Consider the following 56646-nt stretch of genomic DNA (forward strand, 5'->3'; position numbering starts at 1 on the left):
TCTGCCTTCCAGCAGGCCCTCCGGGCGCTTCGTTCTTTCGTGTTTCCAGCTTATCAGATGTTTTCCGCTCCGTTTTCCGGGGCTTCGTCATCCAACTCGCCGGTGTCTTCCGGGGTTTGACGCCCCGTCCGACGTTTCAAACTCTAGCCGATCCCCGCTCCGAAAAGCGAATCCGACCGCAATCCAATAAAACGAGCACGCCGAATACGCACCGAGCCGCGACAAAGCGCGACCCAGCCCGAGCCGGGAAGTGGTGTTTCGAAGGATTGGCTGCCCCGGGACCGTCCGCGCCGATGCGTGTCCGGTGCTCCCTGCCAGGCAGCTCGAAGAACACTAGACCTCGGGTGGGGCCGAGTCAAGCCCCGGTTCCGTGCCGGTGCCGGCCTGCTCGGCGGGCAGGTGGAAGGCCAGCACGGCGACGTCGTCGTCGTGCTCGGAGGTCACGCCCATGGCCCGCAGCAGCCGGGCGCAGATCACGTCGGGTGCGCCGACCGCGCCGGTCAGGGTGCGGGCGAGGAGGTCGAGGCCCTGGTCGATGTCCTCGTCGCGGCGTTCGACCAGACCGTCGGTGTAGAGGACGCCGGTGGTCCCGGGCAGCAGGCGCAGGGTGTGGGAGACGTGGAGGCCGTCGCCGGTGCCGAGCGGGGGGCCGTTCTGCTCCTCGCTGCGCAGGACGGTGCCGTCGGGGCAGCGCAGCAGCATGGGGAGGTGGCCGGCGGAGGCGTAGGAGAGGGTGCGGCGGTGCGGGTCCCAGACGGCGTAGGTGCAGGTGGCGATCTGGTTGGCGTCGATCTCCATGGCGAGGCCGTCGAGCAGGCGCATCACCTCGTGCGGCGGCAGGTCGAGGCGGGCGTAGGCGCGGACGGCGGTGCGCAGCTGGCCCATGACGGCCGCGGCGCGCAGTCCGCGGCCCATGACGTCGCCGATCACGAGGGCCGTCCGGCCGCCGTCGATGGCGATGACGTCGTACCAGTCGCCGCCGACCGCGGCCTCGGCGCCGCCGGGCTGGTAGGTGGCGGCGACCCGGAGGTCGGCCGGCTGGTCGAGCTTCTGCGGGAGCAGGCTGCGCTGGAGGGTGACGGCGGCCTCGCGCTGGCGGCGTTCGGCCTCGCGGAGCCGGGCGGCGGCGAGGACCTGGTCGGTGACCTCGGCGGCGAAGATCAGCACGCCGGCGGGCGGTCCGTCGCCGGGGGTGTCCGCGGGGCCCGCGGGGTGCCCGTCGTCGCCGGTGTCGCCGGGGCCGAGCGGGACGCAGGAGACGTTGTAGTAGCGGTTGCCGGTGAGGCCGAGGATGCAGCGGGCCTTGACGCTGCGGGGCCGCCCGCTGCGGATGACCTGGTCCATCAGGGGCAGGACGCCCATGGTGCCGAGTTCGGGGAGGGCCTCGCCGGCGGGGAGGCCGGTGGTGCGGTCGCCGAAGAGTTCGCGGTAGGCGCGGTTGGCGTAGCCGAGCTGGTGGTGCGGGCCGTAGGTGACGGCCACGGGGGCGGGGATGCGGTTGAGGACCTCGCGCAGGTTCTGGGGTTTGTGCGGGTCGAGGAGTTCGGCCGGACCGGGGAGGTGGGTGGGGTCGCGGGGGCTGGGGACGACGACCCCGTCGGTGGCGGGCGCGCCGTCGTCGGTGCCGGTCCCGGTGGGCGGGGCGGCACGCCGGGGGACTCCGGTGAGCCGGGCGCTCCAGCGCATGAGGTTCAAACGACGGCCGCTTCCTCGATTTCCAGGCATATCATCACTTTTTGTGTGCATGGCAACACACGGGGTAATGACTAGGTTGGGCTGATCCTGTCAGGCGAGGGCCCGATTCCGGAAGTCGCCCGCCCGGCGTGGTCCTCCGATCCGCGCCCCGGCCCGGGCGCCGGGGCGTTCACCGGGGGCCTTCCGGGCCGCCGTCGGGCCGCCGGCCGAACCCCGCCTCGAACTCCGAACGCGGGTGCTCCACGGCGCCCAGCGAGACCACCTCGCGGGAGAACAGCCCGCCCAGCACCCAGTCCATCAGCACCCGCACCCGGCGGTCCGCGCTCGGCAGCCGCCGCAGGTGCCGGGTCCGGTGCAGCCACCAGGCCCGCCGACCGGTCAGCCGGCCGCCGCCCCGGGTGTGGGCGACGGCACGGTGACGGCCCAGGGAGGTGGAACAGGCGGCGCGACCGGGCCGGTACTCGGCGAGCTGCGGCGCGTGCGGGCCGGCGTCCAGCGCGATCGCGATGTTCCGCGCGAGCAGTTCGGCCTGGGCGAAGGCGTGCTGGGCGTTGGGGGCGCAGGGCGCTCCGTCCGCGGCCGGGTCCGGTACGGCGGCGCAGTCGCCGGCCGCCCAGACACCGGGCAGCGCCCGCCCGTCCGGGCCGACGGCCTGCAGGGTGGCGAGGCAGCGGACCCGGCCGAGGGTGTCCAGCGGCAGGTCCGTGTCGCGCAGCAGCGGGGAGGGCCGCACCCCGGCCGTCCAGACCAGCGTGCGGGCGGCGAAGCGGCTGCCGTCGGAGAGCGCGACGACCCGGCCGACGGCGGACTCCAGCGTGGTGCGCAGCCGGACGTCGACGCCGCGCTCGCGGAGCTGGCCGAGGGTGTGCTCGGCCAGCTCCGGCGACTCCTCGGCCAGGATCCGGTCGGTGGCCTCGACCAGCACCCAGCGCAGGTCCTCGACGGCGACGTTGTGGTAGTCCCGGACCGCGTGCCGGGCCATGTCCTCCAGCTCGGCGAGCGCGCCCACGCCCGCGTAGCCGCCGCCGACGAAGACGAAGGTGAGCGCGGACTGGCGCAGCGCGGGGTCGCGGGTGGCGGAGGCGAGGTCGAGCTGGTCCAGCACGTGGTTGCGCAGGCTCACCGCCTCGCCGACGGTGGAGAAGCCCCGGCCGTGCTCCGCGAGGCCCGGCACGGGCGCGGTGCGGGAGACCGAGCCGGGCGCCACCACCAGGAGGTCGTAGGGGAGCTCGACCGGGGCCGGGGGGTCGCCCGGGTTCGCGGCGTCGGCGAACGCGCGCCGGGCGGCGTGCTCGATCCGGGTGATCCGGGCGGTCAGTACCCGGCAGTGCGGCAGGGCCCGGCGCAGCGGGACGACCACGTGCCGGGGGTCGATCGAGCCGGCCGCGACCTCGGCCAGCAGTGGGTGGTAGGTGAAGTACGCCTGCGGTTCGACGACGGTGATCTCCACCTCGCCCTTCCGCAGCCGTTCCCGCAGGCCGCGCTGCAGGTGCAGCGCGGTGGCCATCCCGGCGCAGCCGCCGCCGGCGATCAGGATCCTGATGGTGCGCCTCCTGCCGATGTGACGATTCGTCCCGGCCTCGCGGTCGGGGGTGTCCCCCGGCACGCCCCCCCTATGAAGGACCGGCGGGGGCGGTCTTGTCCACAGTCCGTACCGGGCCGGATGGGGCGGGAGTGCCGGGTGTGGCCACTTGTGCTGCCCGGGCGACTTTCTGACGCACTTTCGGCCGCGAACGGCCGTGAACTATGGTCGGATTGTGTGCTGGAGCGGCTACCGCCATGACAATCGGCGGCGACGCACCGTGGAGCGGCCACTACGGCCAGTTCCAGCGTTGGCACGAGAACCCGACTGCGGGACAGTCATCCGGGGAAGGGTAGTTCCCGGACGAGGCCCCGGACGGTGCCGACGCGCCGGGCCGGACGCGAACCGGACCGGCGGCACGAACCGTGGTCACCAGGGACGGGACGGGCGGCACGAGCGATGGGTCATCGGGTCATCAATGACGGGCTGAGCTGCACCGGGGGGTGCAGGGGCGGGCGACGACAGGGTCCGGGTTCGGGCGCCTGCGGGGGAGAGTTGGGATGATGGAACAGGAGCAGGTGTTGGGACGGGCGGGTGCACCGCACACCGGTCAGGGCATGGTGCCGGAGCAACGCGGCCCAGTGGACCTGACGCCGCACACCGGGACGGCCTACGCGGCCGTCCCCTACCGGTCGGAGCTGCCGCAGGCCGTCGCGCCCGTACCCGGGGCCAGGCTGCGGGTGGACGCCCGGCGGAACCTGGAGAGCGTGCTGCGGGCCGCCCGCGAGGTGTTCGGCGAGTTCGGCTACGGCGCGCCCATGGAGGAGGTCGCGCGGCGGGCCGGGGTGGGCGTCGGGACGGTCTACCGGCGCTTCCCGAGCAAGGAGGTGCTGGTCCAGCGGATCGCCGCCGAGGAGGTGGCCTGGCTGACGGCCCAGGCGCGGGAGTCGCTCTACGGCGGCGACGGCGCGTGGGAGTCACTCGCCGGCTACCTGGCCCGCGCGGTGCACACCGGTGCCGGGCGGCTGTTGCCGCCGGAGGCGTTCCGGTACGCGGAGGAGCTGGGCCGGGTGCCCGGGCAGCGGGTCACCGAACCCGCCGCCGTCCGGTTCGACCTGCGCGGCGATGACGCCCAGGGCGGTGCGGCCGCCGAGCCGTCGGCGGCGGACGCCGATCCGCGGCTGCTGCTCCAGCTGCTGGCGGCGCTGGTCGCCCGGGCCGGCGCGGCGGGCGAACTGCGGCCCGGCGTCACGGTGTCGGACGTGGTGCTGGTGCTCACCGCCTCGGTCCCGGTGCACGCGGCCCGCACGGTGCCGGCGCACGCGGCCGGTTTCTCGGCCGGTGCTCCGCAGACGGAGGGTCAACCGCCGTCCGGGCCTTCGGACCGTCTGCTGGAGATCCTGCTGGACGGCCTGCGGGCGCGCTGACGCGGCACCGCCGGGTCGGCCCACGGGCCCGGCGGGCAAGGGAGTTGGACGATTGACCGGCGCGCGCTCCGGCGAGGCGCGCCGGATGACCGCGACGCGCACCCCGCGGCCGCGCGCCGGGCGAACACATCCGCGACCACCCCTCGGAAGAGTGGGTCCGGCTACCGCCCCCCTCTGCGCTATGCCATCCTTTGCCCGTGGTTGGAGCCAATGTCCCGATGCGCGCCCTTCGCGCGCCGTCGGCGCCGTACAGCGGGGAACAGCGCGCCCACGCGCTCCCGCACGCTCTGCCACGCTTCGGGGGCTGTCGTGGAGTCTGGGGTCCGTTGTGAGCGCCGAGGAACAGAACGAGTACGGGTACGGCCTCGACTTCGGTCCGTCCGGAGGACTCCCCGGAGGACGGCCGGGCCGCCCGGCCGACGGGCCCGCCGCGGCCTCCGGCGGCCCCGCCCACGGGCCGGGCCACGCCCAGGCGCCCGGCGCCCCCGGCCCGACCACCGGACAGGTCCCCGACCAGGCCGGCATGCCCAGCCGTGAGTCCCTCTCCGCCTCCGCCGCCGCGCTGCCCACCGGCCGGGTACCCGGCCAGGCCCCGGCCGGCCGGGGCGGTGTGGCCCCGGAGGCCTTCGTCGGCGGCGGCCGCCCGGCCCGCCCCACCGTGCCCGCCCCCGCCGACCCGGTCGACGGCGAGCGGCCGCCCTCCGACGCCGAGTTGACCGCCCTGGTCCGGGCCGGCGACGACACCGCGTACGAGGAGATCTACCGGCGGCACGCCGAGTCCGTCCGCCGCTACGCCCGCACCTGCTGCCGGGACAGCTTCACCGCCGAGGACCTCGCGGGCGAGGTGTTCGCCCGCACCCTGCAGGCCCTCAGGGCCGGCAAGGGCCCGGAGTTCGCCGTCCGCGCCTACCTGCTGACGGCCGTGCGCAACGTCGCCGCGGCCTGGACCCGCAGCGAGCGGCGCGAGCAACTCGTCGACGACTTCGGGGTGTTCGCCCAGACCTCGGCCGCCGTCGTCGACCTCGACCTCGCCGACCCGGGCGCCGACGCCTGGGCGATGGCGATGGCCGACCAGCGCATGGTCATGCAGGCGTACGCCGCACTCCCCGAGGACGACCGGGTGGTGCTCTGGCACACCGAGGTCGAGCGGGAGTCGCCGAAGACCGTCGCGGTGATGCTCGGCAAGACCGCCAACGCCACCGCCGTCCAGGCCCACCGGGCCCGCGACCGGCTCGCCGCCGGCTTCCTGCAGGCCCACGTCTCCGGCAGCCAGGACGGCTCCTGCGCGGCGTACGCCAACCGGCTCGGCGCGTACGCCCGCGGCTCGCTGCGCAAGCGGGCCTCGGCGGAGGTCGGGCGGCACCTCCAGGAGTGCGACCGCTGCACGGCCGCCTGCCTGGAACTGACCGAGATCAACACCGGCCTGCGCGCGCTGCTGCCCGGCGGCGTGCTCGTCTGGGTCGGGGCCGGCGGGCTCGGCGCCGCGGCGGCCGCCGTCGGCGGGGCCGCCGCGGTCGGCGGGGCGGTGGCCGGCGGGGCTGCGGCGACCTCCGGTTCGGCCGGCGCCGGCGCCGCTGCGGCCGGCGCGGGCGCCGCCGCGGGCTCCGGCGGTGGTGGTGGCTCGGCCGCCGTGGCCGCCGAGGGCCTGGGCGCCGCCGCCAAGGCCGGGATCGCCGCCGCCGTCGCGGTGGCCGCGGCCGCCGTCGCCGCGTACGCGCTCACCGGATCCTCCGAACCCCTGCCCCCGGCGGCGGCTCCCGCCGTCACCAGCGCCCCGGCCGCCCCGAGTCCGGTGGCGCCCGCCCCCGCGCCGCCCGTCCCCGGGCCGGCCCCGAGCAGTGCCGAACCGGAGCCGGAGCCGCCCGCGCCGAGCCCGGTCGCCGAGCCGGTCACCCAGCCGACGCGCGCCCCCGCTCCCACCCCGACCGCGGCGCCGACGAGGCCGAAGGCCGCACCGCTCACCCCGCGGGCCACGCCGACCCCGGAGCCGACCCGCACCCCGGAGCCGACCCCGGTCGCTTCCCCCGTGCCGACGCCGACCGTGCCGGCCGTCCCCACCCCCGAGCCGCCGGACGTCCCCGTGCCGACCGTGCCGCCGGTGCCCACCCCGACGGTCGTCCCGCCCTCGCCGCCGGCTCCCACCGACTTCTGGGCCGACTCGCTGCCCGTGGTCAAGCCCGGCCGGAACCGGGTTCCGCCGGAGGGGCCCAGCATCCGGCAGAACGGCAGCGACTGGTTCTGGCAGCGCGCCGGGGCCTGGATCGCCGGTGACCGCCACCCGCACGCCGTGACCGTGCGCGCCCCGGCGACCACCGTGATCGACCTCAACCGCGGCTGCACGTCCTTCGACGCCGTCGCCGGGGTCGACGACGCCACCCTGTCGCCCGGCGGCGTGGTCTTCACCGTCCAGGGCGGCGACGGCGACGTCCTGTGGCGCTCCCGCCCGTTGGCCGCCGGGGACGACGCCGTCCCGGTGCACGTACCGCTGGCCGGGCAGCGGTCGATCCGGCTGGTGGTCACACCGGTGCACGGGGTCTGGTCGGCGCTGAACGTGGCGGACTGGGCCGAGGCCCGCTTCAGGTGTTCCTGAGGCGGGCCCCGGCGGGGTGCGTCAGCGGCCCCGGGTCGGACCGGGGCGGGCGGGACGGGTCGGGTCAGATCGCGCAGGCGCCGTCCGCGCAGGCCTCCCCGGCCGGGGCGACCTGCACCGGGGCCGGCCGGCGCTCGCCGATCTCGGCGGCGACCTGCTCCAGCACCTTGCGGAAGGTGTCGGCCTCCTGACCGCCCTGCACCGCCCACTTGCCCTCGAACACGAAGGTCGGCACGGCGGTGATGCCCAGCTCCCGGGCCTCGGCCAGCTGGGCCCGGACCTCGTCGGCGCCCTCCTCGCCGGCCAGGTAGGCCGTCACGCGGTCCCGGTCGAGTCCGGCGGACACCGCGACGTCCGCCAGCGCGGCGCGGTCGCCGACGTCGACGCCGTCGGTGAAGTGCGCCTTCAGCAGGGCCTCCTTCAGCCGCCCCTGGGCGGCCGGGCCGTACTCGGTCTCGGCGAGGTGCAGCAGACGGTGGCCCAGGAAGGTGTTGGCGTGCAGCGCGGCGTCGAAGTCGTACGTGATGCCCTCCGCCAGCCCCAGCTCGGCCACCCGGGCGTCCATCGCCACGGACTGCGGGCCGTAGCGCTCGGCCAGCCAGGCGCGGTGCGGGCTCGCCGTCGCGGGCGCGTCCGGGACGAGCTGGTACGGCCGGTAGACCACCTCGACGCCCTCCCGGCCCGGGAAGCCCTCCAGCGCCTCCTCGAAACGGCGCTTACCGATGTAGCACCAGGGGCAGGCGATGTCGGACCAGATCTCGACCTTCATGAAGGGGGCTCCAGGGGTGGGGGCGGGGACGCTTGTCGGGATAGGTGAACGATGAACCATCTCGGTACATTCCCGACACCGCCGGCCGGCCGTCCCTCCGCCCGGCCGCCCGGTGGTCCGTCCGCCCGCCCGTCCGCGGTCAGGCCTCGACGGGCGCCGGGACCACCAGCACCGGGCAAGCCGCGTGGTGCACGGCCGCCGCGCTCACCGAACCCAGCAACAGCCGGGCGAAGCCACCGTTCCCCCGCGTACCCAGCACCATGGTGTGCTGCCGGGTCGACGCCTCCAGCAGCACCTCGATCACGTTCCCCAGCACCACGTGCAGCGACATCTCCCCGGCGAACGGCTCGGCGCGCTGCCGCTGAACCGCCGCCACCGCACGGCGCAGCCCGTCCGCCATGCTCTCGACCAGCGTCTCCACGCTCTCCTGCACCAGCTCCGCCATCCCGGGCGGATAGCCGGCCGGCGCCGGGTTGACCACGGCGAGCACGTACAGCGGCAGACCGAAGAGCTCCGCCTCGGTCATCGCCCGGTCCAGGGCCCACAACGACCCGTCCGAGCCGTCGCACGCGGCCAGCACCCCCGGCGGCCGGCCCGTCGGCGGCCGACCCAGCACCGACAGCACCACGGGTACGGACTCCTCCGCGCTCACGCTGGCCACCACGACCTCCTCACCCGCGGACCGGCTCCGCCCCGCCATCATCGCCCGGCGCCGGCCCCGAGCCCCGCCGTCCCGGACCGGGCGCGCCGCGGCGGGCCGGCCGCGCACCGGACCGCCGGACCCGCGCCCACCCGGCTGATCCGCGCCGCCCGCCGGCGGTCAGCCGAACCGGACCGGGGCCAGCGCCGGCGGGCGGGCCACCGGCAGGCCCGTCCAGCAGGCGCCGTGGCGGCGGGCCCGCACCCGGCGGAGCCAGAGCTCGGTCGAGACCAGCTCCGCGAGGCCGGCGAGGGCCGCCGGGGAGAGCGGGGTCGCGGGGTCGGTGAGGCCGGCCCGGACGGCGGAGAGGTCGATCAGGCCCGCCTCGGCGAGCAGCGGGGCGTCGAAGAGCTCGGCGATGCCGTCCGCGGCGAGGCGCAGGCCGGCCCGGGCGGGGGCGGTGCGGTCGGGGCGCGGTCCGCGGCCCCAGTCGGGGGGCAGGTCGGTGCGTCCGGCGCCGGTGAGCACGGCGTGCAGCAGGGCGTGCCGGGCGCCGGGCTGGAGCCGGACGTCGTCGGGGAGCAGCCGGGCGGCGCGGACCACCTGGTTGTCGAGGAACGGCGCGTGCAGCCGCTGGCCGGGCTGCTCGGCGGCGTGGACGAGCGTGCGGTAGGAGCGCGCGTGCCGGTGGAGGGCGTGCCGGGCGCGGTGCGCGCCTGGATGTTCCTCGGGCGCCGGTCGGCGCGCGGCCAGTCGGAGCCGCAGGGCGACCGAGGAGAGCGCCTCGTCGGAGAGCCAGCGGGCGGCCGGGCCGGGGACGCACCAGGCGAGGTCACCGGCCGAGCGGTCCCCCGCCGTGCCGGCCCCGCCCGGGACGCGCCGGGCCGTCAGCTTGGCCGCCGCGTCGTCCAGCGCCTCGGCGTACCGGACCCGGGAGAGCCGGTGGGCGGCCCGGACCACGGTGAGCGGGGTGCGCAGCGCCCCGGTCAGCACCCCCGCGACGGCGCGGTCCGCCCCGGCCAGTGCGGCGACCGGGGGCAGCAGCTCGCGCGGGCGCCCGGCCCGGATCAGGTCGGCGAGCCGGGCGGGGTGCCCGTCCAGGACCTGCCGGGCGCCGTAGCCGGTGAGGTGGTCGGTGCCGCCGACGTCGAAGCGGGCCTCGGCGCGGGAGGCCGCGACGAGCTCGGGGCCCGGCTCGTCGGTCAGCCGGCCGGCCGGGGCGTCGGCCCGCAGCCCGGCGTACGGGAGGGTCCCGGGGCCGGGGTCGAGCACGGTGTGCCGCAGCCGGGGGGTGTCGGGGGCGAGCGCCAGGGTGGTCGGCGGCTCGGTCTCGCCGAGCGTGACGGCGGCCAGCTGTTCCGGCGGGGCGGGCTCCCGGGCCGCGGCGCGGGCCCAGGAGCCCTTGACCGCGCCGTTCCTGGCGACGCCGGCGCCGCCCGCGCCGGGCCCGGGCGCGGCGCTCGCGGGTGCGGGCGGCAGCGGGACGGCCGCGGCCAGCAGGGCGACGGTGGCGGAGGCGGTCCCGTAGGAGAGGTCGACGCCGAGCCGGGCGCGGGCGGCGGCGCCGGAGGGCGGCGCGGGCGCGGTGGTGCGGACCCGGGAGCGGACGGACTCCAGCAGCGCGCGGGTGAGTTCGCGGACCGCGGGCGCCTCGTCGCGCGGCTGCTCGCGGACGGCGGGATCGTCGTACGCGGACACGTAGGGACGGCCGCCGCGGACGGCGAGCACGTGGCCGGGCGGCACCTGCTGGACGCCCAGGTACGGAGTGCCGCTGCCGAGCGCCTCGGGCGATTCGGGGCAGGCGAGCCGGGCGGCCAGGTGGCCGGTGTCCAGCGGGGCGCCGACCAGGTCGGCGAGCGGGAGGGCGGCGGTGGCGTAGGCGGTGCCGCCGGCCCAGGGGGTGTGGAAGACGGGCTGGGCGCCGGCCAGGTCGGTGAGCAGCAGGGTGGAGCGGGTGCCGGTGCGCAGCACGACGGTGTAGCTGCCGGGCCAGGCGGTGAGGTGGCGGACGGCTCCGCCGCGGGCGGCGGCGAGGCCGGCGGCGAGTTCTGCGTCGGTGGCCCCGCAGTGGCCGAGGACGGCGAGGCGGGTGGTGGCGGGGGTGTCCTCGACGGGGTCGGGCGCGGTGGGGCCCGTGGTGACGGTGGCGGGCGCGCCGGGGCGGAGCGTGGCGAGGCGGATCTCCTCGGGGCGCCAGTCGCCGACGGCCCAGAGCGGGTCGGGGCCGGTCCACAGGGGGCGCGCGGCGATCGGCGCGACCGTTCCGGGCGTCTCGTGCGCGGGCGTGCCCGCCCGGAGCGTGCCCGTGCTCCAGCCCGTCAGCCACCGCATCGCGCCTCCACCCGACGAGGACCTCCACCCGAGCGGCGCGTCCACCGCCGGGCGGCTCCTCGCCGGTCCGCGGCGTGCCGTGGCGGCCGCCCCGTTTCCGGCGCGCCGTCAGGAGACATCGTGCCACCGGTCGGCGCATCCGCGGCAGGTGTCGGGGGTTCCGGTTCCGTGGCCGATCCCCTTGCCACCGAAGGGTGTTGACGTGCTCACGCACGTGACGGGGCGGGCCGGGCCTCCCCCTCCCCGGCCCGGACCGCCCCCCGCACCGCCTTGGCATGGGCATCGCGAGATGGCCGAAAGGCGTCGCCCGGTCCGGGAGGGCGTCCGCACGCCCTCCCGGACCCAGCCACCGCCCGCGGGGATGGAGGCGGCGGTGTCCCCCGGCCCGCCGGGTCCTCGACGGCGGGCCGACCCACGGGCACCAGCGAATCGCCGACCAGCCGGTCGGGCCAGGGGGCACGGCCGGGCGCACGTGAACACGGGACCGGAGCACGACGCTCCGGCGCGCGGTAATACCCACCCGCGCCGAGTGGTCCGGACCAACCCCGGCGCCCGGCCCGCGCGACACCGCCGGGTGCGCGATCCCGCCATCCGGAATGCGGCCTCTTAACCGTCGGAACGCGTCCGACTACTCTAGGTACAGCAGCTACGGCCCGGTGCCGCCCGGGCCCCGCGCACAAGGCCGCAGGAGGTGCCGCCGCCACCATGACCGTCAGCCCACGAGGACCGAACGAACGGCTCGGCACGCTCCTGACCCTCGCCCAGATCAGCAACGCCGGACTGGCCCGCCGGGTCAACGACCTCGGCGCCCAGCGCGGTCTGACGCTGCGGTACGACAAGACCTCGGTGGCCCGCTGGGTCAGCAAGGGGATGGTCCCGCAGGGGCCCGTCCCGCACCTGATCGCCACCGCCATCGGCGGCAAACTCGGCCGCCCGGTACCGCTGGAGGAGATCGGGCTCGGCGACACCGACCCCGCCCCCGAACTCGGCCTGGCCTTCCCGCGCGACGTCGCCGAGGCCGTCCGCTCCGCCACCGACCTGTGGCGGGTCGACCTCGACCTGCGCCGCGGCCCCGGCGGCGGACGCTGGAGCGACAGCCTGGCCGGCACCTTCTCGGTGGCCGCCTACGCGACGCCCGTCTCGCGCTGGCTGATCACCCCCGCGGACGGCTCGGTGGCCCGCGAGGTGCCGCGCTCCCCCAGCGACGCCTCCTCCTACCGGGTCGGCCACTCGGACGCCGCCAAGCTCCGCGAGGCCGCCCAGGAGGCCCGCCGCTGGGACTCCAAGTACGGTGGCGGGGACTGGCGTTCGTCCATGGTGCCGGAGTGCCTGCGGGTCGAGGCGGCCCCGCTTCTGCTCGCCTCGTACAGCGACACCGTGGGCCGGGCGCTGTTCGGCGCGACCGCCGAACTGACCAGGCTGGCCGGGTGGATGGCCTTCGACACCGGGCAGCACGAGGCGGCCCAGCGCTACTACATCCAGGCCCTGCGGCTCGCCCGGGCCGCCGCCGACGTGCCGCTCGGCGGCTACGTGCTCGCCTCGATGAGCCTGCAGGCCGGGTACCGGGGCTTCGCCGAGGAGGCGGTGGACCTCGCCCAGGCCGCCCTGGAGCGCAACCGGGGCCTGGCGACCGCCCGGACGATGAGCTTCTTCCACCTGGTGGAGGCGCGGGCCCAGGCCAAGGCCCGCAACGCGGCGGCGTGCGCGACGGCGCTCGGTGCCGCGGAGAGCGCGCTCGAGCGGGCGCGCGCCGGGGATCCCGATCCGGCGTGGATCGACTTCTACGCCTACGACCGCCTCGCCGCCGACGCCGCCGAGTGCTTCCGCGACCTCGGAGTGCCCGCCAAGGTCCGCCAGTTCACCCGGGAGGCGCTGGCCAAGCCCACCGAGGGCTACGTCCGCTCGCACGGACTGCGGCTGGTGGTCTCGGCGATGGCCGAGGCCGAGGCCGGCAACCTGGACGCCGCCGTCGCCGCCGGCGAACGCGCCATCGAGGTGGCCGGCCGGATCTCCTCCCAGCGCAGCCGGGAGTACGTGGTGGAGATGCTGCGCCGCCTGGAGCCCTTCCACGGCGAGCGCCGGGTGCGCGAACTCGCGGAACGCGCCCGCGCGGTGACGGTCGCCCCGGCCTGACGGGGAGGCTCCCGGCGGTAAATCGGATGCACCGGCGGGAGGGGCCTGACTATGGTCTCTCTCGTCCAGGTGCGCAGGCCGGGGTTACTTCCACTCCTCATGGGCAGGTCGCGGGTTCGAATCCCGTCACCGGCTCCGGGCCGGTGTAGCTCAGTGGCCAGAGCAGCTACGTCACCTCAGCCGCCTTCGATCTCTGGACACCCACACGTGAATACGTTTTCCGCACCTCCCGGTGCGCCGGCAGCGGTTACTTCGGTCGAGTGCCCCCCGTGGGGCGCGTTGAAGCTGGATCTCCATCGACCGCGGCCGACTCCGATCTCGGGGGGGCTGAGCGCCGGGGCGCCCGGTGCGCAGGCGGGGGTTACTTCGGATCTTGCGGTTCCGGGTTCGAGTCCCGGGCGTGCCGTGCGCGAGCGCGGCCGCTAGCTCAATCCGGGTAGAGCACAAGGCATACACCTCCGCCGACGTCGGCCTCCGGGCCGGCACGATCTCGGGCACCCCTTCCTCCGCCACGCCTCCCTCCCGCTCCGAACCAGCAGGCCAGGGGGGCTTCGCCATGTCCCGATTCAACGTCCGCAAGGCCAAGGCCGCACCGGCCTCGCCGGTCTCCACCACCGGCCGGCGCGCCCGCAACCACAACGGCGGCACCGGCCACGTCCGGGACCGCAGGTCCGAGCTCTTCCTGCTCGCCGTCGCCAACACCGTCGGCCAGGACACCTTCCACGAGCGCGCCGACGACCGCGACGACCGGTACGCCGCGCTGGTGCGCGAACTCGCCGTCGCCGATCCCGAGTGGACCCTCGGGCTGCTGCGCTGGCTGCGCCACGGCGCCCAGCTCCGGACCGCCGCACTGGTCGGCGCCGCCGAGTTCACCCGGGCCCGGCTGGACGCCGGTGCCCACGGCCACTCCCGGCAGGCCGTCGACGCGGTGCTGCGGCGCCCCGACGAGCCCGGCGAGCTGCTCGCGTACTGGACCTCGCGCTACGGCCGGGCGCTGCCCAAGCCGCTCAAGCGCGGCGTCGCGGACGCAGTCCGCCGCCTCTACGACGCCCGCGCGCTGCTGAAGTACGACACCCCGGGCAAGGGCTACCGCTTCGGTGACGTCCTGGAGCTGACGCACCCGGCCCCGGACCCGGCGAAGCCCTGGCAGGGGGCCCTGTTCGCGCACGCGCTGGACCGCCGACACCGGCCGGAGGAGGCCGTCCCGCCCGCGTCCGACCCGCTGCTGACCGCCAACCGCGAACTGCTCGCGCTGCCGGTCGGCGAGCGGCGGGACGCCGTGACGGGGCCCGGCGGCGCCGAGCGGGTGGCCGCCGGCGGGCTGACCTGGGAGGCGCTGGCCGGCTGGCTGCAGGGCCCGCTGGACGCGGCCGTCTGGGAGGCCGTCATCCCGTCGATGGGGTCGATGGCGCTGGTGCGCAACCTGCGCAACTTCGACCGGGCCGGGGTGTCGGACGCGGTCGCGGCCGAGGTCGCCCGGCGGATCGCCGACCCGGGGGAGGTCCGGCGCTCGCGCCAGTTCCCGTTCCGGTACCTGGCCGCTCACCGGCAGGCCCCGTCGCTGCGCTGGGGGCACGCGCTGGAGACCGCGCTCTCCCACTCGCTCGCCAACGTACCCGCGCTGCCCGGCCGGACGCTGATCCTGGTGGACCGTTCCGGCTCGATGTTCGACCGGCCCGACGGCCCGACCCAGCTCAACCGGGCCGACTCGGCGGCGATCTTCGGCACCGCGCTGAAGGTGCGCGCCGCCGACGCCGACCTGGTCGAGTTCGGCAGCACCAGCCGGGTGGTGCCGGTCGCCCGGGGCGAGGCCGTGCTGCGGGTGCTGGAGCGCTTCTCCAGCCTCGGCGGCACCGACACCGCCGACGCCGTCCGCGCGCACTACCGCGGCCACGACCGGGTGGTGATCGTCACCGACGAGCAGACCGGCCCCGGCCGCTGGGGCCGCGACCCGCTCGCCGCGGTGCCGGCCGCGGTGCCCGTCTACACCTGGAACCTGGCCGGCTACGCCCTCGGCCACGGCCCCAGCGGCGGCGCGAACCGGCACACCTTCGGCGGCCTCGGCGACGCCGCGTTCCGGCTCATCCCGCTGCTGGAGGCCGGGCGGGACGCCCGCTGGCCCTGGGAGGCCTGAACCGCCGGAGCGCCGGGCCCGGGACGGGCGGTCGGGGGGCCGCCCGCCCCGGGCCCGGCGCGCCCTCGACCCGGCCCGCCCCGCGTGGCAGCATCGGCGGCGGGGGCGGACGGACGGCGAGGAGCTGGCGGTGGCGCACGACGTCGACGTGCTGGTGGTGGGCGGCGGGATCGTCGGCCTGGCCACGGCGTACGCGCTGACCCGGGCCCGACCGGGCCTGCGACTGGCGGTGCTGGAGAAGGAGCCCGGCTTCGCCGCGCACCAGACCGGCCGCAACAGCGGGGTGATCCACAGCGGCGTCTACTACCGCCCCGGCTCGTACAAGGCCCGCTACGCGGTGACGGGCGCCGCCGAACTGGTGGCGTTCTGCCGGGAGCAGGGCGTCCGGCACGAGGTCACCGGCAAGCTGATCGTGGCCACCGACGAACGGGAGCTGCCCCGGCTGGCCGCGCTGGCCGGACGCGGTCGGGCGAACGGCATCCCGGTCACCGAGCTGGACCGGGCCGGGATCACCCGGTACGAACCGGAGGTCACCGGACTGGCCGGGCTACACGTCGGCACCACCGGCATCTGCGACTTCCCCGCCGTCGCGATCGCCTACGCCCGGCTCGCCCGGGAGGCCGGCGCCCGGCTGCTCCCCGGCTGCGAGCTCCGCGCCGTGCACCGCCGGGCGGACGGCGTGACGGTGCGGACCTCCGACGGTGAGCTGCGCTGCCGGGTGCTGGTGAACTGCGCCGGGCTGCACAGCGACCGGATCGCCCGGCTGGCCGGCGACGACCCCGGTGTGCGGATCGTGCCGTTCCGCGGCGAGTACCACGAACTGGCCGAGGGCCGACGGGGCCTGGTGCGCGGCCTGGTCTACCCGGTGCCCGACCCGGCCTTCCCGTTCCTGGGCGTGCACCTCACCCGGGGCGTCGACGGCGGCGTGCACGTCGGCCCGAACGCGGTGCCCGCCCTCGCCCGCGAGGGGTACGACTGGCGCACCGTCCGGCCGCGCGACCTGGCCGGCACGCTGGCCTTCCCCGGTGCCTGGCGGATCGCCCGGCGGCACTGGCGGTACGAGCTGGGCGAGTTGCACCGCTCGCTGTCCAAGCGGGCGTTCACCGAAGCCGTCCGGCGGCTGCTGCCCGCCGTCACCGCCGAGGACCTGGTGCCGGCCGGCGCCGGCGTGCGGGCCCAGGCCGTCGCCCGGGACGGCTCGCTGCTGGACGACTTCGCCTTCGCCGGCTTCGACCCGGCCGACCCGCGCTCCCCGCGCCGGACGGTGCACGTGCTGAACGCGCCCTCCCCCGCCGCGACGGCCTCGCTGCCGATCGGCCGCGAGGTGGCCCGCCGCGCGCTGGCCGCGCTGGAGGCCGGCGGATGAGCCGCGTCACAGGCCCCGCCGGGCGCCGCCGGCGGCCCCGTAGACTCGGGTGATTGTGACTGCCACCGCCCCGATCCCCCAGCCCTCGCCGTCCGCCCGGCTGTCCGCCGCGCCGGCCGGCTACCCCGCGCCGATGTACCCGCACAAGGCCACCGAGGCCCAGCACCGCGAGCGGCGCATCCGCAGCTTCCAGCCGCGCCGGGGCCGGATGACCAACGCCCAGGCGGGCGCCCTGGACCGGGGCTGGGAGACGTACGGCATACCGATCGACGGCAGCCCGCTCGACCTGCGGCAGCTGTTCGGCGGGCTGCCGGTCACCCTGGAGATCGGCTTCGGCATGGGCGAGACCACCGCCGCCATGGCCGCCGCCGACCCGTCGGCGGGCATCCTCGCCGCCGACGTCCACACCCCCGGCCACGGCAACCTGCTGGGCATGCTGGAGCGCGACGGGTCGCAGAACGTCCGGCTGGCCGCCGGTGACGCCGTGATCCTGCTGCGCGACATGCTGCCGGACGCCTCGCTGGCCGGCCTGCGGGTCTACTTCGCCGACCCGTGGCCCAAGCCCAAGCACCACAAGCGGCGGCTGGTCCAGCCGTCCTTCCTGGACCTCGTGCTGCCCCGGCTCGCACCCGGCGCCCTGGTGCACTGCGCGACGGACTGGGAGCCGTACGCGGAGCAGATGCTCGCCGTGCTGTCCGACTCCCCGGAGCTGGAGAACCTGCACCCCGAGGGCGACGGCACCGGCTGGCTGGAGCCCGCGGACCACCCGGACGGCAGCGTCCCGGGCTACGCGCCGCGACCGGACTGGCGCCCGGTCACCAAGTTCGAGCGGGCCGGACTGGCCAAGGGCCACGTCGTCCACGACCTGCTGTTCCGCCGCCGCTGAACCCCCGCCAGGCATTCGAACAGGCCACCGCACGCTGACCGTTCGGGCGCGCCCCGGACGGACGACTCGTCCCGAGTCCTCCCGACCCGGGGGTGCGGTGGCCTACCCTGTGCCGCATGGGCAGTCCGTCCGGCGGCGGGTCCCGGGCCACCGTCCAGGCCGCCGCCGACGCACCGGAGACCGGCCCGCGCACCGGAGACACCCGGACCATCCCGGGGCCCCGGAAGCGTAGGGCCCGGCGTCCGCTGTCCCGGCCGAACGCCCCGTTCCCCACGACCCCGGCCCCGCCGCCCCGGCGCGGGCGGTCGGTGGCGCTCTCCTCGGTCACCGCGACCGCCGTGCTCACCCTGGTCGGCTGCGGGGTGCTGATCCTGCACCTCGTCCAGCGGCAGACCGGCACCGTCGGGCTGCTGGTCGGGATCGGCCTCGCGATGGTGCCGCTGCCGTTCGTGCTCGGCGCCCTGGCCTGGCTCAACCTGACCGCCCGGGTGCCGCTGCGGCACACCGTGTTCTGCCTCGGCTGGGGCGCCTGCGCGGCCACCACCGTCGCCATCCTCGCCAACAACTGGACCGCCAGCTACCTCACCGCCCACCAGGGCGCGCTCGGCGAGCTGCTCGGCGCCGGCATCGCCACCCCGGTGATCGAGGAGACCGCCAAGGCCACCGCCCTGCTGGTGCTGCTGCTGCCGCTCGGCCAGCGGCTGCGCTGCCACGGCCGGCGCACCGGGCGGCCCTGCGACCCGCTGCTGCGCCGCCTGCCGGCGGCCCGGGTCCCCCGGCCCCACCCGCACCACCCGGCCGCCCCCGGCCGGCTCCGGCTGCGCCCGTACCTGCGCCCGCTGCCGTACCTGTGCCCGGCCCCGGCCTCCGGCACCGGCCCGCACCGCCGCTCACGGCCGCGCACCCTGGCCGCCGGGGTGGTGCTCGGCGGGATGACCGCCTGCGGCTTCGCCTTCACCGAGAACGCCCTCTACCTGGGCCGGGCCTTCACCAGCGACCAGCGGCAGCGGCTGGACAGCATCGGCCTCGGCGACCCGCCCAGCCTGCGCGACTTCGACAGCACCGTGCAGACCTTCGTGCTGCGGGCGCTGCTCTCCCCCTTCGCGCACCCGCTGTTCACCGCGCTCACCGGGATCGGCCTGGCCGTCGCCCTCACCAGCGGCCGGCGGTGGCTCTCCCGGCTGGCCGCGCCGCTCGGGCTGCTCTCCGCGATGGCCCTGCACGGCACCTGGAACGCCGCCGCCGACCTCGGGACGGACGGCTTCCTGGTGGTCTACGGCGTGCTGATGGTGCCGTGCTTCGCCGCGCTGGTCTGCTTCGCCGCCTGGGCCCGGGCCCGGACCACCCGGCACGCGTCGCGCCGGGGACCGGAGCCCGGCGGGGGGCGTGCCGGCCGGGCCGCCCGGACCGTCTGAGGGGGGTTCCCCTCCGGGCCGCCCGCGAGGGGCCGCCGGAGAAGCGATTTCCCATCGCGGCGACTTCCCCGTATTGTTGGGTTCACCGACGCGGGGTGGAGCAGCTCGGTAGCTCGCTGGGCTCATAACCCAGAGGTCGCAGGTTCAAATCCTGTCCCCGCTACTCAGTAGCACGAAAGGCCCGGAGGATCCGTCCTCCGGGCCTTTCGCGTTCCCCGGGCAAAGCGAGGCCACGGTCCTGCCACGAAGCTGTAACGGGGGCCCGTTCCAAGATCTGCTGTCCGTGGCCTCGACCATACTGAGGAAAAATTCATCCAGTTGGGGGCGGCCGGGCCGCGCCCGGATTAGGAAGCACCTCATGCTGTCGAAGCGCCTGGCCAGCACCGCCGCGATCTGCCTGCTCCTGGCGGCGGGCACCGCCGCATGCGGCGACAACAAGGGCGACAACAAGGGCGACGCCAAGACCGGCGCGGGCGCCGCGGCGGCCCCGCAGAAGCTCGACACCGACAAGCTGAGCGCGCAGGACATCGAGAAGCAGGCCAAGGACGCCCTCGCCGGCGCCACCTCCCTCAAGATCGCCGGCTCGATCGTCGACGAGGACGGCAAGACCGAGTTCAACCTGGCCGTGGACACCAAGGGCCAGTGCAACGGCACCATGTCCGCCGGGGACAAGGGCCAGTTCGAGATCATCAGCGACGGCAAGACCACCTACGTCAAGCCCGACAAGGCGTTCTGGACCAACCTCGGCGGCCCGAACGGCGCCCAGGCCGCGGAGCTGTTCAAGGGCCGCTACCTGACCGGTCCGGCCACCGACCCGAAGATGCAGTCGCTCGCCTCCGTCTGCAACCTCGCCGAGTTCAGCAAGAAGATCGTCGAGGACGACGGCTCGGACGGCAAGGCCGAGAAGGGCTCCGCCGGCACCGTCAACGGCGTGAAGACCTTCAGCCTCAAGGTCACCGACACCAAGGGCGAGGTCTCCACCATCCACGTCGCCACCGAGGGCAAGCCGTACCCCGTCCGGATCGAGCACACCGGCGCCAAGGACGGCAACGGCAGCGTCGACTTCAGCGACTTCGACAAGCCGATCACCGTCCAGGCCCCGCCGGCCGACAACACCATCGACTTCTCCAAGTTCGAGAACCAGATCAAGTCCGCCTGACCGGGCGCGGCCACCGCCCTGCGGACGCCCGGACGGTGGCCGCGAATAATCCGTTGCCCTCCCCGCGGTGGGCTGCCTATCGTGGCGGCACACTGAAAGGAGGTGATCCTGAGTTGAGTTCCTTCAGGATGCGTGAGGTGGCTGCTCGCTAGAGCCGCCCCTGCCTGCGCAGGGAGAGGCCCGAGGCCTCCGGCAGGCGAAATCCACAGCAGTCACCCGGCCCGCGGGCTCACCGGAACATCCCCGGTGCCTCGGCGCCCGGCCAGTGCACGGGCCGGCGCGGAGGAGCAGCCCGCGGGCTGTCTGCTGTCCGGAGGCGTCCGCACCACCCCCACCCCCCGATGTCACCCCCGCGGATCCGCGCCCGCCCGCGTCGTACCCGGGCCTCCCCCGGGTCGTTCCCGGGGTGGGGCCGCGGCGCTAGAGTCGGCGCGGGGTTCCGGACCGGAGCGGCGCGGACACAGGGGGTGGGCGGCGATGACGAAGGCGCGGCAGCGGGGCGGCACGGCGGCCCTGCGGACGGCCCGGTGGGCCGCCACCGGGGTGCTGGCCGGGACGGGCCTGCTCGGACTGCTGCTGTTCTCGCTCGGGCGGGAGCACGGCTGGCAGGCCCTCGGCGGCGGCCTGGTGGTGACCGGCGCCTCCGCGGTGCTCGGCGGTGCGCTGGGCTTCCTGTTCGGGGTGCCGCGGGTGCGCGGCGGCGGCACCGGCGAGCCGCAGGGCTCGTACGCGCCGAACACCAACCTGGAGCAGGTGTCCGACTGGCTGACCAAGGTCCTGCTGGGCGTCGGGCTGACCCAGCTCGGCTCGCTCGGCGAACGGCTGCACCAGCTCGGCGCCGCGCTCTCGCCGGCGCTCGGCGGGGGCGAGGGCGCCGCCCCCTTCGCCGCGGCGCTGGTGCTGTACTTCCTGGTCTTCGGCTTCCTGGCCGGCTGGCTGGTCACCCGGCTCGCGCTGCCGCAGGTGCTGACCGACGCCGACCAGGCCCTCGACCTCTTCCTCGCCGGGCAGGACCGCGACCGCAAGGGCGACAAGGTGGGCGCCGACGACCTGCGGGTCCGCGCGATGCAGCAGCTCGGGCTGCTGGGCGGCAGCGCGGAACAGCCGGCCGCGCTGGCCGGACAGCTGCCGCCCGCCGCCTCCCCCTCGGCCGGGCCGGACGGCGTGGTGGCCGAGGTCCGCTCGACCGCGCGCCGCTCCGCGCTCACCTCCGACCAGGTGCGGGACCTCTACGCGGACGGGTCCGAGGGCCGGCGGATCCAGGCCCTCGCGCTGATGCAGGGCGACCCGTCGCTCGCCCACCTGCCGAGCGTGCTGGACGCGATCGAGCGCCCGCGCTCGGGCTTCGAGCAGTACCACGCGCTGCTGGCCGCCCGCGGCCTGCTCTCCCGGCTGCCCGGCCCCGAGGCGCAGCGGCTGCGGGACGCGGTGGCCGGGCAGCTGATGCTGCCGGACGGGATCCCGTACGGGTCGGACCGCAGCTGGCTGGCCGAGAAGATACTGTCCCGGCTCGGGCCGGCGGCCTTCGTCCCAGCCCAGTCGGGCGGCGCCCAGGCGGTGCCGTCCCCGGATCCGGCCGGTGTTCCCGGTCCGCTCCCGGATCCGGCCGCGGCACCCGGGCCGGTGCCGGTGCCCGGTCCGGCCGCGGCGCCGGATCCGGGCTCGACCGGCGCTCCCTAGGACCCGTCCCGGGCGGCCCGGCGGCGGTGGTCGGCGGCCCGCAGCACCAGGAGGCGGCGGGTCCGGCCGTCCTCGGCGCGGGGGAAGCGGCGGATCTCGCTGGCGATGCAGCGCTCGCCGAGCGCGCGGCGCAGCGGGTCGAGGTGGCCGCAGCGGCGGCCGTGGCCGTCGTGCAGCGGCTGGACCCGGACCTCGCCGTCCGGGGAGGTGACCCGGACGAGTTCGGCCAGTGCGGCCACCTGCCCTTCGATGCCGAACCGTTCGGGGTAGGCGAAGAGCAGGTAGGCGCTCAGGGTGAGGGCGAAGGAGCCGTCGGCGAAGGGCAGCCGGGGCAGTGCGGCGGCCACGTAGCGCTGCGGGTGCGCGGCCGCGTCGGCGGTGAAGAGCCGGCGGGCGCGGTCCCAGCTGCGCAGGTAGCGCTCGGAGCGGTAGGGGTGCGGCGCCGGGTACAGGTGGGGCCGGGCGGCCATCGCCGCGGCCATCGAGGCCCGGGCGGCCAGCGCGTGGGCGGCGACCTCGGGGGCGGGGAGCACGTAGGCCGGGTCGGCGGCGATCACCCGGCAGCCCAGTTCGCGCGCTTCGGCGGCCAGCCCGGCCGCACCGCCGGGGCAGTCAAGCAACGGGCCGGGAAGGGCGGCGAGTTGGGACCGGGTGAGGTCGAACAGAGCGCAGTACTCGTCCAGTGGCCGGGAGGTGACGAGGACGGCGGCGTCCACCGCGACCGGGGCCTCGGCGGCCGGCCGGGCGGCGGGCCCGGCCCCGGTGCCCCGGTCGGCGGAGGTGCGTACGGCGGCCACCCGGCCATCGGAACACGCGGCGGCCCCGCCCGCATCCGGGGGTCTCCGGACGGGGGCGGGGCCGGTGTCGGCATCCGGGGGTCGGCGGGCGGGGGTCGGCGGCCGGGCGGGGGTCAGCCGGCGAGCAGGCTCCGGGCGGCGGACCGGTTCACGGCGGTCAGGCCGCGGACCAGCTGCGCGGTGAGCAGGACGAGCAGCACGCCGGCCAGCGAGAAGGCGGCGATCTGCCAGGCCCCCTCGACGTAGTAGACGTGCCGGACGTGGTCGCTGTCGGAGAAGTCGAAGAGCCGGTAGCCGCGCCAGTCGGTGAAGGTCGGGAACACCCAGTGGTACGCCGGGTAAAGCGCCATCGCCCAGCCGAGCAGCAGGAACGTCGTCGTCATGGTGAAGCTGAAGACCGCCCACGGGAACATCACCACCTGGTGGAGCGCGGCCTTCCAGCCGGCCGGGTCGGCCAGCCGCGCGGTGATCGCGCCCCAGGTGCCCGGGCGGACCTGGCGCACCGGCTCCGGCTCGGGGACGTCCAGGCCCAGCATGCCGCGGGCGCGGGCCCGCTCCGTCCGGCCCAGGCCCCGGGCGGCGGTGGTCAGGCCGGCCAGCACGGGCAGGCCGAGGACGGTGACGACGGTGCCGAGCCCCAGGCAGAACAGGGTGATCACGAGGGAGAAGCCGACGACGGCCACCGGCAGGCCGGTGAGCGCGTAGCCGATCTCGCGGTAGTACTGCCCGGAGAACGGCGCCCGCCAGAAGGACGGCACCGACCCGGGCCGGCTGGAGCGGGCGGGGGTGCGGTACGGGTCGTCGCCGTAACCGCCGAGGACGTCCCAGTCGCGCTCCTGCATGCTTCGGCTGCTGCTCATGTCCCGGCCTCGGTCCCTCGTTCTCGGTTGCTGACCCGGCCAGTCTGGTCGAGCGGGCGGTGCGGAACGATCCGGGGACCCGGCGGATCGGGGGTGGGGTTAACCCCCCGGTCCGGGAGCGCGCTCAGCCGGGCGGGTCACCCGGCCGGGCCGGCCCACTCCCCGGTGGTCAGCGCGTACCGGTGCGCGCCGGACCGGACGCCGCCCCCGGGCGGGTCGTGTCGGACCGGCCCCTGCGCCCGGAACCCGAGCCGGGTGAGCACCGCGGCGGAGGCCCGGTTGTCCACGTCGACCCGGGCGGTGAGGCGGCGCAGGCCGAGGGCGCCGAAGGCCAGCCCGCAGAGCAGGCCGACGATCTCGCCCGCGTGACCGCGTCCGCGGGCCCCGCGGCCGACCGCGTAGCCGAGCTCGGCGCAGCGGCCGGTGCCCAGGGTCAGGGAGGCGTGGGCGATCGGGGTGGCGTCCGCCGGGTCCTCGGCGTCCTCGCGCCGGGTGACGGCGAGCTGGTACGTCCGCCGTTCCCGCGCGAGCGCCTCCTCCAGGTAGAGCTCGATCTGGTCGGCGCAGGTCTCGCGGTCCCAGGTGTCGAACGGGAGGTACCGGGTGACCTCCGGGTCGCCGAACAGCGCGTGCAGCGCGTCCACGTCCCCGGGGGTGTGGTGGTACTCGCGGATGGCCAGCCGGGAGCCGGTGAGTCGTACGGGGACCATGGCTGGCGACCCTACCCCCGGCCAGCGGTTACCGTTCGGGCTATGAACGACGAAGACCTGCGGCTCGCCCCGCGCACCAGGGCCGCCGACCTGCTCGCCTGGGCGGCGGCGGAGGGCCGCGCCCCGGTGGCCGAGGGGCCGCTGCGAGCCGTCCTGGCCCTGCTGGAGCTGGGCGGGGGCAGGATGCACGACGGCTGGCCCGAGCTGACCTCGAACGCGGTGGAGCACCTGCTCTACGAGCGTCTCCACCTCTACGTCCAGCCCGGGCCGGAGACGGACCCGCTGGCGTACGGCGCCGCGGTCGAGCTGCTGGTGGACCACCAGCGGGCGGCCCGGCGGCTGAACGCCAAGCGGCAGGAGCGGCTGCACGCCGAGGCCGAGTGGCAGGGCGAGGTCGCGGCCGGACTGCTGCGCCGGGCCGACCTGGTGACCTGGCCCCGGCTGTACGCGCTGCTGCTGCACGCGTACGAGGTGGACGTCGCGGACCCGGCGGCGGTGCGGGCCTGGCTGGACGGCTTCCGGGAGCTGGCGGAGGAGGAGCGGCTGGCCGCGATCGCCGCGCTGGTCCCGACCGGCTGGCTGGACGAGCTGGACGAGCAGGGCTGGGGGCCGGCCCGGGTGCTGTCAGTCGGCATGGCGACGGACGGCGCGCGCCGGCTGCTGGAGCAGGGGCTGATGCGGCGCAGCTACCGCAACCTGGCGGAGCTGACCGCCGCGGGCCGGCCGATGCCGGACGAACTGTCCGGGGAATTCGGGGAGTTCGAGGAGGCTGCGGCGCAGGCCGCGCTCGACCTGTGCGGCGCGTGGACCGTCCCGGGGCTGGCGCGGCTGCTGCTGGAGGAGTTCCCGGACCTCGCACCGGAGCCGGGGCAGGAGGAGATCGACGCCTACCTGGCGGGGCTGCCGCAGGAGTAGCCGCCCGCGGGGCGCCGTGCCGGAGCCCCGGCCGCACGCGTGCGGCCGGGGCTCCGGTCCGTTCGGGTCCGCCGCGGTCGGCGGGGGCCGGCGGGGGCCGGCGGGTGCCGGCTCAGCGGGGGCCGGCGGGAGGATCGGCTCAGGGGGTGAGGCCGCGCTGCTCCAGCCAGGTCTCCGGGTCGACCGGGGCGCCGCCGCCGGGGCGGACCTCCAGGTGCAGGTGGGGGCCGGTGACGTTGCCGGTGGCGCCGACCTTGCCGATCTGCTGGCCGGAGGTGACCTTGCCGGAGCCCTTGATGATCGAGGAGAGGTGGCAGTACCAGATCTCGGTGCCGTCGGGCAGGGTCTCGACGATCCGGTAGCCGTACGAACCGGACCAGCCGGCCGAGGTGATGGTGCCCTGGCCGACCGCGAAGACCGGGGTCCCGGTGTCGGCGGCGAAGTCCAGACCGGTGTGCAGGTGCGCCCAGTAGCGGGCGCTCTGGCCGTAGTGGGCGGAGAGGTTGTAGTCCTTCACCGGCAGGGTGAGGGCGGCGGCCTTGGCCCGCTCGGCCTCCTCGGCGGCCCGCTTGGCCTCGGCCTCCTTGGCGGCGGCCTTGGCCTCGGCCTCCTGGGCGGCCTGGACGCGGGCGCCCTCCTCGGCGGCGGTGCGCTGGCTGTCGGCCTGCTGCTGGATCCGGGCGGCGAGCGCGAGCCCGGGGTCGGCGGAGAGGGCGACCGGGGTCTCGTCGGGGGCCTCGACGGCGGGCGCGGCGGCCGGGGTGGCGGAGGCGAAGCCGGTGGCGCCCAGGGTGGCCGCGACGGCGGTGACGCCGAGCAGCGGGGAGGCTCCGCGGGTCTGACGCGGCATCCGGTGCCGGTTGGCGTCGGCTTCCGGGGCGGGGTGCTCCAGGTCGGCCATGCCGGGGTGGTCGAGGAGCCGGGTACCGGCTGCGGGGCCGGCCGGGTGTGCCGGGGTGTGCGTCGACGCCACGGAGGCGCGCTCCTTTCCTTCCTTCGCGCCTACCGGGTTAGCTGACGGGTTCGGAGCAGGAAGGTCTCCTACGGCCGGGCCTGGGCCCCGCCGATTCACCCCAAGGAACGTGGTTCCCCGGCTCCCTGGCCTGCCCGGAGGCCGGCCGGCGGGATTAGGCGACGGCGCACGGTGCCGTCTGGGTACGGCGTTGACGACCGCGCTGCGTTATCAAACGTTAATCCTAGGGCGCCCCGATTCCAAGCCGTCCGCCCGGGACGACCGGAGATGGCCGGGGCACTCTGGTAGGTGATGGTGGGTTTTGTCCCCGTTGACCGGCATTGAGCCGCTCGACGTGATCGAACGTCAGCGAACGACCCCCCATCTGAGTACGCCTACTCATGTGCGGACCGATCACCCCGCCGCATCCTGACGCCATGAACGCACCGATGCAGTCCCGCACCACGGCCGCGTACTACATCCAGGCCGTGCTCTCCTTCGCGCTGTCCGGCGGAGCCCTCGCCGTCGGGATCGCCTACCTGCCGGTCGGCGGCTGGACCCGCGCCTTCCTGGCGATCGGGCTCCTCTACACCGTCACCTCGTCCTTCACGCTCGCCAAGGTGGTCCGGGACCGGCAGGAGACCAACGAGATCGTCACCCGGGTGGACCAGGCCCGACTGGAGAAACTCCTCAGCGAGCACGACCCGTTCAAGGTCGACGGGGTCTGAGCGGGCACCGCGGGACCCCGGGGGCGGACGGCGCCGAGGGCTTGACGGCTAAGGCTATTAGCCTTAGCTTTATGGCTATCGGCAGACGTCGACAACCCGCAGCGGCGGTCCCAGGAGGCCCACCATGAACGCCACCAGCGCCACCAGCACCCAGTACCTCGACGTCCCCGGCGGGCGCATCGCCTACGACGACACCCGGCAGGGCGACGGCGCCCCCGTCGTCCTGCTCCCCGGGATGCTCGACACCCGCGCCGCCTACCGGCACCTGCACCCGCTGCTGACCGCCGCCGGCCACCGCGTCATCACCATGGACCTGCGCGGCTTCGGCGAGTCCTCGATCGTCTGGGACGACTACTCCCCCGCCGCCATCGCCACCGACGTCCTGGCCCTGCTGAACCACCTCGGCATCGAACGCGCCGTGCTCGTCGGCAACTCCTACACCGGCGCGACCGTCGTCAAGGTCGCCGGTGACGCCCCGCAGCGGGTCGCCGGGATCGCCCTGATCGACGCCTTCGTCGAGAACCCCCCGGCCAACGCCCTCATGCGCGGCGTCGTCCGCGCGATGGGCGCCCTGATCGTCCACTGGCCGGCCTTCTGGGGCTTCTACCACCGCAAGCTCGCCTTCCCCGGGGCCAGGCCCGCCGACTTCGACGCCTACGTCGACGGACTCGTCGCCGCCATGCGCACCCCGGGCCGCCGGACGGCCACCCGCGGACACGTCTCCGGCGACTCCGCGCCGATCGGCTGGACCGCCGCCGTCCGCTGCCCCGCGCTCGTCGTCATGGGCGGCAAGGACCCCGACTTCCCCGACCCGGAGGCCGTCGCCGACCGGCAGACCGCGGCGCTCGGCGCCCGGAAGGTCATGATCGAGGGATCCGGCCACTACCCGATGGCCGACGCCCCGGAGGCCACCGCCGACGCCCTGCTGCCCTTCCTCGCCGAGCTCGCCTGACGCCTGACGCCCGGCCCCGGCCGCGGGCCCGCTCGCCCGAGCCCGGTCCGCCCCGCGCCGCCCGGGCCCGCCCCGTCCGTCCGCCCCGTCCACGGAGAGACCGCACCATGCCCCGAGTAGGACTGACCCCCGACCAGGTCGTCGGCCACGCCCTCGCCCTCATCGACGAACAGGGCCCCGAAGCCCTCACCCTGGCCGCCGTCGCGGCCCGGGCCGGGGTCGCCACCCCCTCGCTCTACAAGCACGTCAGCGGCGGGCTCGCCGAGCTGCGCCGGCTGCTCGCCGTCCGGGTCACCGAGGAGCTCGCGGACCGGCTGGCCGAGGCCGCCGTCGGCCGCAGCGGGGACGACGCCGTCGCCGCCGTCCTGCGCGCCTACCACGCGTACGCCGCCGAGCACCCGCACCGCTACGCCGCGCTGCCCCAGGCCCCGCAGCCCGACGACGACCTCTCCCGCGCGGCGGCCCGGCTGGTGGGCGTGATCATCGCCGTCCTCCGGGAGTACGGCCTCGACGGCCCGGAGGTGATCCACGCGGCGCGCACCGTCCGCTCCGTCGCCCACGGCTTCGCCTCGCTCTCCATCGCCGGCGCCTTCCAGCTCGCCGAAGACCTCACCACCACCCACGACCGGCTGATCAGCACCCTCACCACCGGCCTGCGCTCCTGGCCCTCGGCCTGAGCCCGCCGCCGGGGAGCCGACCGGCCAGGGCCCGCGGCGGGGAGGGCGGGAGCACCGGTGCCGGTGGGGCTGCGGGGACGCCGTTCACCCGCTTCAGCACCCACTTGAGAAATAAGGTATTAAGAATTAAGTGCCCCTCCGGGCACCCAAAGGGCACCCAAAGGGCACCCACCACCCTCCTCGGAACGGAAAGGCCGGGTATCCGATGGACCTGACCTCGCCGTGGCTCCCCCCGTCCGAGGACGACAGCCGGACGCAGCCCAGCAGTCCGGGCGGCCGCAGCGCCATGCGCTGCGTGCGCTTACTGCTCTCCTGCACCACCGCCGCCGAGCTGCTCGGCACCGTCCTCGCCGAGGGCCCCGGCTGGATCACCGGCGAGGGTTCCGCGCTCTACCTGCTGGACCCGGCCGGAATGCTCCGGCTGACGGCCTCGCACGGCCTGCCGGACTGGGCCCACGAGCGGTACAGCACCGTCGACCCGGCCGGCGACCTCCCCGCCGCGATGGCGCTGCGGCTGCGCCGCCCCTACCTGCTCACCCCCGAGCACACCAGCGTCGACTACCCGAACCGGAACGCCGGCATGGGTACCGGGATGGTCGCCGTGATCACCCTGCCGATGATCGTCGACGAGCGGCCGGTCGGCGTGCTCGCCCTGGCGCTGGCCCACCGGGGCACCGTCCCCCGCCGCGACCTGGACGTCCTGGAGACCATCGGCGACGCCTGCGCCCACCGGCTGTCCCACCTGCTCGACCACGCGGACGCCCGGCGCCCGCAGGGCCCCGCGCCGGCCCCCGAGGACTCCGGCCGGCCCGCCGGCCTGGCCCACCCGATGCTGTCACTGGCCGTCCGGGCCGCCGGGCACGGCGCCTTCGAGCGCGACCTCGTCACCGGGGAGAGCTACTGGGACGCCGAGGCGTTCCGGATCACCGGCCAGCCGGCCGCCCCGGACGGCGCCGCCCCGGAACTGGACCGGATCGTCCACCCCGAGGACCTGCCGGACGTCCAGGCGGCGGTCGCCGAGGCACTCGCCACCGGCGGGCGGTACCGGATCGCGTACCGGGTGCTGCGCGGGGGCGGCCGGGCGGCCAGCATCGAGGAGACCGGCGAGGTGATGCTGGACGTCCACGGCCGCCCCGTCCGGATCGCCGGGCTGTTCGCCGACCGCGAGCACGGCCGCAGGCCCGGGCGGGAGCGCCCGGAGGAGCCCGCGGGTGCTCCCGCCGGCCCCGGCTCGCCCACCGCCCCCGCCGGCGCCGCGCCCGACACGGCCCGCCGCGACGCCCCGGCCACCGCCCGGACCGCCCTGCTGCTGGCACTCACCCGCGCCCTGTCCCGGGCGGTGACCGTCCGGGACGTCACCACCACCGTCACCGACGTCGCCCGACCGGCCTTCGGCGCCGCCAGCATCGTGCTGGACCTGGTGGACGAGGGCCGGCTGCTGCCCGTCTCGCACACCGTGTACGGGGGCCCGCGCCGCACCGAACTGACCCGGCTCGCGGACCTCTCCGAGGGCGTGATGCAGCACGCGCTGACCCGCTCCGCCCCGCTGTTCAGCGAACCCGGCGCGGCCCGCGGCCAGCGCGGCCCGCTGACCCCGGCCGCCTGGGCGGTGCTGCCGCTGATCGCCTCCGGGCGGCAGGTGGGCTCCTGCCTGATCACCTTCGCCACCGAGCGCGCCTTCAGCCGGGAGGACCGCACCCTGTACTCGGCCTTCGCCGGGATCCTGGCGCAGTCCCTGGAGCGGGCCCGGCTGTACGACACCCACCACCACCGGGCCACCGAGCTGCAGCGCGCGATGCTCCCGCGCACGCTGCCCCGGCTGCCCGGGATCGCCAGTGCCGCCCGCTACCTGCCGAGCACCGAGGGCATGCAGATCGGCGGCGACTGGTACGACCTGCTCCGGCTGCCGGACGGGCGGATCGGGCTGGTGATCGGCGACGTCCAGGGCCACAACGCCGAGGCGACGGCGGTGATGGGCCAGCTGCGCAGCGGTCTGCGCGCGTACGCGACGGACGGGCACGACCCGGCCGCCACACTGGCCCGGACCAGCCGGCTGCTGGCCGAGCTGGACACCGACCTGTTCGCGACCTGCCTCTACCTGACCCTGGACCCGGCCGACGGGGCGCTGACCGCCGCCCGGGCCGGGCACCCGCCGCCGGTCCGGGTCGCGGACGCCCGGGCCGTCGAGCTGGACGTGCCGGGCGGGCCGCCGCTGGGCGTGGACCCGGGGCAGCCGTACCCGCTCACGGTCGGCCGGCTGGCGGTCGGCGAGACGCTGCTGGCCTACACCGACGGACTGGTCGAGGACCGCGAGGAGGACTACGACGAGTCGGTGCAGCGGATGCTCGGCGGGCTGGAACTGTGGGCCCGCCGGACCGGCCCGGACCGGATCGGCGCGGCGCCCGCGCTCGAACGGCTGGCGGACCTGCTGACCCTGAACGTGACCGAGCGGCGGTCCCGGCCGGACGACGTGGCCCTGCTGCTCCTGCACCGGACGTCGCCCCTTCCGTAACACCGTGCACACGTTCCCCCCACATCACCGGACGCGACTCGGCCATTCGCGACCCGCTCCGGGCCCGGCCCCACGAGCACCCCAGCGGGACTGATCGCCCCCGGGCGCCCCGATCGCGTCCGAACGACGCCGGTTTGACGCCGTATTGACTGGATATTGACGAGATCCGGTCACTTGGCGAGATCCGTTCACACCTTCGTAGGATCATCACCCTAGAATTCGCCGCGTGACGATGACTCAGTGGTGCGCAACGGCAACCGGCGTGCTCGCCGTCCTCGCCCTCGTGGCCGCCGCGCGGTACCGCGCCGTGTCCGTCACCCACCGCCGCCGCGCCGACCGGCTGCGGCGCGACCTCGCCCGGCTCCGGGAGGAACTCGGCACCGAACTCTCCCGGCGCGGAGCCGACCTGGCCGCCGTCCAGCAGGAGCAGGAGCACACCGCCTCCACCCAGCGGGCCTTCCTCAGCGTGGCCCGCCGCATCCTCGTCATGGCCCACGACCAGCAGGCCCTGCTCGACGAGATGGAACGCACCCACGACGACCCGGCACTGCTGGAGGGCCTGCTCAAGGCGGACCACGCCGCGGCCCAACAGGCCAGGCTCGCCCAGACCCTGGCCGTCCTGTGCGGGGCCCGGGCCGGCCGCCACTGGCCCGAACCGGTCTCCCTGGAGGACGTCGTGCGCGGCGCCCAGTCGCGGATCCTGCCGTTCCAGCGGGTGGTCGTCCGCAGCCGTATCGAGACCGCCGTCGTCGGCGCCGCCGCCGAGGCCCTGATCCACGCCGTCGCCGAGCTGCTGGACAACGCCACCCGCTACTCCCCGCCCAGCACCCAGGTGTTCGTCACCCTGATGCCGGTGCACAACGGCGCCGTCATCGAGATCGACGACGGCGGCGTCGGCATGCCGGAGCAGGCCGTCGCCAAGGCCGCCGACGCCCTGGCCGGCGGCAGCACCCTGGAGGTCTCCCGGCTGGGCGAGGTGCCGCAGCTGGGCCTCGCCGCCGTCGGCCGCCTCGCCGAGCAGTACGGCTTCCGGGTCACCCTCAGCTCGGCGCCGTCCCCGTACGGCGGCGTCCGGGTCGTCGTACTGCTGCCGAACGCCCTGCTCACCGAACCGCTGCCGCCCACCGTCCCCGGCCTCGGACCGGACGACCGGGCGTTCACCGCCGACCCCCGCCCGGCCGGCCACCCCGCCGACCACCCCCTGGTGGAGGCGCCGCCGGCCGGCCGACCCCCCGCAGCCGCGGACACCCCGCCGCCGCTGCCCCGCCGGAGCCACCGGCGCGACCGCGCCGCCCGCCCCGCCCAGCACGCCTCTCCCCCGCCCCCGCCCGCCCCGCCGCACCGCTCGGCCCGGGACGCGCAGGCGTTCATGGCGATGTTCCAGGCCGGCACCGCCAGCGGCCGATCGGCCGCCCGCGCCCAGGCCCAGCCCGACCCTTCCCTGCCCGCCTCCCCCCGACTTCCCCAGCGCTCCGGAGAGTTCCATGACCACCACCCCTGACCTCGGCTGGCTGCTCGCCGACATCGTCAACGTCCCGCAGGTCCAGCACGCCGTCGTCGTCTCCAACGACGGCCTGGAGATCGGGCGCAGCACGAACATCGCGCGGGAGGACGCCGAACGGCTCGCCGCCGCCTGCTCCGGGCTGCAGTCGCTGGCCCGCGGCGTGGCCGTCGGGTTCGGCGGGCCGGCCAGCGCCACCCGGCAGATCATCATCGAGTACGGCGGCGGCTACCTGTTCATCGTCGCCGCCGGTGCCGGGGCGCACCTGGCCGTGGTGACCGGCGAGGCCGTGGACGCCGGCCTGGTCGCGTACCAGATGCAGGTCCTGGTCGAGCGGATCGGCAGCCACCTCACCAGCCCGCCGCGCGTCGACCACGCGGCGGGGGGGCACCGGTGAGCGGGCCGGTCCGGCCCTACGTCATCACCGGCGGCCGCAGCCGGCCCACCCGGGCCGAGCTGGCCGTCGAGAGCCTGGTCAGCGCGTTAGCCGACCCGCCGGAGCTCCCCGAGCACGCACTGCTCAACCGGGAGCACCGGCGCATCCTGGCGCTCTGCCACAGCCTGCTGTCCATCGCCGAGGTGGCGGCCCACCTGGGGCTGCCGCTCGGCGTCGTCAAGGTCCTGGTCGGCGACCTCTGGGACCTCGGCGCCGTGCAGGTGCTCCCGCCCGTCCCGCAGGCCGAACGCCTGCCCGCAACCCTCCTGGAAGAGGTGCTCGTTGGCCTCCGCCAACTCCGCTGAAGCCGGGGCCGCCCCCGGGACGACCGGGGCCCACGGCTCCACCGACGGCCGGTCCGGCGGGCCGCGGTACCTGCCGCCCTCCGTCCAGGGCGCGGTCAAGATCCTGGTCACCGGCCCGTTCGGGGTCGGCAAGACCACGCTGGTCGGGTCGCTCAGCGAGATCACCCCGCTGCGCACCGAGGAGACCATGACCGCCGCCAGCAGCGGCGTGGACGACCTCACCGGGCGCGCCGGCAAGACCACCACCACGGTCGCGCTGGACTTCGGCCGGATCACGCTCAACCCGCGGCTCGCGCTGTACCTGTTCGGCACGCCCGGACAGCAGCGGTTCTGGCCCCTCTGGGACGACCTGTCGCGCGGCGCGCTCGGCGCCGTCGCGATGGTCGACCTGCGCCGCCCCGACGAGAGCTTCGACGTGCTCGGCCGCCTCGAGGAGCAGCGCATCCCCTTCGCCGTCGCGGTCAACACCTTCCCGGACACCCCGAGTTACCCCGAGGTCGAGCTGCGCTCGGCGCTCGACCTGCTGCCGGAGGTCCCGATCCTGTACTGCGACGCCCGCGACCGGCGGCAGTCCTACGACCTGCTGATCGACTTCGTCGACCACCTGCACCGCAGCTCGATCCTGGAGCTGCAGGGATGACCGCCCCCGATCCCGGCACCGCCTCCCCCGGCTGCCCGGTCGCGCACGGCGGCGGCCTGCCCGCCGGCGTCCCGCTGACCCCGCTGTACGGCCCCGCCGTCGCCGAGGACCCGCACGGCCTCTACGACCGGCTGCGCCGGCGCCACGGCCCCGTCGCCCCCATCGAGCTGGAGCCCGGCGTCGAGGCCTGGCTCGTCCTCGGCTACCCCGAGCTGCTCGAACTCACCCGGAACGAGGCGCTGTTCTCCAAGGACTCGCGCCGCTGGCGGGTGCCCGCCGAGGGCCGGCTGGCCGCCGACTCCCGACTGCTGCCGATGACCTCCTGGCGCCCCACCCTGCTCAACCTGGACGGCGCCGAGCACCAGCGGCTGCGCGCCGCGGTCTCGGACACCCTCGCCCAGATCGACCACCGGAAGCTGCGCGAGACCACCGAGGCCTGCGCCAACGACCTCATCGACAGCTGGGGCCCGGACGGCACCGCCGACCTGATCTCCCAGTACGCCCGCCCGCTGCCGCTGCTGGTCTTCACCCAGCTGGTCGGCCTGCCGCGCGAGGCCGGGCCCCGACTGGTCGAGCTGATCAGCCACTTCGTGGACAGCGGCCCCGAGTCGGTGCGCGCCAGCGCCGAGTTCCAGGCGATCCTGGTCGACCTGGTCCGCCGCCGCCGCAGCGCCCCCAGCGCCGACCTGACCTCCTGGCTGCTCGCCCACCCGGCCGCGCTGACCGACGAGGAGGCCGTGCACCACCTGGTGGTGATGATGGTCGCGGGCAACGAGACCTCCATCAACTGGACCGGCAACACGCTGCGGCTGCTGCTCACCGACCGCCGCTTCCGGGCCACCCTCACCGGCGGGCGGCTCACCGTCTCCGACGCGCTGGAGGAGGTGCTCTGGCGCGACCCGCCGACGCAGAACTTCCCCGGCCGCTGGGCCACCGGGGACACCGTCCTCGGCGGCCAGTACATCAGCGCCGGCGACATGCTGGTGCTCGGCCTGGCCGCGGCCAACGCCGACCCGGCCGCCCAGGGCCTCGCCTCCGCCGCGCAGGGCTCGCTCGGCGGCAACCGGGCGCACCTCGCCTGGGGCGCCGGCCGGCACGTCTGCCCGGCCCAGCACCCCGCCCGGATCATCGTCGAGACCACCGTCGAGACCCTGCTGCACCGCCTGCCGGACCTCCAGCTCGCCGTCCCGCCCGCCGACCTGGCCTGGCGCCCGTCCCCGTGGTCCCGGGCCCTGCTCGGCCTGCCGGTGCTCTACAGCGCCTTCACCCCGCCCCGCCCGCCAGCCCCCGAGAGGCCCGCATGGACACCACCGTCGACGGCACCACACCCGGCCGCGGAGCCGAGCCCGTCCGGCTCGACCCCTTCGGACGCGACCAGCACGCCGAGAACGCCCGGCTCCGGGCGGCCGGCCCCGCGGTCCTGGTGGAGCTCCCTGGCGGGGTGGTGGTCTGGGCGATAACCCACCACGACACCCTGCAGGCGCTGCTCGCCGACCCCCGGGTGGGCAAGAACGCCCAGCTCTGGACGACCTTCCGGGAGGGACGGCTGCCGCCGGGCTGGCCGCTGCTCAACTTCGTCACCGTGCCCGGCATGGTCACCGCCGACGGCGAGGACCACCGCCGTCTGCGCGGCCTGGTCAGCCAGGCCTTCACCCCGCGCCGGATCGCCGACCTGGCACCCGCGATCGAGGCCCGCACCGTCGCCCTGCTCGACGCCGTCGCCGAACTGGACGGCCCGTTCGACCTGCGCGAGCATTTCGCCTACCCGCTGCCGATGCAGGTGATCGGCGAACTGCTCGGCCTGGCGCTGGAGCAGCAGGACGCGCTGCACGAGCTGTCCGACACGCTGGTCTCCAGCTCGGCCACCCCGGAGGCCGCGATCGCCGCGCAGCAGGGCCTGTTCGCGCTGCTGGGCGCGGTGGTGGCGGCCAAGCGGGCCGAGCCCGGCGACGACCTGACCACCGACCTGATAGCCGCCCGCGAGAGCGGGGACCGGCTCAGCGAGGCCGAACTGGTCGGCACCCTGCTGCTGATGCTGGTCGCCGGGCACGAGACCACGCTCAACCTGATCACCAACGCCGTCCGGGCGCTGCTCGCCCACCCCGACCAGCTGCGCCTGGTGCTCGACGGCGAGCAGCCCTGGTCGGCGGTGGTCGAGGAGACGCTGCGCTACGACTCGCCGGTCGGCCAGTTCCCGCTGCGCTACGCGACCGAGGACATCGAGGTCGGGGACGTGGTGATCCGGCGCGGCGAGGCGCTGCTCGCCTCCTACGCGGCGGCCGGCCGGGACGCCGGGCACCACCCGGACGCCGACCGCTTCGACCTCACCCGGCAGCCCAACCGCCACCTCTCGCTCGGCCACGGCCCGCACTTCTGCCTCGGCTCCGGGCTGGCCCGGCTGGAGGCGGAGACCGCGCTGCGGCACCTGTTCGGGCGGTTCCCCGGGCTGACCCTGGCCGAGGGCGCCGAACCGGAGCCGATCACCTCGTTCGTCAGCAACAGCGTGCGGACCCTGAGGGTGACGGTCTGAGCCGCCCGGTTACCTGAGGCGGCCCGGGTCGTTCGGCAGTGCATGAAGAAACTCGCCACCCTGGCCGCCCTCACCATGGCGGGCCTCGCGCTCGCCGCACCGGCGGCGTCCGCCACCACCCAGACCGCGAGCTCCCCGGACGCCACCGGGGGCCTCACCGACGGCCTCAACCTCTCCCCGGCCGACCTCGCCATCCACGCCGCCGGCAAGCTGCCGGTGGTCGGGCACACCGCCCAGGAGGTGGAGGCGGTCGGCACCAACCAGATGAGCCACCCGGGCCTCAGCGGGCAGATCGGCTGACGCCGCCGGGCCGGCCGGACGCCCCCGTCCGCCCGGCCGGCCCGCCGCCCGCGGGGTGCCGCCGTGGCCGGTCCGGCGGGATCCCGCCGGACCGGCCCCGTACTACGGGCGCTGCCTGGAGAGCTCGTTGAGTTCCGGGTAGGTCAGGCCCCCGTCGAGCGCGGCGTAGGTGCCCGTCCCGTAGACCTCCTCGGCGGCCCGGCGGACCGCCGCGTACGCCGCCTTGAACAGACCGGGGCCGAGGCTGATCCGGGCCACGCCGAGCTCCGCCAGTTCGGCGACCGACGGGGAGCCCGGTCCGGCCAGCACGTTCAGCGGGGCGGGCACCGCCGCGACCAGGGCCGCGATGGTGGCCCGGTCGGCCACGCCGGGCACGAAGACGCCGTCCGCGCCCGCCGCGACGTACGCCCGCAGCCGGCGCACCGCCTCGTCCAGCCGGCCCTCCGGTGCGCCCAGGCCGCGCAGGAAGACGTCGGTGCGCGCGTTGACGAAGGCCGGGACGCCCGCCGCGTCGGCGGCCGCCCGGGCGGCGGCGATCCGCTCGGCGGCGTCCTCGGCGGTGCGCTCCTCGTCCTCCAGGTTCACCCCGACCGCGCCGGTCGCCAGCAGGGCGGTGACGCTCCCGCCGACCCCGGCGGCCGTCTCCGCGTAGCCGGCCTCCAGGTCGGCGGTGACCGGCAGGCCGACCGCGCGGACCACCTGGGCGGTCCGCGCCAGCACCTCGTCCCGGTCGGCGCCGCCGCCGTCCGGGCTGCCCAGCGACCAGCAGACGCCCGCACTGGCCGTCGCCACCGCGCGGGCCCCGGCGGCGGCCACCAGCCGGGCGCTCGCCGCGTCCCAGGCGTTGGCCAGCACCAGCGGGTCGCCGGGGCGGTGCAGTTCCCGGAGCAGCCGGGCCTTCTCCTGCCGGTCCTTCGCGTCCACGGCGGTCACGTGCGCGGTCCTCACTTCGCGGCCGGGCTGAGGCGGGTGGCCACGCCGATCCGGTTCCAGGCGTTGATGGTGGCGATCAGCGCGATCAGCTGGGCCAGCTCGGTCTCGTCGAACTGCGCGGCGGCCTCGTCGTACACCTCGTCCGGCACGTGGCCCGGGACCAGCATGGTGACCGACTCGGTGAGGGCCAGCGCGGCGCGCTCCCGGGCGGTGAACCAGGGGGTCTCGCGCCAGGCCGGGAGGGAGAGCAGGCGGTGGTCGCGCTCGCCGTTCTTCACGGCGTCGGTGGAGTGCATGTCGATGCAGAAGGCGCAGCCGTTGAGCATCGAGGCGTGCACCTTGACCAGCTCGGCGAGCACCGGCTCCAGACCCTGCCGGGAGGCGCGGTCCACGGCGGCCATGGCCCGGTAGAACTCGGGGGCCAGGGTCGGCAGGGAGAGGCGCGGGGCGGGAGCCGGGACGTAGGCGTCGGACGGGGTGTCGGTGGTCGTCATGACAGCCAGCCTAGGGAGCCGGTGGCCCGTTTCCCTGGTGCATTCGGGCTGCGGATCCTTGGGCCACTTCGGCCCGCTGGCCGGCCCCGCCGAGTCTGCCACGGACGGCCCGCGGCGGAGCGGGGTTCCGGCGTTCCGGTACGCGAACGGGCGTGCGAGGATCGCCGGTAGGACGAGGTCAGGGGGCCAGGATCGTGTGCACGGCGTTCGTCAGCATCGAGCCCGGGGCGGCGGTGCCGGTGCTGCTCCTCTCCGTCCGGGACGAGTACCTCGGGCGGGCCTGGCTGCCGCCGGACCACCACTGGCCGGACCGGCCCGGCCTGCTCGGCGGTCTGGACCTCGCGGCCGGCGGGACCTGGCTGGCCGCCGACCCCGAACGGCGCGTCGCCGCCTGCCTGTTGAACGGCTTCGGCCCGGCCGCCCCGGCCGGCACCCGGCGCTCCCGCGGCGTTCTGGCCCTCACCGCCGTCCAGGAGGGCGGCATCGGCCACCTCGACCTCACCCCCCACGACCCCTTCCACCTCGTCGTCGCCCGGCCGGACGGCGCCCGGGTCACCAGCTGGGGCGGCGGCCGACTGGAGGAGCGCGAACTGCCGCCCGGCCTCAGCGTGGTGCTCAACGACGGGCTGGAGGGCCTGGCAGCGAACCGGACCGCCTCCGAGCGGATCCGCGCGCTGATGGCCGCCCGCGCCGAGCACTTCCGGGCCCGCCTCGAGGCCGCGCCCCGACCGGAGCCGCACGGCGACGGCCCCGTCGAGCGGGCCTGGGGAGCGTGGCTGCCGATCGTCACCGGCGACGGGCTGCCGCTGGACGACGACGCCGCGCTGATCCAGCGGCGGGACTTCGGCGACGGCCGGATCTGGGGATCCTCCTCGATCTCCCTGCTCGCCCTCGGGGCCGACCGGCTGCGCTACGACTTCGCCCCCGCGCCGGTGCCCGCCGGGGGCGGCGCGTGGCGCCGGGTGGCGCCCGGCCCGGACCGGCACGGCGGGTCCTGAGCGCCCTCCCTGCGCGCCGGTCCCCGACGGCGCCCGACCCGAGCAGCGCCCGACCCGAGCAGCACCCGAGCGCCCGCTCCGGCCCGCGGTGTCGCGCAGACGTCCGCTCGGTGAACTTCTGTCGGCGGCCCTGCCGGGCGTCTACATGCCCGTAGTAGCTTCGCGGGGCTCCCCCGGATCAGACCCCCGAGCGAAGGTGCGCGATGTCCACCCTGACCTACCCCGAAGCGATAGGCGTCGGCCTGCTGCAGGGAGTGACGGAACTCTTCCCGGTCTCCAGCCTGGGCCACAGCATCCTGCTGCCCGCCCTCATCGGCGGGAGGATCCAGCAGGACCTCGACATGACCGCCGAGGGCTCCTCCTACCTCGCCGTGCTGGTCGGACTGCACCTGGCCACCGCGCTCGCCCTGGTGGTGTTCTTCCGCAGGGACTGGGTCCGGGTGATCAGCGGGTTCCTCAGCTCGGTCCGCCGCCGCAAGGTCTCCGACCGGGACGAGAAGCTCGCCTGGCTGCTGATCGTCTCCACCATCCCGGTCGGGGTGGCCGGCCTCGCCCTGGAGAAGGCGCTGCGGCACGCGCTCGGCAAGCCCGTCCCGGCCGCGGTCTTCCTCGCCCTCAACGGGCTCGTCCTGCTCGGCGCCGAGCGGCTCAAGCGCGGCGGCACCGGCCGCCGGCGGGCCGGGCGCGCCGCCCCGCCCGTCGAGGAGCCGGGGCTGGACCCGGCGATCGCCTCCGACCACCGGCTGGCCCGGCTCGGCTACGGCCAGGGCGCCTGGATCGGCGCCGCCCAGATCCTCGCGCTCTTCCCCGGCATCAGCCGCTCCGGCGTCACCATGAGCGCCGGCATCCTGCGCGGACTGCACCACGAGGACGCCGCCCGGTTCTCCTTCCTGCTCGCCACCCCCGTCATCCTGGCCGCGTCCGTGCTGAAGGTGCCCGAGCTGTTCAAGCCGGAGAACTCCGGCGTCCTCGGCCCGGTCGTCGCCGGCAGCGTCGCCGCCTTCGTCGCCGGTTACGTCTCGGTGCGCTTCCTCACCAAGTACTTCGAGACCCGCAGCCTGACGCCGTTCGCCGTCTACTGCTTCGTCGCCGGCGTCGGCAGCGCGGTCTACCTGTCCCTCTGAGCCGATCGCCCCGGGCTGCGATCGCCCCGCGCCGCGCTCACACCCGGGCCAGGACGCGGGCGAGTTCGACCGGCTGCGAGACCATCGGCCAGTGCCCGGTGTCCAGCTCCACCAGCCGCCAGCCGCCGCCCGCGACCAGCTCCACCACCACGGGCGGCGGCTCCGGCCAGTCCAGCAGGCACTTCACGTAGGTGGCGGGCAGCGCGGCCAACGGCCGTTCCAGCACGGCCGGTTCGGTCAGCGAGGAGCCCGGGTGCGGGGTCGCGCCGGCGACGATCCGGTCGATCTGCTCCGTCGTCAGCCCCTGCTCGGCGAACTCCGCCGCCGGCATCGGCGCCCAGAACCCGCCGTTCGCGGCGATCGCCGCCACCAGCGCGGCCGGCTCCGCGCCCTGGTCGGCGAAGGACTCGCCGTCCACCGGCACGTTGGCGTCCACGAAGACCACCCCGGCCAGCCGGTCGCCGATCCGCTCCGCGGCCTGCCCCACCGGGATGCCCGAGTAGCTGTGCCCGACCAGCACGACGTCCCGCAGGTCGAGCCGCTCCACCGCGGACACCACGTCCGCCACGTGCGTCTGCTGCCCGGCCGGCTCCCCGCGCCGCTCCGCCAGCCCGGACAGCGTCACCGGGTGCACCCCGTGCCCCGCCGCCCGCAGCTCCGCGCCGACCTCGTCCCACACCCACGCGCCGAGCCACGCCCCGGCCACGAGTACATAGTTCGCCATGCGCGGCACGGTAGCGGGTGGGTGCGACAGGGGCCGGCGGATCCCGCCGCCCGCCCGGGGCGGACCGGGTCAGAGGCTCGCGACCGCGGCCAGCACCACCTCGGCGACGGCGGCCGGCTGCTCGACCAGCACGGCGTGGCCGGCGTCCGGGACGGTCACCGTCGTCACCCGCGGGCAGGCCTCCAGGGCCGCGCGCTCGACCGGCTGGAGGCCGATCTCGTCGTGGTCGCCGCGGACCACCCAGGCCGGCAGGCCGGTGCCGCAGAGCCGGTCGACGAGGGAGCCGTGCCGGTCCAAGTACTCGTAGTAGGCCCGGACGATCCGCCGGGCGGAGCCCGCCTCGGTCAGACCGAGGTCGGCCGTCAGAGCGTCGGCCCGGTGCGGCGGCAGGCTGCCGCGCATCGTCCGGGGCAGCGTCCTGACCAGGGCGGCCCAGGCCGCCGCGCCGAGCCCGGGCACGTGCCCCACCTGGTCCATGACGGCCAGGAACCTCGCCTCGTCCCGCCGGGAGAAGGTCGGCGAGAGCAACACCAGCGGCCCGGCGAACAGGCCGGCCGCGGCCGCCTCCAGGGCGACGTTGGCCCCCAGGCTGTGGCCCACCAGCACGTCGCAGCCGCGCTCGGCGGCGAAACCGGCCATCAGCCGGGCGTAGTTGTCCATCGACACGTCCGCGGGTGCGGCCGTCCCCCCGAAGCCGGGCTGGGTGACGGCCGTCAGCCGGATCCCGGCCGCGGCGAGCGACGGGTCGGCCAGCACGTCCTCGTACCAGACCGCGGAGCACATCCCGCCGGGGATCAGCACCACCCGGTGCCGGGCGTCGGCCGGACCGGCCTCCCGGACGTCCCAGTTCCCGTTCATGCGGCAACGTTCTCGTTCATGCGGCAGAGTCTGGGCCCGGGGTCCGGCCCCGGCGGGGACAGTGCTCCGATCGGAGTGTGTCGGTCGCGCCGGGGCCGGACGGCCCGGCCGTCAGCCGGTGAGGCCGAGGGCGGCCAGCCGGGTCGGGTCGGTGAGGATGTCCAGCGCGGTGATCCGGCCGTCGTGGATGGTGAACGACATGACCGACAGCGCCCGGCCCCCGGCGAAGGAGACCACCCCGGGCGAGCCGTTGACCAGGACCGGACGGCCGTCGGCCGCGAAGCGGGCGAAGGTGATCGCCTGGGCGGCGACCTCGGCCGCACCGCGCCGCAGCACGCTCGGCACCAGCGTGCCGCCGTCGGAGCGGGCCACCACCTCCGGGTCGAGCACCGCGAGCAGCGCCTCGAAGTCCCCGCCGCGGGAGGCGGTCAGGAAGGCGTCCACCACCTCGCGCTTGCGCGCCGTGTCGGCGTCGGCGGCCGGGGTGGCGCCCTGGACGCGGCGGCGGGCGCGGCTGGCCAGCTGCCGGGTGGAGGCGCCGGTCCGGCCGAGGACCGGCGCGATCTCGTCGAAGGGCACGTCGAACATGTCGTGCAGGACGAAGGCCAGCCGCTCGGCCGGGGCGAGCGTCTCCAGCACGACCATCAGCGCTATGCCGACCGAGTCCGCCACCAGGATCTCGTTCACCGGGTCCAGCGTGGACAGCCCGCTGACCACCGGGTCCGGCAGCCGGACCTGTCCGTCCTGCTCGGGCAGCGGGTCCTCGCGACGGGAGGTGCGCGAGCGCAACTGGTCCAGACAGACCCGGCCGACGACGGTGGTGAGCCAGGCGCCGAGGTTGCGCACCCCCGTCACGTCGGTGCGGCTCATCTTCAGCCAGGCCTCCTGCACGGCGTCCTCCGCCTCGGCCACCGACCCCAGCATCCGGTAGGCCACGGAGCGGAGTTGGGGCCGCTCCGCCTCGAACCGCTCGGCCAGAAGAATTTCCTCGCCCATCTGTCACATCCTCGCGTCGGGATCCGTCGGTCCTGTGACGGACGCTAACCGACGAGGAGCAGACGATGACCACCGCTCGGATGAAGAACCCCGCCATGGTACTGCCCGAGGCCATGACCGGCATCCAGACCATCTACAAGGCGATGTACCAGGGGGGCGTCTCCCCGAAGGTGCTGGAGCTGGTGCACCTGCGGGCCAGTCAGATCAACGGCTGCAGCGCCTGCGTGTTCGCCGGCGTCACCGGCGCCAAGCAGCACGGCGAGACCGACGAGCGGCTGCACGCGGTCGCCGCGTGGCGGGAGGCGCCGTTCTTCTCCGACGAGGAGCGCGCCGCCCTGGAACTCACCGAGTCGGCCACCCGGATCGCCGACCGCTCGGGCCGGGCCGTCCCGCAGGACGTCTGGGACGCCGCCGCCGACCACTTCGACGAGGAGCAGCTCTCCGCGATCATCCTGATGATCGCGCTGACCAACTTCTTCAACCGCATCAACACCACCATCGAGGAGCCGGCCGGCGCCACCTGGAGCTGACCCGGGGCCGCGGGGCCGCCGCGCGATAATCGGGACGGACCGCGACCGCCCCGGACAGAACGGCCCCCATGAGCAGCTCCTGGACCTCCTTCGGCGGCGACCTGCACCTGGACCTCACCGAGCGGCGGGCCGCCGGTGCCGGGTTGCGGGTCGCCCTGGAGGACGCCCTGCGCGAGGCCGTCCAGGACGGGCGCCTCGGACCGGGCACCCGGCTGCCGTCCTCGCGGGCCCTCGGCGAGGACCTCGGGATCGCCCGGAACACCGTCGTCGAGGCGTACGGACAGCTCACCGCGGAGGGCTGGCTCACGTCCCGGCAGGGGTCCGGCACCACCGTCGCCCGGCGCGCCGCACCGCGCCCCGGGCGGCGGAGCACCCGGCCGGCGGCGCGGGGCCGGAGCGTCCGGCACGACCTGTCGGCGGGCCGGCCCGACCTCTCGCTGTTCCCCCGCACCGCCTGGCTCGCCGCGGCCCGCCGGGCCCTGGCCACCGCACCGCACGACGCCTTCGGCTACGGCGGGCCGCTCGGCCGGATCGAGCTGCGGCAGGCGCTCTGCGACTACCTGGCCCGGGTCCGCGGGGTCCGCACCGACCCCGACCACCTGCTGATCTGCACGGGCGTCACCCAGGGCCTGGGCCTGCTCGGCGCGGCCCTGCGGGAGCGCGGTGCCCGCGGCATCGCGGTCGAGGGGTACGGCCTGCCCCCGCAGCACGCCGTCCTACGGGCCGCCGGGCTGGGCACCGTCGCACTGCCGCTGGACGGGGCCGGCGCCCGGGTCGAACGGCTCGACGGGCTCGGCTCCCGGTGCGGCGCCGTGCTGCTCACCCCCGCGCACCAGTACCCGACCGGCTCGGCGCTGGCCGCCGACCGCCGGGCCGCCGCCGTCCGCTGGGCGCGCGAGCAGGACCGGTACGTCGTCGAGGACGACTACGACGGCGAGTTCCGCTACGACCGGCAGCCGGTCGGCGCGATGCAGGCGCTCGACCCGGAGCGGGTGGTGTACGCGGGCACGGCCGCCAAGAGCCTCGCGCCGGGCCTGCGGCTGGCCTGGCTCGCCCTGCCGGACGCGCTGGTCGAGCCGGTGGCCCGGCTGAAGGCGCTGGCCGACACGATGTCCCCGGTGCTCGACCAGCTGACCCTCGCCGAGCTGATCACCTCCGGGACGTACGACCGGCACGTGCGGCGCTGCCGGCTGCACTACCGGCGGCGGCGGGACCAGCTGGTCGCCGCCCTGGCCGAGCACGCCCCGCGGGTGCGGGTCACCGGCATCGCCGCCGGACTGCACGCCGTCCTGGAGCTGCCGCCGGGTTCGCCGTCCGAGGCGGAGCTGCGGGCCCGGGCCGAGGCCGCCGGGCTGGCCCTGGGGACGCTGTCCTGGCACCTCGCCGACCGGGCCGTCGGCGAGGGCGCCGCGCCGGCCCTGGTGATCGGCTACGCGGCCCCGCCCGAGCACGCCTACCCGGCGGCGCTGGCCGCGCTCTGCGAGCTGCTCCGCGAGCGGTGAGCCCGGCCGGGCCGGGCCGGGGCCGCCGGACGGGCGGTGCGGCGAGCCGCCGGGGGTCACCGACGGCCCGGGGCGGGTCACTTGTTGCGGCTGCCGAGCTCGAACAGCAGCATGATGAAGCCGGCGAAGACGTGGATGCCCGCGGTGTAGATCACCAGGCGGAGGTAGACCCGCTTGTTGGCCCACTTCCCGGCGTCCATGGTCTTCGGGCCGGCCGCGGTGTCCGCCGCGGCGGTCGGCTTGGCGGCGGTGCTGGTGGGATCGGCCATGGGGATCTCCTCCGGTTCCTGACGGTGGGTCAGTGGGTGGCTGCGGGGCCGCCGCCGAGGCAGAGTTCACCGCCGGGGCTCTGCAGCAGGGTGTGGACGAAGAGCAGTTCGACGCCGGCCGGCGCGTCGGCGGCGATGCAGTGCGGGGTGAGCGAGTCGAAGTGGGCGGAGTCGCCGACGTCGAGCCGGTGGACGCGGTCGCCGAGGGTGAGCCTGAGCCGCCCCTGGAGGACGTACAGCCACTCCTCGCCGGGGTGGACCCGGACCACCGCGTCCTGCACGCCGGGCGGCACGTGCACCCGCAGCGCCTGCATGGCGCGGCCGGGGGCGCCGGCGCGGCGGTAGCCCCAGCCGCCGGCCCGGCCGGGGTCGATGGCGCCGCCGCGGACCACCGGGTCGGGTTCGGCCATGGTCTCGCCGAGGAGGCCCGAGACGGAGGTGCCGTAGGCGCGGGCGAGGCCGAGCAGGACGGGGAGGGACGGCTGGCGGCGGCCGGTCTCCAGCCGGGACAGATAGGCTGGGGAGAGCCCGACCCGCGCGGAGGCCACTTCGAGCGTCAGGCGGCTGCTGAGCCGGTGTTCCCGGAGGCGGGCGGCGAGGCCGGCCACCTCCTGGTCGTCGAGCTGGTCTCCCGGGGCGGGGGCCCCGGTCGGGCTGGTGGTCATGTGACCAGTGGACACCCGCCGTGCCGCTCGGGCAAGGATTTTGCCTCAGGGGCAAATCACCCGGAGGCTCCGCCGCCGGGCCGCGGGCCGGACCGGCCTCACGGCCGCGGGATGTTGCGCAGGTTGCTGCGGGCCAGGTCGATCATGCGCCCGACCCCGCCGGAGAGCACCGTCCGCCCGGCGGCCAGCGCGAAGCCTTTCAGCTGGGCCGCGGTGATGTGCGGCGGGATCGACAGCGCGTTGGGGTCGGTGACCACGTCGACGAGCGCGGGCCCGGGCCGTTCCAGCGCCTCGGCCAGCACCTCGCGGACCCGGCCCGGTTCGGTCACGCGTTTCGCCGGGACGCCCATCGCCCGGGCGATGCCCGCGTAGTCCACGTCCCCGTTGTCGATCTCCGACTCCGGGTAGCCGGAGACCAGCATCTCCAGCTTGATCATGCCGAGCGCTCCGTTGTTGAAGACGACGGTCTTCACCGGCAGCCGGTGCTTGGCGACCGTGAGCAGCTCGCCGAGCAGCATGCCGATCCCACCGTCACCCGCCATCGCGATGACCTGCCGCCCGGGGCAGGCGAGTTGGGCGCCGATCGCGTGCGGCAGGGCGTTGGCCATCGAACCGTGCAGGAAGGAGCCGATCACCCGGCGGCGCCCGTTGGGCTGCAGGTAGCGGGCGGCCCAGACGTTGTTCATGCCGGTGTCCACGGTGAACACCGCGTCGGCGGCGGCCACGTCGTCGAGCACCGAGGCGACGTACTCCGGGTGGATCGGCAGGTGCTCCTCGATGTCCCGGGTGTACGCGCCGACCACGTCCTCCAGCGCCCGGCAGTGCCTGCGCAGCATCCCGTCGAGGAAGGACCGGTCGGGCTCGGCCTCCAGCAGCGGCAGGACGGCCCGCAGGGTGGCCGCGACGTCCCCGTGGACGGCCAGCTCCAGGGCGCTGCGGCGGCCCAGCCGGGTGGCGTCGTGGTCGACCTGGACGGTGTGCACCTGCGGCAGGAAGGAGTCGTACGGGAAGTCGGTGCCGAGCAGCAGGACCAGGTCGGCGCAGTGCAGGGCCTCGTGGCAGGCGCCGTAGCCGAGCAGCCCGCTCATCCCGACGTCGTAGGGGTTGTCGAACTGGATCCACTCCTTGCCCCGCAGCGAGTGCCCCACCGGTGCGTTCAGGGCCTGCGCGAGCTCCATCACCTCCGCGTGCGCCCCGCGGACCCCCGCACCGCAGAACAGCGCGACCTTGCGGGCCGCGTTGAGCAGCCGGGCCAGCTCCTGCACCTGCGACCACGGCGGCGCGGCCACGGCCTGCTCGGTGAGGAAGTGGCTGCTGCCGGTGGGCCCGGCCGCGGGCAGCGCGGCGACGTCCCCGGGGAAGGCCAGCACCGAGACGCCGTGCGAGCCGAGCGCGTGCTGGACGGCGATCCGCAGCAGCCGGGGCAGCTGGGCGGGGGTGGAGACCATCTCGCACCAGTTGCTGCAGTCGGTGAACACCCGCTCGGGGTGGGTCTCCTGGAAGAACCCGGTGCCGATCTGGCCGGACGGGATGTGCGAGGCCAGCGCCAGCACCGGCAGTCCGCTGCGCTGGGCGTCGTAGAGGCCCTGGACGAGGTGGGTGTTGCCGGGCCCGCAGGAACCGGCGCAGACGGCCAGCCGGCCGCTCAGCTCCGCCTCCGCGGCGGCCGCGAACGCGCCGGCCTCCTCGTTGCGCACGTGCACCCAGCTGATGCCCTCGGCCCGCCGGATCGCGTCCACGACCGGGTTGAGGCTGTCCCCGACCACCCCGTAGACCCGCTCCACCCCGGCCTGCCGGAGCACCTCCACCATCTGTTCGGCCACGCTCGCCACGGGTGCTCTCCTTCCCGCCGGTACCGCCGCCCGCCGGGCGCTCGGGTGCCGGCGGCCGCCGGCTGCCACAGGACACCTGCACCCTCCGGCGGCCGGGCCCGGCCCGCACCCGGGGCGGGCCGAACAGGTGAGGCCGCCGCGGGGGCGGGGCGGGGGGCGATCCGGCTACTCCGCCGCCAGGTGGTCCGGCGACTGCCCGACCTTGCCGGCGGCCACGCCCGCCTGCGCCTGGCGCCGGGCCGGCTCCCGGCCGGGCGGCTGCGCGCACCGCTCCTGGGCCGGCGGCACGGTGGTCGGCAGGGTCACCGGCTCCCCCGCCTTCACCTGCACCAGCTCGCCGTCGTGGCGCAGGTGGAGCACCTCGCCGCGGCGCAGCGTGTACGTCGTCCCCTCGTGGGTGATCCGGACGCCGAGCAGCTGCCCGCGGACCAGCAGCGAGAAGCCGAGGCGCATCAGTCCGGCCGGCAGCCGGGGCCGGAAGGACAGCGCCTCCCCGTGGTCGCGCAGCCCGCCGAAGCCGGCCACCAGCGCGATGCAGGCCCCGGCCAGGGAGGCCATGTGCAAGCCGTCGCGGGTGTTGCCGCCCAGGTCGTGCAGGTCCATCAGGGCGGCTTCGGCGGTGTAGTCGTAGGCGAGGTCGAGCTGCCCGACCTCGGCGGCGATCACCGCCTGGGTGCACGCGGAGAGCGAGGAGTCGCGGACGGTCAGGCGCTCGTAGTAGGCGAAGTTGCGGGCCTTCTGCTCGTCGGTGAAGGCATCGCCCCTGACCTGCATGGCGAGCACCAGGTCGGCCTGTTTGACCACCTGCTTGCGGTACAGGTCGAAGTAGGGGAAGTGCAGCAGCAGCGGGTACTTCTCGGGCGGGGTGTGCTCGAAGTCCCAGACCTGGTGGTGGGTGAAGCCGTCGGCCTGGGGGTGGACGCCGAGGTCCTCGTCGTACGGGACGTACATCGCGGCGGCGGCGTCCCGCCAGGCGGCGGTCTCCTCGGTGTCGACGCCGAGGTCGGCGGCCTCGCGCGGGTGGCGGACGGCGGCCTCGGCGGCGGCGCGCAGGTTCGACTGCGCCATCAGGTTGGTGAACACGTTGTTGTCGGCGACGGCGCTGTACTCGTCGGGGCCGGTGACGCCCTCGATGCGGAACCGGCCGGCGACGTCGTGGTGGCCGAGCGAGCGCCACATCCGGGCGGTCTCGACGAGGAGTTCGAGCCCGTACTCGCGCTCGAACTCGGCGTCCGCGGTGGCCCGGACGTAGCGGGCGACGGCGGCCGCGATGTCGGCGCCGATGTGGAACGCGGCGGTGCCGGCCGGCCAGTACCCGGAGCACTCCTCGCCGCGGATCGTCCGCCAGGGGAACACCGCTCCGGCCAGGCCGAGTTGGGCGGCCCGTTCGCGGGCCAGCGGGAGGGTGGTGTGCCGCCAGCGCAGCGCCTGGTTGACGGCGCCGGGCAGGCAGTAGGTGAGCACCGGCAGGACGAAGGTCTCGGTGTCCCAGAAGCTGTGGCCGTCGTAGCCGGGGCCGGTCAGCCCCTTGGCCGGGATGGCCCGCTCCTCGCTGCGGGCGCCGGCCTGCAGGACGTGGAAGACGGCGAACCGGACGGCCTGCTGGAGTTCGACGTCGCCCTCGATCTCGACGTCGCTGTTCTCCCAGAACTCCCGCAGGTAGTCGGCCTGTTCGGCGACCAGGCCGTCCCAGCCGGTGTACCGGGCGGCGGTCAGCGCGGCCTCCACCTGGTCCCGGACGGCGGGCAGCGAACGGGTGGCCGACCACCCGTAGGACATGAACTTGACCAGCCGCAGCCGCTGCCCGGGCGCGAGCACGGTGGTGACGCTGACCCGGCACTGGTCCGGCGTGGCCTCCGCGACGGTGTCGAGCCGCTCGGGCCCCTCGATGAGGTGGTCCATCCCGGCGGCGACCCGGATGCCGCTGTAGCGGGTGCGGTGCACCAGGACGGCCTTGCCGTCCGCGGCGTGGTGCGCCTCGGACTGCAGCGGCGCCTCCAGGACGGCCGCGGCCCGCGGGTCCCCCTCGGGGCCGCCGGGCAACTGCTCGTTGGCGACCAGCTCGGACTGCAGCACGATCCGCACCGGCTCGTCGACCGCCTCGACGCTGTACTCGACGGCGGCGACGGCCCGCTGGGTCAGCGAGACCAGCCGGGTGGAGCGCACCCGGATCGTCCGGCCGGCCGGGGAGGTCCACTCGGCCTCCCGGTTCAGCAGGCCCTCGCGGAAGTCCAGCCAGCGCCGGTGGCTGACCAGTTCGCCGTAGCGCAGATCGAAGGGCTCGTCGTCGACCAGCAGCCGGATGATCTTGCCGTTGGTCACGTTGATGACGCTCTGGCTGGACTCCGGGTAGCCGTAGCCGCCCTCTCCGTACGGCAGCGGGCGCAGCTCGAAGACGCCGTTGAGGTAGGTGCCGGGCAGGCCGTGCGGCTCGCCCTCGTCGAGGTTGGCGCGCAGGCCGATGTGGCCGTTGGAGAGCGCGAACAGGGACTCGGCGCGGGCCATCGAGGTCAGGTCCAGCCCCTGTTCGACGATCTGCCAGGGGTCGACGGAGAAGTTGTCCAGGCCGGTCATGCGTCCTCCTCCGCCGCGAGCAGCTCGGCGAGGTCGTCGACGACCACGCTCGCACCGTCCCGGCGCAGCTCGGCGGCCTGTCCGGTGCGGTTCACCCCGACCACCGCGCCGAAGCCGCCGGCCCGGCCGGAGGCCACCCCGGCCAGCGCGTCCTCGAACACGGCGGCGTGCGCGGGCTCGACGCCGAGCGTGCGGGCGGCGTAGAGGTAGGTGTCGGGCGCGGGTTTGCCGGGCAGGCCCTCGCGCTTGGCGACGACGCCGTCCACGATCACGTCGAACAGCTCCTCGATGCCCGCCGCCCGCAGCACGTCGTGGCAGTTGGCGCTGGAGGACACCACCGCGCTGGGCAGGCCGAGCGCCTGCAGCCGGCGCACGTAGGCGACCGAGCCCTCGTAGGGCCGGACGCCCTGCTCGCGGATCATCCGCAGCACGGTGTCGTTCTTGGCGAGGCTGATCCCTTGCACGGTACGGGCGTTGGGCGGGTCGGCGTCGGTGCCCTCGGGCAGGTCGACGCCCCGGCTGCGCAGGAACGTCCGGGTGCCGTCGAGGCGCGGGCGGCCGTCCACGTAGGCGTCGTAGTCGGTGACGGCGTCGAAGGGGACGAACTGCCCGCCGGTGCGCGCCGCTTCGGCACGCAGGAAGGCGTCGAAGGTGTCCTTCCAGGCCGCCGCGTGCACTTCGGCGGTCCGGGTGAGGACCCCGTCGAGGTCGAAGAGGAATGCGCGGATGTCGTCCGGTAGCCCCAGCATGGGTGCAGTCTTACCCGCGAACACGGGGAAGCCGCCCATTTCCCGGCGGCGCGTCGCGGGAAGGGCGGCTTCCGGCCCGTCCGGCCGCGCCCGGCCCGGGCCGGGGTCGGGGCCGGGACGGGCACCGGGGTCGGGGCCGGCATCGGGGGCGGGCGGCGGCGGCCGGATCAGGGCGAGTCGGGCATCTGCGCCTCGGCGGCCGCCGTCACCGCGAAGACCGCACCCTGCGGGTCCGAGACCACGGCCATCCGGCCCGACTGCATGTCGAACGGCGGCTGGATCACCGCGCCGCCGGCCTTGACCAGGGCGTCGACGGTGGAGTCCACGTCGTCCACCGAGAAGTACGCCATCCAGTGCGAGGGCGTGCCCGTCGCCAGGTACCCGGCGACCGGCTGCATGCCGCCCACCGTGCGGTCGCCGACGTTCAGCGAGTAGTAGCCCTCCATGCCCTGGATGGTCGCCGGGCGCAGCCCGAGCGCCTGGTGGTAGAAGGCGCCGGCCAGGCCGGTGTCCGTGGTGTTGAGCTCGTTCCAGACCAGCGCTCCCGGCTCGTTGACCACGCCCGCGCCGATGAAGTCGACCTTCTGCCAGACGCCGAACACCGCGCCGGTCGGGTCGGCGGCGACCAGCATCCGGCCGACGGTGCCGACGTCCATCACCGGGTAGAGGATCGTGCCGCCGTGCTCGGAGATCGACCGGCTGCTCGCGTCGGCGTCGTCCGAGGCCAGGTAGGTGGTCCAGCCGACCGGCGGCAGCGGCTGGCCCTCGGGCGCGGACTGCGCCATGATCCCGGCGACCGGCTTGCCGTTGAGCGAGCACACGGAGTAGCCGCCGAACTCGGCCGGGCCGACCTCGCCCTGCCAGCCGAACAGGTCGCGGTAGAAGTCGAGCGCGGCCTGCTGGTCGCTCGCCATCAGATCGATCCAGCACGGGGTGCCGGGCTTGTACGGAGCGGTGACTACGGGCATTGCTGGGCCTCCCGGAGGCAGTGGTCGCCGGCGCGGTGGTCGTCGGGGCGGGCGGTCGTCGGGGCGGGCGGCCGACGGCCGTCCGGTGCCGACCGTCCGCGCGAACGGCCGTACACGGCCACCATCGGCCCGCCACCGCGATCCCGCCACCGGACGGCGCCCTGCTGGGCGACCGGGCACGGAGCGACCACCGGGCGGTCACCCGGCGTCGTGCCGGGACGCCGTGACGAAGTACGGCTGCACCTTGCCGCTCTGCGCGTAGTCCTTGAGCCGGACCAGCAGTTCGGCCCAGGTGCCGGCGACCATCGGGACGCCCTCCTCGCTGCCCGGCTGCCAGCCGCCGTGCCGGAACAGCAGGCGGGTGCGGTCGGGCGCGTCGGGCTGGTCGGCGAGGTCCCAGCTGATCCAGGTGCCGGCCCAGTGCGGCGGGAAGGCGCCCGCGTTGGCCCACACCACCCGGTCGAGGTCGGCCCGCTCGCGGCGCAGCCGGAACGGCTCGGGCACCCCCGGGAAGTCGAACAGCAGGACGTCGCCCTCCCGGTCCACGGCCGTGGTCCACCAGCTGGTCAGCCCGTCGTGCGTGTTCAGCGCGGCGAGGACGACGGCCCGGGGCGCGGCGATGTCGAACTGCAGGGCGATCTCGGGCATCGGGTCCGCCTTTCGCTGGGCTGCGCGGCTCCCCCCGCCCCTCCTCCGGCCACCATGGCACGACCCCCGGGCCGACGCGCCCCGGAGGGCGTCGGCCCGGGGGTCGTCCCGGTGCGTCGCGGCGGGGCGGGCCTCAGCCGCCGCTGCCGTAGGTGGTGTTCGCGCAGATGTCGTCGTCCGCCGAGCGGGCGTCGTTGGTGACGGTGGTGGGCAGCGGCGCCGGGGTCGCCGGGGTGCCCGCGGCCGTGCCGCTCGCCGACGCGCCGGCCGCACCGGTGGCGGAGCCCGCGCCGTTGGCCGCGGCGAAGTCCTTGCCGACGATCACCGTCACGCCCGCCGAGTTGCCGGCCTCGACGCTGGCGCCCGGGAAGAGCGCGGCGACCTTGTCGGCGTTCGCCTTCTGCCCGGAGCCGTACTCGATCATGGTGGTCTTGTACTTGGTGCTCGCCGCCTGGCCGGCCGTGGTGGCCGTGAACTTGGCCGCCTTCAGCTGGTCGGTCGCCTTGCCGGCCAGGCCGTTGACGATCGTCCCGTTGTAGACCGCCACCTTGACCGTGGAGTTGCCGGCGTCGGCCGGCACCGGGGCGCTGGTGGGCGCGGCCGCCGGCGCCGAGGCTCCGGCGGAGGGGCTGGCCGCGGCGTCCGGCTGCTGGCCGGTGGCGTTCTGGCCGTCGATGGTCTGGTCGGCCTTGAGGGTGGCCCAGAGCTTGCCGGCGTCCGGCTGGACGAGGTCGATGTTGGCGTCCTGGGTGCGGTAACGCCAGGGAGCCGTCACGAACTTGAGGTCGTGCATGTCGATGTTCTTCAGCGACAGGCCGAACGAGAGCAGCTTGTCCGCGGAGGACAGGCCCGGGTCGACGGTCAGCGACTTGGTCGCGGCGTCGGCGAGCGGCAGCAGGGTGGTGGGGCTCAGCCCCTCCTTCTTCATCTTGCTGGCCAGCGAGCTGAGGAAGGCCTGCTGGCGCTTCATCCGGCCGATGTCGGAGCCGTCGCCGATGCCGTGCCGCAGGCGCACGTAGTCGAGCGCCTTCTGGCCCTGGACGGTCTGCTTGCCCGCCGGGAGGACGAGGTCGCCCTTCTTCTTCAGGTTCGGGTTGATGTCGCCCTCGTAGATCGCCTTCGGCAGGCAGACGTCGACGCCGTTGACGGCCGAGGTCATCGCGGAGAAGCCGTTGAAGTCGACCACCATGGTGTGGTCGACCCGGATGCCGGTGAGCTTCTCCACGGTGTTCTGGGTGCAGGCCGGGTTGCCGTCGTCGCTGCCGCCGGTGGAGAAGGCGGCGTTGAAGAGGTCGTTGCCGCCCTTGGTCCACTTGCCGTTGGGCAGCTTGCAGGGCGGTATCTGGACCATCGCGTTGCGGGGGATCGAGATGCCCACGGCGTGCTTGTGGTCGGCGTAGACGTGCAGCAGGATCGTGGTGTCCGAGCGGGCGCCGCCGTCCTCGCCGCCGCCGAGGTCCGCGTTGTTCTTGCCGCGGCTGTCCGAGCCGATCAGCAGCACGTTGACCGGCTTGTTGCCGTCCGCGTCGGCCTGCGCCTCCGGGGGGCGGTCGGTGGCGATGGCGTCGGCGTCGAAGGACTTGATGTTGGCGTTCAGCTTGAAGTAGATCGCGCCGCCGGCGCCCGCGATCAGCACCAGCACGCCGGCCGCCGACCAGGCGACGATCTTCTTCACGTTCTTCTTGGGCTTGCTGCTCTTGCGCGCCGCCGCCCGTCCGCCGCCGGCCGGTCCGTCCGGCCTGCCGCCCTTGCCGCCGTCCTTCCCGCCGTCCTTGCCGCCGCGGCCGCCGCCCTTGCCCTGAGCGGCCCGTCGGGCCTCCGCCCGGCCACCGGTGCGGGGCTGTGGCACGGCGCCGCCGCTCTCCGTGGTGAGCGCGCCGGGCGCGTCCTCGCCCCGGGCCGGGCCCTCGCCCCACTGACCTGACATGCGCGTACCTTTCACCGACGGAAGCGACGCCCCGGACGATCTGGCGCACCGCACACAGAGAGACGGTCGGGACCGCTCCCAGGTTGCACATACGAACGTAGGTACAAACCGACGAACGTGGCTTCCGATCATATTTAGGCCCGACGTGATCACCGACCTCCGGGCCACCACCAGCCCCGGGATCCGGCGTACAAGTGCCGGACAGAACCGGCGAAAACGCCCGATTCCGACGTGACCTACCCCACCCCCGCCCATGGCGCCGGCACAGCCCCCGGATCCGTTGCCCGCCCCCGCCCGCTGCCGTGCGTCACCGGCCGGTCGCGGCCCGGTCACGGGCGGGGGTGGGGGCGGGGGCCGGGCGGCGCGGGGCGGCTGCCCGCGGGAGGGGTGCGGCGGGCCCGGGCCGGGTGCGCGCGGAGGTGGCGGGCGGCGGGCGCGGGGCTCCGGGGCACGGGTCCGAGTGCGGCACGGGTCCGAGTGCGGCACGGGTCCGAGTGCGGCACGGGTCCGAGTGCGGCGGCCCGGATTCCGGGGCGCGGCGGGGCCGGATCGCATCCGGACGCCCGGCTCGGGCGCCGCGCACCCGCGGCACCGCCCCACCGGTTCGCTGACGGAGCGTCAGTGCGAGCCCCGTGGCGCGCGAACGGCAGCGCCCCGGCCGAGTGGCTCGGCCGGGGCGCTGCACCGCAGGTCGGAGGCGGTTCGCTCACGTGTGGGCCACCAGGGGCTCGAACCCTGAACCTACGGATTAAAAGTCCGCAGCTCTGCCAATTGAGCTAGTGGCCCGCGGCCCTGGTCCCGGCTGGGAAGGGCCACCGTGATCCTACCCGGTGGGGCCCAGGGCTCCGCCAGTGGATTGCGCGGGCGCGCCGGGTCCGCGGGGCCCTTCCGGGGGCGCGGTGTAGTGGGCGGCGCGCACCCGGCGGAGCCAGGATTCGGCCGGGCGCGGGTCGGGCGCGGCGGGCAGGACGCCGGGGCGGGCGAGGCGGTCGGCGGCGTCCGCGATCAAGGACTCGGCGACGGCGGGCCGCTCCGCGATGCGTTCGCCGAGGTCACGGACGTGCTCGGGATCGGTGAGGCGGACGGCGTTGTGGCCGGTCTCGTGCAGGAGGACGGCCTGGCCGACCAGCCGGACGAGGTGCCGGGCGTGCTTGGCGGCCCGGCGGCGGGCCGCCGGGTCGGTGCCGTCGCGGGTCAGCAGCTTGCGGAACTGCTGCTCCGCGTAACCGAGATAGGCCTTCCGCACGGCCGGAGCGCTGAGGAAGCTCGAGCGGATCTCGACCAGTTCCGCACCGAGCGGCGTGCGCACCTCGTACAGCTCGTCCGGCAGCCAGACGAGCTCGGAGGCGGTCGGGTTGCAGGACAGGGCCAGCCGGCACCACTTGGCGGCCTCGTGCAGGGTGACGTCCGGCCCGGTGGTCACCTGCGACTCCGCCGGGCGGTGCAGGCCGTGCAACTCCTCGGTGGGCACGGCGAACAGCCCGAGCCGGTCGACGTCCGAGCCGGCGTGGGCGAAGCCGTACGCGGTGGAGCCCACGACGCCGGACAGCAGGACCGGGCCGGGGGCGGCGGGTGCGGCGGACATCGACGGTCTCCTCTGGTCCGGGCCGGGGCCGGCCGGGGCGGAGCTGCGCCCTCGCCGCGACCGGTACCGCATCCTCCCCGGTCGGGGCGCGCCGGGCGAGCGAATTCCGCTCCGGGGCCCGCCCGGAGGGACCGGCGGGTAGCGTACCGACCATGTCGACCACCACCTCCGACGACGTCCTGATCATCACCGGCGCCGGTCGCGGCATCGGTGCCGCCACCGCCCTGCTGGCCGGCCGGCGCGGCTACCGGGTCTGCGTCAACTACCGTGCGGACGAGGCCTCGGCGGCCGCCGTGGTGGACGCCGTCCGGGCCGCGGGCGGCACCGCGATCGCCGTCCGGGCCGACGTCAGCCGGACCGCCGAGGTGGAGCGGCTGTTCGCCACCGTGGACGCCGAACTCGGCCCGCTCACCGGCCTGGTGAACAACGCGGGCACCCTGGAGCGGCAGTCCCGGCTGGAGGACATCGACGAGGACCGGCTGAACCGCATCTGGGCCGCCAACATCACCGGCCCGTTCCTGTGCTCCGCCCAGGCCGTCCGCCGGATGTCCACCCGGCACGGCGGCCGCGGCGGCGCCATCGTCAATGTCTCCTCGGCCGCCTCCCGGCTGGGCTCGCCCAACGAGTACGTCGACTACGCCGCCGCCAAGGGCGCCGTCGACTCGATGACCCGCGGCCTCGCCCTGGAGGTGGCCGCCGAGGGCATCC

Annotated in this window: 47 protein-coding genes, 2 tRNA genes, 1 pseudogene and 1 riboswitch (1 of these 51 only partly in view); of the genes and pseudogenes, 26 read left to right on the forward strand and 24 right to left on the reverse strand. The window is 75.7% G+C overall.

All coding sequences use genetic code 11. The annotated features are described in order from the left end of the window. Positions 1–378 precede the first annotated feature (378 nt). A pseudogene (locus ACIRS1_RS36565) lies at positions 379–1695 on the reverse strand (PP2C family protein-serine/threonine phosphatase); the annotation flags it as partial. A 169-nt stretch (positions 1696–1864) separates the two neighbouring features. Next, complete coding sequence (locus tag ACIRS1_RS36570; protein ID WP_387907591.1) at positions 1865–3301, reverse strand: NAD(P)/FAD-dependent oxidoreductase; 1437 nt, start codon at positions 3299–3301, stop codon at positions 1865–1867. 476 nt (positions 3302–3777) lie between these two features. Here ACIRS1_RS36570 and ACIRS1_RS36575 point away from each other — a divergent pair, with 476 nt between their 5' ends. Continuing rightward, positions 3778–4644, forward strand: coding sequence for a TetR/AcrR family transcriptional regulator (locus ACIRS1_RS36575; RefSeq protein ID WP_387907588.1), 867 nt, complete (start codon positions 3778–3780; stop codon positions 4642–4644). A gap of 328 nt (positions 4645–4972) precedes the next feature. Then, complete coding sequence (locus tag ACIRS1_RS36580; RefSeq protein WP_402846813.1) at positions 4973–7234, forward strand: sigma-70 family RNA polymerase sigma factor; 2262 nt, start codon at positions 4973–4975, stop codon at positions 7232–7234. A 64-nt stretch (positions 7235–7298) separates the two neighbouring features. On the opposite strand, the gene ACIRS1_RS36585 is transcribed toward ACIRS1_RS36580, so the two are convergent. The 3 genes from ACIRS1_RS36585 to ACIRS1_RS36595 all read right to left on the reverse strand — a co-directional run bounded on the left by ACIRS1_RS36585 (position 7299) and on the right by ACIRS1_RS36595 (position 10974). Beyond that, positions 7299–8003, reverse strand: coding sequence for a DsbA family oxidoreductase (locus ACIRS1_RS36585; protein WP_402846815.1), 705 nt, complete (start codon positions 8001–8003; stop codon positions 7299–7301). A 139-nt stretch (positions 8004–8142) separates the two neighbouring features. Next, positions 8143–8664, reverse strand: a complete 522-nt coding sequence (locus ACIRS1_RS36590; protein WP_360218590.1) for a universal stress protein — start codon at positions 8662–8664, stop codon at positions 8143–8145. Between the two features lie 159 nt (positions 8665–8823). Next, a complete protein-coding gene (locus tag ACIRS1_RS36595; protein ID WP_402846817.1) occupies positions 8824–10974 on the reverse strand; it encodes an asparagine synthase-related protein in 2151 nt (716 codons plus the stop codon). 705 nt (positions 10975–11679) lie between these two features. On the opposite strand from ACIRS1_RS36595, the gene ACIRS1_RS36600 reads away from it, so the two are divergent. The 8 genes from ACIRS1_RS36600 to ACIRS1_RS36635 all read left to right on the forward strand — a co-directional run bounded on the left by ACIRS1_RS36600 (position 11680) and on the right by ACIRS1_RS36635 (position 21747). Continuing rightward, positions 11680–13107: an MFS transporter gene (locus tag ACIRS1_RS36600; RefSeq protein ID WP_387907578.1), complete on the forward strand. Its 1428-nt coding sequence runs from the start codon at positions 11680–11682 to the stop codon at positions 13105–13107. A gap of 556 nt (positions 13108–13663) precedes the next feature. Continuing rightward, positions 13664–15241, forward strand: a complete 1578-nt coding sequence (locus ACIRS1_RS36605) for a TROVE domain-containing protein (protein WP_402846820.1) — start codon at positions 13664–13666, stop codon at positions 15239–15241. Between the two features lie 130 nt (positions 15242–15371). Continuing rightward, positions 15372–16607, forward strand: coding sequence for an L-2-hydroxyglutarate oxidase (gene lhgO, locus ACIRS1_RS36610; RefSeq protein WP_387907575.1), 1236 nt, complete (start codon positions 15372–15374; stop codon positions 16605–16607). Positions 16608–16662: 55 nt separating this feature from the next. Further along, on the forward strand, positions 16663–17493 hold the full coding sequence (gene trmB, locus ACIRS1_RS36615; RefSeq protein WP_360218576.1) for a tRNA (guanosine(46)-N7)-methyltransferase TrmB: 831 nt from the start codon (positions 16663–16665) through the stop codon (positions 17491–17493). A gap of 116 nt (positions 17494–17609) precedes the next feature. Beyond that, positions 17610–18908, forward strand: coding sequence for a PrsW family intramembrane metalloprotease (locus ACIRS1_RS36620; protein WP_402846824.1), 1299 nt, complete (start codon positions 17610–17612; stop codon positions 18906–18908). Between the two features lie 89 nt (positions 18909–18997). After that, a tRNA-Met gene (locus tag ACIRS1_RS36625) sits at positions 18998–19071 on the forward strand. 195 nt (positions 19072–19266) lie between these two features. Further along, positions 19267–20067, forward strand: coding sequence for a hypothetical protein (locus ACIRS1_RS36630; RefSeq protein ID WP_402846826.1), 801 nt, complete (start codon positions 19267–19269; stop codon positions 20065–20067). A gap of 477 nt (positions 20068–20544) precedes the next feature. Further along, positions 20545–21747, forward strand: a complete 1203-nt coding sequence (locus tag ACIRS1_RS36635; RefSeq protein ID WP_402846827.1) for a hypothetical protein — start codon at positions 20545–20547, stop codon at positions 21745–21747. Here the strand turns inward: ACIRS1_RS36635 and ACIRS1_RS36640 are convergent. The 3 genes from ACIRS1_RS36640 to ACIRS1_RS36650 all read right to left on the reverse strand — a co-directional run bounded on the left by ACIRS1_RS36640 (position 21744) and on the right by ACIRS1_RS36650 (position 24114). After that, positions 21744–22544: a class I SAM-dependent methyltransferase gene (locus ACIRS1_RS36640; RefSeq protein WP_402846829.1), complete on the reverse strand. Its 801-nt coding sequence runs from the start codon at positions 22542–22544 to the stop codon at positions 21744–21746. The genes ACIRS1_RS36635 and ACIRS1_RS36640 overlap by 4 nt on opposite strands. Positions 22545–22657: 113 nt before the next feature. Then, on the reverse strand, positions 22658–23404 hold the full coding sequence (locus tag ACIRS1_RS36645; protein ID WP_360218560.1) for a sensor domain-containing protein: 747 nt from the start codon (positions 23402–23404) through the stop codon (positions 22658–22660). 137 nt (positions 23405–23541) lie between these two features. Beyond that, the gene (locus tag ACIRS1_RS36650) at positions 23542–24114 is read right to left on the reverse strand and encodes a GNAT family N-acetyltransferase (RefSeq protein WP_402846832.1); all 573 of its coding nucleotides are present in this window, start codon (positions 24112–24114) and stop codon (positions 23542–23544) included. 42 nt (positions 24115–24156) lie between these two features. Between ACIRS1_RS36650 and ACIRS1_RS36655 the strand changes: the two genes are divergently transcribed. Further along, the gene (locus ACIRS1_RS36655) at positions 24157–25029 is read left to right on the forward strand and encodes a hypothetical protein (RefSeq protein ID WP_402846834.1); all 873 of its coding nucleotides are present in this window, start codon (positions 24157–24159) and stop codon (positions 25027–25029) included. A gap of 139 nt (positions 25030–25168) precedes the next feature. Here the strand turns inward: ACIRS1_RS36655 and ACIRS1_RS36660 are convergent, their stop codons facing one another. Further along, the gene (locus tag ACIRS1_RS36660) at positions 25169–26002 is read right to left on the reverse strand and encodes a M23 family metallopeptidase (RefSeq protein ID WP_402846836.1); all 834 of its coding nucleotides are present in this window, start codon (positions 26000–26002) and stop codon (positions 25169–25171) included. A gap of 12 nt (positions 26003–26014) precedes the next feature. Further along, positions 26015–26173: riboswitch (cyclic di-AMP (ydaO/yuaA leader) on the reverse strand. Positions 26174–26418: 245 nt separating this feature from the next. Between ACIRS1_RS36660 and ACIRS1_RS36665 the strand changes: the two genes are divergently transcribed. From ACIRS1_RS36665 to ACIRS1_RS36710, 10 genes are all read left to right on the forward strand, one after another. Further along, positions 26419–26709 (forward strand): YiaA/YiaB family inner membrane protein, encoded by a 291-nt coding sequence (locus ACIRS1_RS36665; RefSeq protein WP_360218549.1) that lies wholly within the window; start codon positions 26419–26421, stop codon positions 26707–26709. A 124-nt stretch (positions 26710–26833) separates the two neighbouring features. After that, positions 26834–27661, forward strand: coding sequence for an alpha/beta fold hydrolase (locus ACIRS1_RS36670; protein WP_402846838.1), 828 nt, complete (start codon positions 26834–26836; stop codon positions 27659–27661). A 107-nt stretch (positions 27662–27768) separates the two neighbouring features. Continuing rightward, positions 27769–28338 (forward strand): TetR/AcrR family transcriptional regulator, encoded by a 570-nt coding sequence (locus ACIRS1_RS36675; RefSeq protein WP_387907548.1) that lies wholly within the window; start codon positions 27769–27771, stop codon positions 28336–28338. A 205-nt stretch (positions 28339–28543) separates the two neighbouring features. Continuing rightward, entirely contained in the window at positions 28544–30850 is a 2307-nt protein-coding gene (locus tag ACIRS1_RS36680) for a SpoIIE family protein phosphatase (RefSeq protein WP_402846841.1), read from the forward strand. A 232-nt stretch (positions 30851–31082) separates the two neighbouring features. Then, positions 31083–32351 (forward strand): sensor histidine kinase, encoded by a 1269-nt coding sequence (locus ACIRS1_RS36685; RefSeq protein WP_360218611.1) that lies wholly within the window; start codon positions 31083–31085, stop codon positions 32349–32351. Then, positions 32335–32748, forward strand: coding sequence for a roadblock/LC7 domain-containing protein (locus ACIRS1_RS36690; protein ID WP_360218537.1), 414 nt, complete (start codon positions 32335–32337; stop codon positions 32746–32748). Before ACIRS1_RS36685 ends, ACIRS1_RS36690 begins: the two co-directional genes overlap by 17 nt. After that, positions 32745–33092: a DUF742 domain-containing protein gene (locus ACIRS1_RS36695; RefSeq protein WP_360218534.1), complete on the forward strand. Its 348-nt coding sequence runs from the start codon at positions 32745–32747 to the stop codon at positions 33090–33092. Before ACIRS1_RS36690 ends, ACIRS1_RS36695 begins: the two co-directional genes overlap by 4 nt. Next, positions 33070–33732: a GTP-binding protein gene (locus ACIRS1_RS36700; RefSeq protein WP_402846844.1), complete on the forward strand. Its 663-nt coding sequence runs from the start codon at positions 33070–33072 to the stop codon at positions 33730–33732. The genes ACIRS1_RS36695 and ACIRS1_RS36700 overlap by 23 nt, the downstream gene beginning before the upstream one ends. Before the next feature lie 1300 nt (positions 33733–35032). Beyond that, the gene (locus ACIRS1_RS36705; protein ID WP_402846846.1) at positions 35033–36262 is read left to right on the forward strand and encodes a cytochrome P450; all 1230 of its coding nucleotides are present in this window, start codon (positions 35033–35035) and stop codon (positions 36260–36262) included. Between the two features lie 42 nt (positions 36263–36304). After that, entirely contained in the window at positions 36305–36562 is a 258-nt protein-coding gene (locus ACIRS1_RS36710; RefSeq protein WP_360218528.1) for a hypothetical protein, read from the forward strand. Between the two features lie 102 nt (positions 36563–36664). Here the strand turns inward: ACIRS1_RS36710 and ACIRS1_RS36715 are convergent, their stop codons facing one another. Beyond that, entirely contained in the window at positions 36665–37510 is an 846-nt protein-coding gene (locus tag ACIRS1_RS36715) for an isocitrate lyase/phosphoenolpyruvate mutase family protein (RefSeq protein WP_402846848.1), read from the reverse strand. Next, a complete protein-coding gene (locus ACIRS1_RS36720) occupies positions 37507–37989 on the reverse strand; it encodes a carboxymuconolactone decarboxylase family protein (RefSeq protein ID WP_402846850.1) in 483 nt (160 codons plus the stop codon). Before ACIRS1_RS36720 ends, ACIRS1_RS36715 begins: the two co-directional genes overlap by 4 nt. A gap of 194 nt (positions 37990–38183) precedes the next feature. On the opposite strand from ACIRS1_RS36720, the gene ACIRS1_RS36725 reads away from it, so the two are divergent. Continuing rightward, positions 38184–38987 carry an NRDE family protein gene (locus ACIRS1_RS36725; protein ID WP_402846852.1) on the forward strand — a complete coding sequence of 268 codons (804 nt, stop codon included), beginning with the start codon at positions 38184–38186 and terminating at the stop codon, positions 38985–38987. 203 nt (positions 38988–39190) lie between these two features. Further along, entirely contained in the window at positions 39191–40111 is a 921-nt protein-coding gene (locus tag ACIRS1_RS36730; protein WP_360218519.1) for an undecaprenyl-diphosphate phosphatase, read from the forward strand. Between the two features lie 37 nt (positions 40112–40148). On the opposite strand, the gene ACIRS1_RS36735 is transcribed toward ACIRS1_RS36730, so the two are convergent. From ACIRS1_RS36735 to sigJ, 3 genes are all read right to left on the reverse strand, one after another. Continuing rightward, positions 40149–40835, reverse strand: a complete 687-nt coding sequence (locus ACIRS1_RS36735; protein WP_396318093.1) for an alpha/beta fold hydrolase — start codon at positions 40833–40835, stop codon at positions 40149–40151. Positions 40836–40904: 69 nt separating this feature from the next. Continuing rightward, positions 40905–41693, reverse strand: a complete 789-nt coding sequence (locus tag ACIRS1_RS36740) for an alpha/beta fold hydrolase (RefSeq protein WP_402846854.1) — start codon at positions 41691–41693, stop codon at positions 40905–40907. Between the two features lie 111 nt (positions 41694–41804). Further along, the gene (gene sigJ / locus ACIRS1_RS36745) at positions 41805–42689 is read right to left on the reverse strand and encodes an RNA polymerase sigma factor SigJ (protein ID WP_360218510.1); all 885 of its coding nucleotides are present in this window, start codon (positions 42687–42689) and stop codon (positions 41805–41807) included. A gap of 65 nt (positions 42690–42754) precedes the next feature. Here sigJ and ACIRS1_RS36750 point away from each other — a divergent pair, with 65 nt between their 5' ends. Then, positions 42755–43219, forward strand: a complete 465-nt coding sequence (locus ACIRS1_RS36750) for a carboxymuconolactone decarboxylase family protein (protein ID WP_360218507.1) — start codon at positions 42755–42757, stop codon at positions 43217–43219. A 68-nt stretch (positions 43220–43287) separates the two neighbouring features. Then, the gene (locus tag ACIRS1_RS36755; RefSeq protein WP_402846856.1) at positions 43288–44721 is read left to right on the forward strand and encodes a PLP-dependent aminotransferase family protein; all 1434 of its coding nucleotides are present in this window, start codon (positions 43288–43290) and stop codon (positions 44719–44721) included. Positions 44722–44798: 77 nt separating this feature from the next. Here the strand turns inward: ACIRS1_RS36755 and ACIRS1_RS36760 are convergent, their stop codons facing one another. The 10 genes from ACIRS1_RS36760 to ACIRS1_RS36805 all read right to left on the reverse strand — a co-directional run bounded on the left by ACIRS1_RS36760 (position 44799) and on the right by ACIRS1_RS36805 (position 55938). Continuing rightward, positions 44799–44990: a DUF6126 family protein gene (locus ACIRS1_RS36760; RefSeq protein WP_360218501.1), complete on the reverse strand. Its 192-nt coding sequence runs from the start codon at positions 44988–44990 to the stop codon at positions 44799–44801. A 29-nt stretch (positions 44991–45019) separates the two neighbouring features. After that, complete coding sequence (locus ACIRS1_RS36765) at positions 45020–45655, reverse strand: XRE family transcriptional regulator (protein ID WP_360222543.1); 636 nt, start codon at positions 45653–45655, stop codon at positions 45020–45022. Between the two features lie 98 nt (positions 45656–45753). Further along, positions 45754–47487 (reverse strand): pyruvate dehydrogenase, encoded by a 1734-nt coding sequence (locus ACIRS1_RS36770; protein WP_402846858.1) that lies wholly within the window; start codon positions 47485–47487, stop codon positions 45754–45756. Between the two features lie 165 nt (positions 47488–47652). Beyond that, complete coding sequence (locus ACIRS1_RS36775; RefSeq protein WP_402846859.1) at positions 47653–50061, reverse strand: glycoside hydrolase family 65 protein; 2409 nt, start codon at positions 50059–50061, stop codon at positions 47653–47655. Then, on the reverse strand, positions 50058–50810 hold the full coding sequence (locus ACIRS1_RS36780; protein WP_402846861.1) for an HAD family hydrolase: 753 nt from the start codon (positions 50808–50810) through the stop codon (positions 50058–50060). Before ACIRS1_RS36780 ends, ACIRS1_RS36775 begins: the two co-directional genes overlap by 4 nt. 167 nt (positions 50811–50977) lie before the next feature. Then, complete coding sequence (locus ACIRS1_RS36785; protein WP_360222531.1) at positions 50978–51778, reverse strand: VOC family protein; 801 nt, start codon at positions 51776–51778, stop codon at positions 50978–50980. Positions 51779–51976: 198 nt separating this feature from the next. Continuing rightward, positions 51977–52426 (reverse strand): SRPBCC domain-containing protein, encoded by a 450-nt coding sequence (locus ACIRS1_RS36790; RefSeq protein WP_360222528.1) that lies wholly within the window; start codon positions 52424–52426, stop codon positions 51977–51979. Between the two features lie 133 nt (positions 52427–52559). Beyond that, positions 52560–54353 (reverse strand): LCP family protein, encoded by a 1794-nt coding sequence (locus ACIRS1_RS36795; protein ID WP_402846862.1) that lies wholly within the window; start codon positions 54351–54353, stop codon positions 52560–52562. A gap of 713 nt (positions 54354–55066) precedes the next feature. Beyond that, a tRNA-Lys gene (locus ACIRS1_RS36800) sits at positions 55067–55139 on the reverse strand. A 37-nt stretch (positions 55140–55176) separates the two neighbouring features. Further along, complete coding sequence (locus ACIRS1_RS36805) at positions 55177–55938, reverse strand: DNA polymerase beta superfamily protein (protein WP_402846863.1); 762 nt, start codon at positions 55936–55938, stop codon at positions 55177–55179. Positions 55939–56090: 152 nt separating this feature from the next. Between ACIRS1_RS36805 and ACIRS1_RS36810 the strand changes: the two genes are divergently transcribed. After that, a protein-coding gene (locus ACIRS1_RS36810) for an SDR family oxidoreductase (protein WP_402846865.1) crosses the window boundary here: on the forward strand, positions 56091–56646 show its 5' portion. Its footprint extends 206 nt past the window's final position; the window shows 556 of its 762 coding nt (coding positions 1–556); its start codon is at positions 56091–56093; the stop codon falls past the right edge of the window.

It is taken from the genome of Kitasatospora sp. NPDC101176 (assembly GCF_044768035.1).
In the GTDB taxonomy this organism is placed as follows: domain Bacteria; phylum Actinomycetota; class Actinomycetes; order Streptomycetales; family Streptomycetaceae; genus Kitasatospora.

Excerpts from the sequence above, each read along its gene's own strand:
- ACIRS1_RS36575 (WP_387907588.1), top strand. The coding sequence starts at position 3,778 with ATGATGGAACAGGAGCAGGTGTTGGGACGGGCGGGTGCACCGCACACC.
- ACIRS1_RS36585 (WP_402846815.1), bottom strand. The coding sequence starts at position 8,003 with ATGAAGGTCGAGATCTGGTCCGACATCGCCTGCCCCTGGTGCTACATC.
- ACIRS1_RS36595 (WP_402846817.1), bottom strand. The coding sequence starts at position 10,974 with ATGCGGTGGCTGACGGGCTGGAGCACGGGCACGCTCCGGGCGGGCACG.
- ACIRS1_RS36600 (WP_387907578.1), top strand. The coding sequence starts at position 11,680 with ATGACCGTCAGCCCACGAGGACCGAACGAACGGCTCGGCACGCTCCTG.
- ACIRS1_RS36605 (WP_402846820.1), top strand. The coding sequence starts at position 13,664 with ATGTCCCGATTCAACGTCCGCAAGGCCAAGGCCGCACCGGCCTCGCCG.
- ACIRS1_RS36620 (WP_402846824.1), top strand. The coding sequence starts at position 17,610 with ATGGGCAGTCCGTCCGGCGGCGGGTCCCGGGCCACCGTCCAGGCCGCC.
- ACIRS1_RS36630 (WP_402846826.1), top strand. The coding sequence starts at position 19,267 with ATGCTGTCGAAGCGCCTGGCCAGCACCGCCGCGATCTGCCTGCTCCTG.
- ACIRS1_RS36635 (WP_402846827.1), top strand. The coding sequence starts at position 20,545 with ATGACGAAGGCGCGGCAGCGGGGCGGCACGGCGGCCCTGCGGACGGCC.
- ACIRS1_RS36645 (WP_360218560.1), bottom strand. The coding sequence starts at position 23,404 with ATGAGCAGCAGCCGAAGCATGCAGGAGCGCGACTGGGACGTCCTCGGC.
- ACIRS1_RS36650 (WP_402846832.1), bottom strand. The coding sequence starts at position 24,114 with ATGGTCCCCGTACGACTCACCGGCTCCCGGCTGGCCATCCGCGAGTAC.
- ACIRS1_RS36655 (WP_402846834.1), top strand. The coding sequence starts at position 24,157 with ATGAACGACGAAGACCTGCGGCTCGCCCCGCGCACCAGGGCCGCCGAC.
- ACIRS1_RS36665 (WP_360218549.1), top strand. The coding sequence starts at position 26,419 with ATGAACGCACCGATGCAGTCCCGCACCACGGCCGCGTACTACATCCAG.
- ACIRS1_RS36670 (WP_402846838.1), top strand. The coding sequence starts at position 26,834 with ATGAACGCCACCAGCGCCACCAGCACCCAGTACCTCGACGTCCCCGGC.
- ACIRS1_RS36675 (WP_387907548.1), top strand. The coding sequence starts at position 27,769 with ATGCCCCGAGTAGGACTGACCCCCGACCAGGTCGTCGGCCACGCCCTC.
- ACIRS1_RS36680 (WP_402846841.1), top strand. The coding sequence starts at position 28,544 with ATGGACCTGACCTCGCCGTGGCTCCCCCCGTCCGAGGACGACAGCCGG.
- ACIRS1_RS36685 (WP_360218611.1), top strand. The coding sequence starts at position 31,083 with ATGACTCAGTGGTGCGCAACGGCAACCGGCGTGCTCGCCGTCCTCGCC.
- ACIRS1_RS36690 (WP_360218537.1), top strand. The coding sequence starts at position 32,335 with ATGACCACCACCCCTGACCTCGGCTGGCTGCTCGCCGACATCGTCAAC.
- ACIRS1_RS36705 (WP_402846846.1), top strand. The coding sequence starts at position 35,033 with ATGGACACCACCGTCGACGGCACCACACCCGGCCGCGGAGCCGAGCCC.
- ACIRS1_RS36710 (WP_360218528.1), top strand. The coding sequence starts at position 36,305 with ATGAAGAAACTCGCCACCCTGGCCGCCCTCACCATGGCGGGCCTCGCG.
- ACIRS1_RS36720 (WP_402846850.1), bottom strand. The coding sequence starts at position 37,989 with ATGACGACCACCGACACCCCGTCCGACGCCTACGTCCCGGCTCCCGCC.
- ACIRS1_RS36730 (WP_360218519.1), top strand. The coding sequence starts at position 39,191 with ATGTCCACCCTGACCTACCCCGAAGCGATAGGCGTCGGCCTGCTGCAG.
- ACIRS1_RS36735 (WP_396318093.1), bottom strand. The coding sequence starts at position 40,835 with ATGGCGAACTATGTACTCGTGGCCGGGGCGTGGCTCGGCGCGTGGGTG.
- ACIRS1_RS36740 (WP_402846854.1), bottom strand. The coding sequence starts at position 41,693 with ATGAACGGGAACTGGGACGTCCGGGAGGCCGGTCCGGCCGACGCCCGG.
- sigJ (WP_360218510.1), bottom strand. The coding sequence starts at position 42,689 with ATGGGCGAGGAAATTCTTCTGGCCGAGCGGTTCGAGGCGGAGCGGCCC.
- ACIRS1_RS36750 (WP_360218507.1), top strand. The coding sequence starts at position 42,755 with ATGACCACCGCTCGGATGAAGAACCCCGCCATGGTACTGCCCGAGGCC.
- ACIRS1_RS36755 (WP_402846856.1), top strand. The coding sequence starts at position 43,288 with ATGAGCAGCTCCTGGACCTCCTTCGGCGGCGACCTGCACCTGGACCTC.
- ACIRS1_RS36760 (WP_360218501.1), bottom strand. The coding sequence starts at position 44,990 with ATGGCCGATCCCACCAGCACCGCCGCCAAGCCGACCGCCGCGGCGGAC.
- ACIRS1_RS36765 (WP_360222543.1), bottom strand. The coding sequence starts at position 45,655 with ATGACCACCAGCCCGACCGGGGCCCCCGCCCCGGGAGACCAGCTCGAC.
- ACIRS1_RS36775 (WP_402846859.1), bottom strand. The coding sequence starts at position 50,061 with ATGACCGGCCTGGACAACTTCTCCGTCGACCCCTGGCAGATCGTCGAA.
- ACIRS1_RS36780 (WP_402846861.1), bottom strand. The coding sequence starts at position 50,810 with ATGCTGGGGCTACCGGACGACATCCGCGCATTCCTCTTCGACCTCGAC.
- ACIRS1_RS36785 (WP_360222531.1), bottom strand. The coding sequence starts at position 51,778 with ATGCCCGTAGTCACCGCTCCGTACAAGCCCGGCACCCCGTGCTGGATC.
- ACIRS1_RS36790 (WP_360222528.1), bottom strand. The coding sequence starts at position 52,426 with ATGCCCGAGATCGCCCTGCAGTTCGACATCGCCGCGCCCCGGGCCGTC.
- ACIRS1_RS36795 (WP_402846862.1), bottom strand. The coding sequence starts at position 54,353 with ATGTCAGGTCAGTGGGGCGAGGGCCCGGCCCGGGGCGAGGACGCGCCC.
- ACIRS1_RS36805 (WP_402846863.1), bottom strand. The coding sequence starts at position 55,938 with ATGTCCGCCGCACCCGCCGCCCCCGGCCCGGTCCTGCTGTCCGGCGTC.